General features: G+C 33.7%; 52 protein-coding genes and 2 tRNA genes (2 of these 54 cut by a window edge). 28 read left to right on the plus strand and 26 right to left on the minus strand.

Going from position 1 to position 57,671, the window contains the following annotated elements; all coding sequences use genetic code 11:
• Positions 1-661, plus strand: partial view of a TonB-dependent siderophore receptor gene (locus ASD98_RS11435; RefSeq protein WP_056204557.1) — the final stretch only. 1,613 nt of this gene lie to the left of the window's left edge; only the last 661 of its 2,274 coding nucleotides appear in the window; its start codon lies beyond the left edge, outside the window; its stop codon occupies positions 659-661.
• Positions 662-663: 2 nt separating this feature from the next.
• Positions 664-1,518 carry a DUF4249 domain-containing protein gene (locus ASD98_RS11440; RefSeq protein ID WP_056204560.1) on the plus strand — a complete coding sequence of 285 codons (855 nt, stop codon included), beginning with the start codon at positions 664-666 and terminating at the stop codon, positions 1,516-1,518.
• A 49-nt stretch (positions 1,519-1,567) separates the two neighbouring features.
• On the opposite strand, the gene ASD98_RS11445 is transcribed toward ASD98_RS11440, so the two are convergent.
• Positions 1,568-2,926, minus strand: coding sequence for a hypothetical protein (locus ASD98_RS11445; protein ID WP_056204563.1), 1,359 nt, complete (start codon positions 2,924-2,926; stop codon positions 1,568-1,570).
• Positions 2,927-3,146: 220 nt separating this feature from the next.
• Between ASD98_RS11445 and ASD98_RS11450 the strand changes: the two genes are divergently transcribed.
• The 6 genes from ASD98_RS11450 (at position 3,147) to ASD98_RS11475 (ending at position 8,894) form a co-directional block, all read left to right on the plus strand.
• Positions 3,147-3,911 (plus strand): alpha/beta fold hydrolase, encoded by a 765-nt coding sequence (locus ASD98_RS11450; RefSeq protein ID WP_056204565.1) that lies wholly within the window; start codon positions 3,147-3,149, stop codon positions 3,909-3,911.
• A gap of 56 nt (positions 3,912-3,967) precedes the next feature.
• Positions 3,968-4,312 carry a phage holin family protein gene (locus ASD98_RS11455; RefSeq protein WP_056204568.1) on the plus strand — a complete coding sequence of 115 codons (345 nt, stop codon included), beginning with the start codon at positions 3,968-3,970 and terminating at the stop codon, positions 4,310-4,312.
• A gap of 116 nt (positions 4,313-4,428) precedes the next feature.
• Complete coding sequence (locus ASD98_RS11460; protein WP_056204569.1) at positions 4,429-5,754, plus strand: trigger factor; 1,326 nt, start codon at positions 4,429-4,431, stop codon at positions 5,752-5,754.
• A 328-nt stretch (positions 5,755-6,082) separates the two neighbouring features.
• Complete coding sequence (clpP, locus tag ASD98_RS11465) at positions 6,083-6,757, plus strand: ATP-dependent Clp endopeptidase proteolytic subunit ClpP (protein WP_053471615.1); 675 nt, start codon at positions 6,083-6,085, stop codon at positions 6,755-6,757.
• A 164-nt stretch (positions 6,758-6,921) separates the two neighbouring features.
• Positions 6,922-8,154: an ATP-dependent Clp protease ATP-binding subunit ClpX gene (gene clpX / locus ASD98_RS11470; protein ID WP_056204571.1), complete on the plus strand. Its 1,233-nt coding sequence runs from the start codon at positions 6,922-6,924 to the stop codon at positions 8,152-8,154.
• A 107-nt stretch (positions 8,155-8,261) separates the two neighbouring features.
• The gene (locus tag ASD98_RS11475) at positions 8,262-8,894 is read left to right on the plus strand and encodes a murein L,D-transpeptidase catalytic domain-containing protein (protein WP_056204573.1); all 633 of its coding nucleotides are present in this window, start codon (positions 8,262-8,264) and stop codon (positions 8,892-8,894) included.
• A gap of 171 nt (positions 8,895-9,065) precedes the next feature.
• Here ASD98_RS11475 and ASD98_RS11480 read toward each other — a convergent pair whose 3' ends face one another.
• The gene (locus tag ASD98_RS11480) at positions 9,066-10,031 is read right to left on the minus strand and encodes a GlxA family transcriptional regulator (protein WP_056204575.1); all 966 of its coding nucleotides are present in this window, start codon (positions 10,029-10,031) and stop codon (positions 9,066-9,068) included.
• Between the two features lie 142 nt (positions 10,032-10,173).
• On the opposite strand from ASD98_RS11480, the gene ASD98_RS11485 reads away from it, so the two are divergent.
• From ASD98_RS11485 to serB, 7 genes are all read left to right on the plus strand, one after another.
• Positions 10,174-10,584, plus strand: a complete 411-nt coding sequence (locus ASD98_RS11485; RefSeq protein ID WP_056204577.1) for a VOC family protein — start codon at positions 10,174-10,176, stop codon at positions 10,582-10,584.
• 15 nt (positions 10,585-10,599) lie between these two features.
• Complete coding sequence (locus tag ASD98_RS11490) at positions 10,600-11,004, plus strand: SRPBCC domain-containing protein (RefSeq protein ID WP_056204579.1); 405 nt, start codon at positions 10,600-10,602, stop codon at positions 11,002-11,004.
• 27 nt (positions 11,005-11,031) lie between these two features.
• Positions 11,032-11,436 (plus strand): SRPBCC family protein, encoded by a 405-nt coding sequence (locus ASD98_RS11495; protein WP_056204582.1) that lies wholly within the window; start codon positions 11,032-11,034, stop codon positions 11,434-11,436.
• A 115-nt stretch (positions 11,437-11,551) separates the two neighbouring features.
• Entirely contained in the window at positions 11,552-11,959 is a 408-nt protein-coding gene (locus tag ASD98_RS11500; RefSeq protein WP_056205424.1) for a VOC family protein, read from the plus strand.
• A 2-nt stretch (positions 11,960-11,961) separates the two neighbouring features.
• A complete protein-coding gene (locus tag ASD98_RS11505; RefSeq protein ID WP_056204587.1) occupies positions 11,962-12,405 on the plus strand; it encodes a hypothetical protein in 444 nt (147 codons plus the stop codon).
• 83 nt (positions 12,406-12,488) lie between these two features.
• Positions 12,489-12,920, plus strand: coding sequence for a VOC family protein (locus ASD98_RS11510; RefSeq protein WP_056204589.1), 432 nt, complete (start codon positions 12,489-12,491; stop codon positions 12,918-12,920).
• A 235-nt stretch (positions 12,921-13,155) separates the two neighbouring features.
• Positions 13,156-14,385, plus strand: a complete 1,230-nt coding sequence (gene serB, locus ASD98_RS11515; RefSeq protein ID WP_056205426.1) for a phosphoserine phosphatase SerB — start codon at positions 13,156-13,158, stop codon at positions 14,383-14,385.
• A gap of 436 nt (positions 14,386-14,821) precedes the next feature.
• Here the strand turns inward: serB and ASD98_RS11520 are convergent, their stop codons facing one another.
• Positions 14,822-16,345, minus strand: coding sequence for a GH3 auxin-responsive promoter family protein (locus ASD98_RS11520; RefSeq protein WP_056204592.1), 1,524 nt, complete (start codon positions 16,343-16,345; stop codon positions 14,822-14,824).
• Positions 16,346-16,564: 219 nt separating this feature from the next.
• Here ASD98_RS11520 and ASD98_RS11525 point away from each other — a divergent pair, with 219 nt between their 5' ends.
• A complete protein-coding gene (locus tag ASD98_RS11525) occupies positions 16,565-17,359 on the plus strand; it encodes a DUF2797 domain-containing protein (RefSeq protein WP_056204596.1) in 795 nt (264 codons plus the stop codon).
• A gap of 282 nt (positions 17,360-17,641) precedes the next feature.
• Positions 17,642-18,694, plus strand: coding sequence for a glycosyltransferase family 9 protein (locus ASD98_RS11530; protein WP_056204599.1), 1,053 nt, complete (start codon positions 17,642-17,644; stop codon positions 18,692-18,694).
• 75 nt (positions 18,695-18,769) lie between these two features.
• On the opposite strand, the gene ASD98_RS11535 is transcribed toward ASD98_RS11530, so the two are convergent.
• The 3 genes from ASD98_RS11535 to sppA all read right to left on the minus strand — a co-directional run bounded on the left by ASD98_RS11535 (position 18,770) and on the right by sppA (position 24,258).
• On the minus strand, positions 18,770-21,370 hold the full coding sequence (locus ASD98_RS11535; protein ID WP_056204601.1) for an AsmA-like C-terminal region-containing protein: 2,601 nt from the start codon (positions 21,368-21,370) through the stop codon (positions 18,770-18,772).
• 170 nt (positions 21,371-21,540) lie between these two features.
• Positions 21,541-22,488 (minus strand): alpha/beta hydrolase, encoded by a 948-nt coding sequence (locus tag ASD98_RS11540; protein ID WP_056204603.1) that lies wholly within the window; start codon positions 22,486-22,488, stop codon positions 21,541-21,543.
• 12 nt (positions 22,489-22,500) lie between these two features.
• A complete protein-coding gene (gene sppA, locus ASD98_RS11545) occupies positions 22,501-24,258 on the minus strand; it encodes a signal peptide peptidase SppA (protein ID WP_056205428.1) in 1,758 nt (585 codons plus the stop codon).
• 137 nt (positions 24,259-24,395) lie between these two features.
• Between sppA and folK the strand changes: the two genes are divergently transcribed.
• Positions 24,396-25,529 (plus strand): 2-amino-4-hydroxy-6-hydroxymethyldihydropteridine diphosphokinase, encoded by a 1,134-nt coding sequence (folK, locus tag ASD98_RS11550; RefSeq protein ID WP_056204606.1) that lies wholly within the window; start codon positions 24,396-24,398, stop codon positions 25,527-25,529.
• A gap of 88 nt (positions 25,530-25,617) precedes the next feature.
• On the opposite strand, the gene ASD98_RS11555 is transcribed toward folK, so the two are convergent.
• From ASD98_RS11555 to ASD98_RS11565, 3 genes are all read right to left on the minus strand, one after another.
• Positions 25,618-28,590, minus strand: a complete 2,973-nt coding sequence (locus ASD98_RS11555) for a T9SS type B sorting domain-containing protein (RefSeq protein WP_082577838.1) — start codon at positions 28,588-28,590, stop codon at positions 25,618-25,620.
• 113 nt (positions 28,591-28,703) lie between these two features.
• Complete coding sequence (locus tag ASD98_RS11560; protein ID WP_056204609.1) at positions 28,704-29,240, minus strand: RNA methyltransferase; 537 nt, start codon at positions 29,238-29,240, stop codon at positions 28,704-28,706.
• Positions 29,241-29,314: 74 nt separating this feature from the next.
• Positions 29,315-29,746: a DUF1573 domain-containing protein gene (locus ASD98_RS11565; protein WP_053471598.1), complete on the minus strand. Its 432-nt coding sequence runs from the start codon at positions 29,744-29,746 to the stop codon at positions 29,315-29,317.
• Between the two features lie 156 nt (positions 29,747-29,902).
• Here ASD98_RS11565 and mutS point away from each other — a divergent pair, with 156 nt between their 5' ends.
• The 4 genes from mutS (at position 29,903) to ASD98_RS11585 (ending at position 33,411) form a co-directional block, all read left to right on the plus strand.
• Positions 29,903-32,509 carry a DNA mismatch repair protein MutS gene (gene mutS / locus ASD98_RS11570; RefSeq protein WP_056204612.1) on the plus strand — a complete coding sequence of 869 codons (2,607 nt, stop codon included), beginning with the start codon at positions 29,903-29,905 and terminating at the stop codon, positions 32,507-32,509.
• Between the two features lie 161 nt (positions 32,510-32,670).
• A tRNA-Gly gene (locus ASD98_RS11575) sits at positions 32,671-32,743 on the plus strand.
• A gap of 81 nt (positions 32,744-32,824) precedes the next feature.
• Positions 32,825-32,910: transfer RNA gene (locus ASD98_RS11580), tRNA-Leu, on the plus strand.
• 120 nt (positions 32,911-33,030) lie between these two features.
• Complete coding sequence (locus tag ASD98_RS11585; protein WP_056204615.1) at positions 33,031-33,411, plus strand: hypothetical protein; 381 nt, start codon at positions 33,031-33,033, stop codon at positions 33,409-33,411.
• A gap of 161 nt (positions 33,412-33,572) precedes the next feature.
• On the opposite strand, the gene ASD98_RS11590 is transcribed toward ASD98_RS11585, so the two are convergent.
• Positions 33,573-33,797 carry a hypothetical protein gene (locus tag ASD98_RS11590; protein WP_053471595.1) on the minus strand — a complete coding sequence of 75 codons (225 nt, stop codon included), beginning with the start codon at positions 33,795-33,797 and terminating at the stop codon, positions 33,573-33,575.
• Between the two features lie 344 nt (positions 33,798-34,141).
• Positions 34,142-35,374: a 3-deoxy-D-manno-octulosonic acid transferase gene (locus ASD98_RS11595; protein WP_056204617.1), complete on the minus strand. Its 1,233-nt coding sequence runs from the start codon at positions 35,372-35,374 to the stop codon at positions 34,142-34,144.
• 133 nt (positions 35,375-35,507) lie between these two features.
• On the opposite strand from ASD98_RS11595, the gene ASD98_RS11600 reads away from it, so the two are divergent.
• Positions 35,508-36,641 carry a DegT/DnrJ/EryC1/StrS aminotransferase family protein gene (locus tag ASD98_RS11600; protein ID WP_056204620.1) on the plus strand — a complete coding sequence of 378 codons (1,134 nt, stop codon included), beginning with the start codon at positions 35,508-35,510 and terminating at the stop codon, positions 36,639-36,641.
• Positions 36,642-36,677: 36 nt separating this feature from the next.
• Positions 36,678-37,691, plus strand: a complete 1,014-nt coding sequence (galE, locus tag ASD98_RS11605) for a UDP-glucose 4-epimerase GalE (RefSeq protein ID WP_056204623.1) — start codon at positions 36,678-36,680, stop codon at positions 37,689-37,691.
• Between the two features lie 119 nt (positions 37,692-37,810).
• Here galE and fabD read toward each other — a convergent pair whose 3' ends face one another.
• Positions 37,811-38,686: an ACP S-malonyltransferase gene (gene fabD / locus ASD98_RS11610; protein ID WP_053471588.1), complete on the minus strand. Its 876-nt coding sequence runs from the start codon at positions 38,684-38,686 to the stop codon at positions 37,811-37,813.
• Between the two features lie 72 nt (positions 38,687-38,758).
• The gene (locus tag ASD98_RS11615; RefSeq protein WP_056204627.1) at positions 38,759-39,121 is read right to left on the minus strand and encodes a DUF983 domain-containing protein; all 363 of its coding nucleotides are present in this window, start codon (positions 39,119-39,121) and stop codon (positions 38,759-38,761) included.
• Positions 39,122-39,299: 178 nt separating this feature from the next.
• On the opposite strand from ASD98_RS11615, the gene ASD98_RS11620 reads away from it, so the two are divergent.
• On the plus strand, positions 39,300-40,163 hold the full coding sequence (locus tag ASD98_RS11620; protein WP_056204630.1) for a helix-turn-helix domain-containing protein: 864 nt from the start codon (positions 39,300-39,302) through the stop codon (positions 40,161-40,163).
• 69 nt (positions 40,164-40,232) lie between these two features.
• Here the strand turns inward: ASD98_RS11620 and ASD98_RS11625 are convergent, their stop codons facing one another.
• The 4 genes from ASD98_RS11625 to ASD98_RS11640 all read right to left on the minus strand — a co-directional run bounded on the left by ASD98_RS11625 (position 40,233) and on the right by ASD98_RS11640 (position 43,905).
• The gene (locus ASD98_RS11625; protein ID WP_056204633.1) at positions 40,233-40,766 is read right to left on the minus strand and encodes a YceI family protein; all 534 of its coding nucleotides are present in this window, start codon (positions 40,764-40,766) and stop codon (positions 40,233-40,235) included.
• A 151-nt stretch (positions 40,767-40,917) separates the two neighbouring features.
• Positions 40,918-41,634, minus strand: coding sequence for a pirin family protein (locus ASD98_RS11630; RefSeq protein ID WP_056204636.1), 717 nt, complete (start codon positions 41,632-41,634; stop codon positions 40,918-40,920).
• 426 nt (positions 41,635-42,060) lie between these two features.
• Positions 42,061-42,417 carry a hypothetical protein gene (locus ASD98_RS11635; protein WP_056204639.1) on the minus strand — a complete coding sequence of 119 codons (357 nt, stop codon included), beginning with the start codon at positions 42,415-42,417 and terminating at the stop codon, positions 42,061-42,063.
• Positions 42,418-42,423: 6 nt separating this feature from the next.
• A complete protein-coding gene (locus ASD98_RS11640) occupies positions 42,424-43,905 on the minus strand; it encodes a helix-turn-helix domain-containing protein (protein WP_056204642.1) in 1,482 nt (493 codons plus the stop codon).
• A 198-nt stretch (positions 43,906-44,103) separates the two neighbouring features.
• On the opposite strand from ASD98_RS11640, the gene aceB reads away from it, so the two are divergent.
• Together aceB and aceA are read left to right on the plus strand one after the other, a co-directional pair.
• On the plus strand, positions 44,104-45,705 hold the full coding sequence (aceB, locus tag ASD98_RS11645; RefSeq protein ID WP_056204644.1) for a malate synthase A: 1,602 nt from the start codon (positions 44,104-44,106) through the stop codon (positions 45,703-45,705).
• A 155-nt stretch (positions 45,706-45,860) separates the two neighbouring features.
• A complete protein-coding gene (gene aceA, locus ASD98_RS11650) occupies positions 45,861-47,141 on the plus strand; it encodes an isocitrate lyase (RefSeq protein WP_056204647.1) in 1,281 nt (426 codons plus the stop codon).
• A gap of 142 nt (positions 47,142-47,283) precedes the next feature.
• Here the strand turns inward: aceA and ASD98_RS11655 are convergent, their stop codons facing one another.
• The 7 genes from ASD98_RS11655 to ASD98_RS11685 all read right to left on the minus strand — a co-directional run bounded on the left by ASD98_RS11655 (position 47,284) and on the right by ASD98_RS11685 (position 55,208).
• Positions 47,284-47,859 carry a Crp/Fnr family transcriptional regulator gene (locus ASD98_RS11655; RefSeq protein ID WP_056204650.1) on the minus strand — a complete coding sequence of 192 codons (576 nt, stop codon included), beginning with the start codon at positions 47,857-47,859 and terminating at the stop codon, positions 47,284-47,286.
• Positions 47,859-48,176: a DUF6370 family protein gene (locus tag ASD98_RS11660; RefSeq protein ID WP_056204653.1), complete on the minus strand. Its 318-nt coding sequence runs from the start codon at positions 48,174-48,176 to the stop codon at positions 47,859-47,861. Before ASD98_RS11660 ends, ASD98_RS11655 begins: the two co-directional genes overlap by 1 nt.
• Before the next feature lie 3 nt (positions 48,177-48,179).
• The gene (gene purT, locus ASD98_RS11665; protein WP_082577839.1) at positions 48,180-49,397 is read right to left on the minus strand and encodes a formate-dependent phosphoribosylglycinamide formyltransferase; all 1,218 of its coding nucleotides are present in this window, start codon (positions 49,395-49,397) and stop codon (positions 48,180-48,182) included.
• A gap of 457 nt (positions 49,398-49,854) precedes the next feature.
• Positions 49,855-51,729: a U32 family peptidase gene (locus ASD98_RS11670; RefSeq protein WP_056204658.1), complete on the minus strand. Its 1,875-nt coding sequence runs from the start codon at positions 51,727-51,729 to the stop codon at positions 49,855-49,857.
• A gap of 321 nt (positions 51,730-52,050) precedes the next feature.
• On the minus strand, positions 52,051-52,506 hold the full coding sequence (locus ASD98_RS11675) for a PA2169 family four-helix-bundle protein (RefSeq protein ID WP_056204661.1): 456 nt from the start codon (positions 52,504-52,506) through the stop codon (positions 52,051-52,053).
• A gap of 341 nt (positions 52,507-52,847) precedes the next feature.
• Positions 52,848-54,038 (minus strand): pyridoxal phosphate-dependent aminotransferase, encoded by a 1,191-nt coding sequence (locus ASD98_RS11680; RefSeq protein ID WP_056204664.1) that lies wholly within the window; start codon positions 54,036-54,038, stop codon positions 52,848-52,850.
• A 72-nt stretch (positions 54,039-54,110) separates the two neighbouring features.
• Complete coding sequence (locus ASD98_RS11685) at positions 54,111-55,208, minus strand: acyl-CoA desaturase (RefSeq protein WP_056204667.1); 1,098 nt, start codon at positions 55,206-55,208, stop codon at positions 54,111-54,113.
• Positions 55,209-55,315: 107 nt separating this feature from the next.
• Here ASD98_RS11685 and rsmG point away from each other — a divergent pair, with 107 nt between their 5' ends.
• The gene (gene rsmG, locus ASD98_RS11690) at positions 55,316-55,945 is read left to right on the plus strand and encodes a 16S rRNA (guanine(527)-N(7))-methyltransferase RsmG (protein ID WP_056204671.1); all 630 of its coding nucleotides are present in this window, start codon (positions 55,316-55,318) and stop codon (positions 55,943-55,945) included.
• Between the two features lie 71 nt (positions 55,946-56,016).
• Here rsmG and ASD98_RS11695 read toward each other — a convergent pair whose 3' ends face one another.
• Together ASD98_RS11695 and pruA are read right to left on the minus strand one after the other, a co-directional pair.
• Positions 56,017-56,748, minus strand: a complete 732-nt coding sequence (locus ASD98_RS11695) for a hypothetical protein (RefSeq protein WP_056204674.1) — start codon at positions 56,746-56,748, stop codon at positions 56,017-56,019.
• A 328-nt stretch (positions 56,749-57,076) separates the two neighbouring features.
• Positions 57,077-57,671: the end of an L-glutamate gamma-semialdehyde dehydrogenase gene (gene pruA, locus ASD98_RS11700; protein ID WP_056204677.1), read on the minus strand. It continues 1,031 nt past the right edge of the window; only the last 595 of its 1,626 coding nucleotides appear in the window; its start codon lies off the right edge, out of view — the gene reads right to left on this strand; it ends in the stop codon at positions 57,077-57,079.

Genomic DNA, 57,671 nt, shown 5'->3' on the forward strand with positions numbered 1-57,671 from the left:
TACCAGAAATTTTTCATCTTCTTTTGGAGGATTTTATCGTTCGATGAAAAATCTACTGGAATATCCGTATGGAATAACGCAATTTAATGAAATTACAACACTGAAAAATGATTTGTATGTGGGTGAAGGAAAAGCGTACGGATTTGAAATGATGCTCAAAAAAAGTAACGGAAAATTTACTGGCTGGCTGAGCTACACCTTAAGCTGGTCTGATCGAAATTTTGATGAATTAAATAATGGGAAAACTTATTTTGCAAAATACGACAGACGCCATAATCTTTCGGTAGTTGGAATGTATGATTTAAACTCAAAATGGAATTTTGGAGTTACTCAAATTTTTGGTTCCGGAAATCGGTTTACAATGCCAACTTCCTGGTATTTTATAAACAACAATCCTGTTAAAGAATATTCAGGATATAATAATGCGCAAATGCCAGATTATATTAGAACTGATCTTTCTGTCAATTATTATTTTATAAAAACTTTGAAGAAAGAAAGTGCTTTAAATTTTTCTATTTACAATGCATTCAATATCTCAAATCCAGTTTATGTTGTTTTAGATGTGGAAGTAAATGAAGATAAAAGCAAAGTTGTGGTAAAACAGGAAAAAAAAGTATTATACCGAATTCTTCCTTCTGTTAGTTGGAGATTTAAATTTTAAAGATGAAAAAATATATAGTATTTCTCTTTGCTTTAATAATAACAAGTTGCTCAAAAGAGGACTTTAGTGAACAAAAAAGCCTGGAATCAAAAATAGTGGTTGAAGGCTGGATAGAAGAAGGTGATTTTGCTAATGTTTTATTGTCGAGCAGCATTCCGGTTACAGATGTTATTGATTCTACAAATGTTTTAAATCATGTGATTCGATCGGCAAAAATTACAATTTCTGACGGTGTGAACTCAGAAGTTTTAAGAGTGAAAAATGATAAAAACAGAATTCCGCCTTTTGTGTATTTTGGTTCTACTTTAAAAGGAGAAGCAGGAAAAGAATATTCTATTAAAATTGAATACCTAAATCGTGTTGTTGAAGCGGTAACATCAATTCCGAAATCAGTGCAGTTAAAAAGTGCAGCATATATAAAGAAAAACCCGATAGATACAACTGGTTATATTTTTGTGAAATTTGATGATCCGTCAGCCGAAAAAAACTATTATCAAATCGCTACAAAAATTGACGGCGAAGAACCTATTTTTGTGCCTTCATTTTATGGGAATTTAGACGATAAAAACTTCGAAAGTTCTTCGATTTCTGTCCAAATAAACAGAGGAGTTTTGTTGTTTCCTAAAACAAAATTTACACCTTATTTTGCAGATGGAGATTTGATTTATGTAAAATTAAGAACTCAAACCAAAGAAGCATTAGATTTTTGGAACAGCTGGCAAAACGAAATCGTAAACAGCAAAAATCCTATTTATCCATCAAACACAAGTTTAAAATCGAATATAAAAGGCGGAATAGGTATTTGGGCAGGATATGGGCAAAGTACTATAATTGTGAAAACACCTCCAAAAAAATAAAGCCGATTTGAAATATTCCAAATCGGCTTTAAACTATATTTTTTTAAAACTATTTTTCTTCTTTCTCGAAAGCTTTAATGAAATCTTCAAATTTACTTTGGAATGTATCAAATCCTTCAGAGAAGTACGTACTCATAGAAACTTCAGTATTGTCATCGAATTTTAAATAAACTACTTCATCTAGGTATGGTTGAGAAAATGATTCTCCATTGCCCTCATTCCAGTTTGCCCAATATGCATTTTCAGCATCCCAAACTGGTAATTCAAAAACATAAGGGTCACCACTTTCTTCTGAGTGCTGAACAAGTTCGGCGATTTTAGTTCCGTCTTTTTTAGATACTAAAAACAACTTCATGTTTTTGTTGAAATTAGCTGCAGTTCCCTGAGATATTTTTAGTTCATAGGTATTTAATGCAGTATAATATGCTTTGAAGTTACTATTAGCATTGTTATATGAAGGTTGAGTAGGACGAATATTATTTTTGTGCAGGGTTTCTGCATCTGTAGCAGCTGCAGCTAAATCCATATCAGCAACAATGATAAAGTTATCCATTAATTGGAATAAACCATTTGCTTTACCTCTATATTGAGTAAGTTCTTCATTAGCAAGTAATTTGTCAATCTCAGCATTACTTCCGGCATTAAAGTCAATTAGAGTTTTTCCGTTGTAGTTAAGAGAGGCTTTTGAAGTATTTTGCGCTGCTTTTACACTACTCATTTCCCATGTATAACCATCGTTTAAAGTCATTTTGTATGCAAAATCAGTAGGGATTTCTTTTCCGTTAGCATATTTTGCAGTTTGTGTAAATACAGCCGATTGCGCATTATCAATTGTTAAAACAGCATCTGCAGAAGTTGGAAGAAAGAAATAGTCAGTTATTTCATTCCCGTCATAATAATTAGTGTTGAATTTTACTTTTATGTCAGATGAAACACTTTTAGAAGAAAAAACAGCATTGTTTGCAGTTTGAGATTCTTTGGCAGGAAAAACAAACTTTAACTCTGTAGTTGAAGCTGTTTTTACCCATTTTTTATTTGTATTATTCCATGTATAAACGGCATAAACACCAGAAACGTTTAAAATATCTTCAATGTCATTATCATCTTTTCCTTCAAAAAGATCGATTTTATCAACCCCTAACAATCTTGATAAATTGGCTAATGCTTCAATAGCCCCAGAACTTTTTGTTTTGTCCAGCTCAACAAGCATTTGGTTTGCTTCAGCTTCTAATTTTAATTTTTGCTCTTCAGGAGGTAATTTAGAATAAGGCTGTTTAATAATTTCAGCAATTTGCTCTTCTAATGATAATTCTGTTTCTGGTTTAGTTTCATCATTGCTTTCGTCGCTTGAACAGGAAACCATAAGCTGCGAAGCAACTAATGACAATAAAAGGAATTTTTTAATCATAAATGTGTTATTAATTAATGGATTTAAATCAATGATTTTTGGTTTTGATTTTGTGACGCAAGATACTTTATTTGATTCTATTAATTTTACGGGATCACGTAAAAATGTAAACTTTTTTCTATTAATATTAATTATAAAAAATATCTTGAAGAACACATTCTGTTACAGATTAATAGATAAGTTTTTTACATTTGTAACACAATTTTAAAAGGAAAATTTAATGCTTTACTCAAAAATAGAAGGCGAAGGAAAACCATTTATCATCATGCATGGATTTCTTGGAATGTCTGATAATTGGAAAACTCTGGCAGGACAATATGTCGAAGCCGGATTTCAGGTTCATATTTTAGATTTAAGAAATCACGGACGCAGCTTTCATTCTGCCGAATGGAGTTATGAAGCCATGGTTCAGGATGTTTTTGAATATTGTCAGGCAAATCAATTAACAAGAATTGACATTTTGGGACATTCAATGGGCGGAAAAGTTGCCATGCTTTTTGCGACAACTCATCCAGAAATAGTTGATAAACTAATTGTGGCCGATATTGGCCCGAAATTTTACAAACAGCATCATCAGGATATTTTGGCAGGTTTAAATGCAGTTGATTTTTCTGTAAAACCAAGCCGAAATGATGTTGAAGCAATTGTTGCACAATATGTTTCTGATTTTGGAACGCGCCAGTTTTTATTGAAAAATTTATATTGGAAAGAACCGGGACAGCTCGCTTTTCGTTTTAATTTGGAGGTTTTTAATAATAATCTCGATGCTATAGGGAAACCTTTGGCAGAAAATTTAATTTTTAATAAACCTGCTTTATTTATTAGAGGAGGAGAATCAGGATATATTTTAGATACAGATTTAGATGAAATAAGAAAACAATTTCCAAATTTTAAACTAGAAACTATTCCAGGAGCAGGGCATTGGCTTCATGCAGAAAACCCTAAATTGTTTTTTGAGCTGACAACAGGGTTTTTAAAAGAGTAATTACTTTTTGATAAAAATTTTATTACTTTTATTAAAACTTTAAATTTTAAAAAACTATGAAACTTATACTCAGACTACTTGTTACCGCTGCTCTGGTGTTATTAATTGCTAATTTTTTACCTGGCGTTGTTGTTACCAGTTTTGGGACAGCAGTAATTGTGGCAGTGGTTTTAGGATTGCTAAATGTTTTTATAAAACCAATTTTGGTAATATTGACCTTTCCTGTTACAGTAATTACGCTGGGGTTATTTTTACTGGTCATTAATGCCATAATTATTATATTCTGCACGTATATAGTAGGAGGTTTTGCAGTCGATTCGTTCTGGACGGCATTATTCTTCAGTATTATTTTGTCAATCCTGCAGTCTATTACTTATAAAATATTAGGTGACGATAAATAAAACAAAATAAAAATACGTTTAAAACGTGTTAAAATACAATAGATTAAAAACTTGGTTGGGTTGCAAAAATTTTATAATTTTGCAACCCAATTTTATTATGTAAATTAAAGAAGAAGATGGATATTAAAAGAGTAGCAACAGACGCTGTGAATGAAACAATTGTATTGACAGTTGTTCACATGGATTATAAAGGTCAGGTAGCAAAAAGAATAAACGAAAAAATGCCATTGGCTACCGTAAAAGGTTTTAGAAAAGGACAAGTTCCTAAAGACCTTGTTGAAAAACAATACGGAAAAGCAATTAAGCAGGAAGAAGTTAAGAAAGTAGTTGATTTGGCTTTAGAGCGTTTTGTTCAATCTGAAAGATTAAACCTTTTAGGAACTCCTCTTGCTAAAGAAAGCGAAAACTTTGACTGGGATGCTGAAGAACTAACTTTTGAATATGAAATTGGTTTAGTGCCAAACTTCGAAATTGACTTAGAAGCTAAAAACAATATCGTAAAATATATCGTTACTGCTGATGATAAATTAATCGACGGACAAGTAGAGCGTATCCAAAAACAATTCGGAAAAGCAAATCCAGTTGAAAAAATCACTGCTGATTCTGATATTACAGGTACTTTCGTAAACGAAGAAAACGGAATCGAAAACAAAACAACTTTTTCATTATCAGTTTTTAAAGATAAAAAAACAGCTGATTTATTCATTGGAAAAGAAGTTGGCGATGTAGTTACAGTAAACACAAAAGGTTTGTTTGAAGACGATCACCAATTAATGGATTACTTAAAAGTAGGTCACGATAATGTTCACGATTTAGCAGTTGATGTTGCTTTTACAATTGAAGCAATCAATGTTTCTGAACCAGCTGAATTAAACCAGGAATTATTTGATAAACTTTTTGGTGAAGGAAAAGTAGCTTCTTTAGAAGATTTGAAAGCTAAAATTAAAGAAGATGCTGAAGCTCAATTCGCACAGCAAGCAGACCAAAAATTATTATTGGACGTTCAGGATTTCCTAATCGAAAATACAAAATTTGATTTACCGGCTGAATTCCTTAAAAAATGGTTACAAACTGTTGGAGAGAAAAAACTTTCTGCAGAAGAAGCTGAAGTTGAATACGCAAGATCTGAAAAAGGGTTACGTTTCCAATTGATCGAAGGAAAAGCAATGGCTCAAAGTAATATCCAAATTACATTTGAAGATTTGAAAGCTTTTACAACAAACGCTATCAGACAACAAATGGCTCAATTTGGTCAAACAAATCCAACTGACGAAGAAGTTCAGGGAATTGTGGCTAGAGTTCTATCTAACCAGGAAGAAGTAAAAAGATTATCTGAGCAAGTTGTTGCTGAAAAATTATTGGAAGTGTTCAAAGAAAAAGCAAATCCAACAACTAAAGAAGTTACTTACGAAGAATTTATTGCAGCTTCTTACGGAGAATAAATTTTAGTCTAAAGTCTAAAGTTAAAAGGTCGAAAGTTAACGGAATATAGTTAAAGCTTTATTTTAAAATTTAAGATTTTATTACAGAAACTGAAAGATAAAAAAAGTTATATTTGAGCGTCAAAAGATATTTTTGACGCTCTTTTTTTTGTTTCAGATTTTATCTTTGTTTCAAGTTTCAAATTGCTATATGTTACGAAAGATGAAACAGAACAAACCTGAAACAAAAAATAAGACAAATTGACATCCTTTATAAAAAGGTATGAACTTTGTTAAATTCGTTTAAGTCACTTTCAGACTTTAGACTTTCAAACTTTAAACTAAAAATATGAACTACGGTAAAGAATTCAAAAAATTTGCTACAAAGCACCAAGGAGTAAACGCTATGTACTATGACAAAATCATAGCTGCGATGAACCCAACGAATATGACTCCATATATCATCGAAGAACGTCAGTTGAATATTTCTCAATTAGACGTTTTTTCAAGATTAATGATGGACAGAATTATCTTTTTAGGAACAGGTATCGACGACCAAATCGCTAATATCGTTCAGGCTCAGTTATTATTTTTAGAAAGTGCTGATGCATCAAAAGATATCCAGATTTATTTAAATTCTCCAGGAGGAAGCGTTTACGCAGGATTGGGAATTTATGACACAATGCAATTTATTAAACCAGATGTAGCTACAATTTGTACAGGAATGGCAGCTTCTATGGGAGCAGTTTTATTATGTGCAGGAGCAGCAGGAAAACGTTCGGCTCTGCCACATTCTCGTGTAATGATTCACCAGCCATCTGGAGGAGCACAAGGTGTAGCAACAGATATGGAAATCAACTTACGTGAAATGTTGAAATTAAAAGATGAATTATACCACATCATTTCACAGCATTCAGGACAAACTTTTGATAGAGTTCACAAAGACAGTGAACGCGATTATTGGATGATCGCTGAAGAAGCAAAAGAATACGGAATGATTGATGAAGTATTAAGAAGAAGCTAAAAATTAGTTTCAGGTTTTATGTTTCAAGTTGCTTTGGCAAACCTGAAATCTGAAACTTTAAATTTTAAACAAAAATATTAAGCTGTAAGGAGTTAAGTTTTAAAGTTTTAATCAAAAAAGCTTAGAAACTTAGTATCTTTGCAGCTTAGTAACTTAAATAAAGAATGGCAAAAGTAGTATTAGAATGTTCGTTTTGTGGAAGAAAAAAGCCAGAAACTAATTTATTAATTGCCGGTATTAATGCACATATTTGCGATAAGTGTATTGAACAGGCACACGGAATTGTTCTAGAAGAATTAAAATCAAGCGGAAGCGCGAAACTTGTTGGCGATTTAATTTTAAAGAAACCAAAAGAAATCAGAGCTTTCCTGGATCAATACGTTATTGGTCAGGACCAGACAAAAAAAGTAATGTCGGTTGCGGTTTACAATCACTACAAACGTTTAATGCAGCAGCAATTAGATGATGAAGTAGAGATTGAAAAAAGTAACATCATTATGGTGGGTCAAACCGGAACAGGAAAAACATTGGTTGCTAAAACAATCGCAAAAATGTTAGACGTTCCTTTGGCTATTGTTGATGCAACAGTATTAACAGAAGCCGGTTATGTAGGAGAAGATGTTGAAAGTATTTTAACACGTCTTTTACAAGCTGCTGATTATGATGTAACCAAAGCAGAAAGAGGAATCGTATTTATTGATGAAATTGATAAAATTGCCCGTAAGAGCGATAATCCATCGATAACACGTGATGTTTCTGGTGAAGGTGTACAACAGGCTTTATTGAAATTATTAGAAGGAACAGTTGTAAACGTACCACCAAAAGGAGGGCGTAAACACCCGGATCAAAAATTTGTTGAAGTAAATACACAAAATATCTTGTTTATTGCAGGAGGAGCTTTTGATGGAATAGAGCGTATTATTTCTAAACGTTTAAACCGTCAGGCAGTTGGATATTCTACTTCTAAGAATGTAGATAATATCGATAAAAATAATCTGCTTCAGTATATTATTCCAAAAGACATTAAAGATTTTGGTTTGATTCCGGAGATAATTGGTCGTTTACCGGTATTGACACATATGGATCCTTTAGATAAGGAAACACTTCGTGCTATTTTGACACAGCCTAAAAATGCATTGGTAAAACAATATCAGAAATTATTTTTAATGGATGAAGTTGAGTTTACGATTACAGATGAAGCTTTAGATTTTATTGTAGACAAAGCTTTAGAGTACAAATTAGGAGCTCGTGGATTACGTTCGCTTTGCGAAGCAATCTTAACAGATGCAATGTACGAGTTACCAAGTTCTGATGATAAAGTTTTATCAATCGATAAGGATTATGCAGAACATACCTTAAGTAAAAATTTATTGAAACGAATGGAAATTGCTTCTTAATTAGTAATTGACTTTTATAATATTTGGAAACCTGCTCATTTTATTTGAGCAGGTTTTTTTATACTTTTAAAGTAAGTTTCGTTTTGGATTTTGTGTAAATTGTCAGCATGAAAAATATGATTTTTGTAATTGGTTTAGCTTTGATTTTATCTTGTAATCAAAAAGATAAAAAAGAAACAATGGTTTCTAAAAATGAAAACAAAATAAAAGTAATTGAAGAAGAAAAGCCTCGTCCTGAAGTAGATTATAGCAAATTTTATAAAGAAGCAAAACAATACTGCCTTCAAAATAATTTGAATAAGGATAAATTTATTCTAATCGATCTAGGATTGCATTCTGGTCTAAAGAGATTCTTTATTTATGATTTTAAGAAAAATGCAATTACAAAATCAAGTATGGTAAGTCACGGCTGCGGTGACAATAGATGGGGTGCAACAGCTACTAAAGAAAAACCACAGATTAGTAATGAATTTGATTCGCATTGTTCCTCATTGGGTAAATATGTCATTTTAGATCGAGGTGTGAGTCAATGGGGAATAAAAGTAAATTACATTTTGCAGGGAAAAGACAAAACCAATTCAAATGCAAGAAATCGCGCTATAGTTTTGCATTCCTGGGAAGCAGTTCCTGAGAATGAAGTTTATCCCGAAGGAACACCAGAAGGCTGGGGTTGTCCTGCAGTTTCAAATGAAAGTATGAAAGAAATTGACGAACTTTTAAAAACAAACAAAAAGCCCTAATGTGGATTATTAAAACATAAGTTTTCAAAGACTTTTTTCTAATGAAAATTGAAAGTCATAAATAGCCCTGATCGAAACGGCATCCTTTTGCTGTGGGGTTCACAGCAAAAGATAGAGTGTAGAGCAGGGCTGAAGGTTATTTTGAAAAACGAAATTTCTGCTTTTAAAAATCTACTGAACCCTAAACTTCTCCCGATATTCAATAGGTTTCATACCCACCATTTTATAAAACACCTTTCTAAAGGCTTTTGGGTCATTATATCCGGTTTTTTCGATAATTTCTGAAATCGAAAGCTGTGTTTGTTCCAAATATTTCTTTGAACTCTCAACTCTAATATTCTGCAGATACTCGATTGGTGGAATTCCCGTAACTTGTTTAAAACGGCGTGTCATGTTTCTGGCACTTGTTGGAATATCTTTTGTAATTTCTTCCAGTTTTTCTATGCTGTGATACTGGCTTTCAATTTTTTGCTGCAGCATCGCAACCAAAGTGTCATTATGCAAATGATTCGGCCTAAAAGTGCTGAAATAACTTTGTTTATAGCGGTTTAAATCAATAGAGAAAATCTTAGCGATTTGTACCGCAATTTCATTTCCGCAATATTTCTGAACCAAAAGAATCAATAAATGAAATGTTGAGGTAGATCCGCCGCTGGTATACAAACTTCCATCCGCCGTTAAAGTTTCTTCGGGTTTTAATTTCACCATTGGAAAAGCTTTTGTAAAAGCACTGCAAGCATCGACATGAGTTGTTGCCAGCTTTTCATTCAATAATCCAGAAGCGGCGAATAAAAAAGCACCTGTACAAAAACTTGCCAATTCGGCTCCTGCCTGATGTTGTTTCTGTAACCACGGAATAAACTTTTTATTCTTCGCAATCATTTCACTCATATTATCTGTAGTAAAAGCCGGAATCAAAATCAGCTCTAAAAGTGTATCAGAATCTTCGATAGAGTTAATTTCATAGTCAAACAAACGTTCCTGATTGATTTGTTCTGCCAGTTGAAAAAGCATAATTTCAAATGGTTTTTCGGTTGCTTTACTTAATTTATTTGCAGTTTCAAAAACTTCTAAAATTGCGGCTATACTTAATAATTTATAGTCGTGAGGAACGATTAAACCTACTTTATTGCTCATGATCTTGTGGTTTTTTGGAGGATTGGCTTTATTACAAAAGTAATAAAATTGTCTTAAATGCCCCTAAAGTTGACTTTTAATGTATCATAAAGGCCATTCTAAAATTCTAAATTTGTTTTAAATAATTGTAACTTTATATATTATGGAAACGAAAATGTATTTAAATCTGGCTGTAAAAGAGCTAAATAAAGCAATAAAATTTTTTAATGAATTAGGTTTTCCTACGAATCCGAAATTTACAAATGAAAAAGGAGCCTGTATCGTTATTGGTGAAAATATCTATCTCATGATTTTGGCAGAAGAGTTTTATCAAACTTTTACAGATAAGAAGATTTGCGATTCTCATACAACCAGCGAAGCCCTTATTTCTATTTCTTTAGGATCAAGAAAGGAAGTTGATGAAATGATTGAGAAAGCGGTTAAGGCTGGCGGGACTGATTATAAAAGAGAACAGGATTATGGATGGATGTACCAAAGAACTTTTCTTGACTTAGACGGACATCATTGGGAAGTTTTCTATATGGATGAAAGTCAGATTCCGGAACATATGTAATTTAAATTTAGAAAAATGATTACAGTTCAAAATACAATTAATGCCTCTATAGATAAAGTATGGGATTTCTGGATTTCTCCAGAACACATACAAAACTGGAATTATGCTTTTGATGAGTGGCATACGCCTTATGCAGAAAATGATTTACAGGTAGATGGTAAATTTAAATATGAAATGGCAGCCAAAGATAAAAGTGCAGGTTTTGATTTTGAAGGGAAATATACCAAAATAGAAATATTTCGATTAATAGAATATAAACTTTTGGATGACAGAACAGGAAGTATTCATTTTGAAGATTATGGTGAGAAAGTAAAAATCACAGAAGTATTTGAACCAACAAAAGAAGATTCTGAAAGTATGCAGAAGCAATGGTGTCAAAACGTAATTGACAATTTTAAAAAATATGTTGAAAGTGTTTAATAAGTATAAATTTTAAATATATAAATAATGATAACAGTACAAAATACAATCAAAGCGCCAATAAACAAAGTTTGGGATTTTTGGACACTACCGGAACATATTACAAAATGGAGTTTTGCTTCTCCAGACTGGCATACGCCTTATGCTGAAAACGATATTAAACAGGGCGGAAAATTCAAATCGACCATGGCCGCAAAAGACGGAAGCATGAGTTTTGATTTTGAAGGAGAATATACTTTCGTAGAACCAAACAAAACGATAAAATATGTTATGGCCGACGGAAGAAAAGTTGAAATTACTTTCAAAGAAACTTTAGACGGGGTAGAAGTGACAGAAAGCTTCGACCCGGAAACACAAAACCCTGAAGAAATGCAGCGTGGAGGCTGGCAGGCAATTTTGGATAACTTTAAAAATTATGCCGAGGCAAATTAGTTCTTGTTAGGTACAAAGGCTAAAAAGGGAGAGGTTTAAAGAAAAAAAACTTAGAACCTTAGTAACTCAGAATCTTAGCACCTTAAAAAAAATGTTTAACGAAAAATATCAAAGAATGACGAAACAAATATGGTTAAATCTGCCTGTGAAAAGCGTGGCAAAAGCAAAAGATTTTTTCTGGAAAATAGGCTTCTCTTTTAATGAGCAGCACGATACGCCAAGTTCAACCTGCATGGTTGTTGGCGAAGGACATTTTGTAGTAATGCTGTTTGAAGAATCACTTTTTGAAGGTTTTTCACAAAACAAAATAACCGATACAAAAGCAAGTTCTGAACTTTTGATCTCGATCGATGCAGAAAGTAAAGAAGAAGTTGATGAACTGGCTCAAAAAGTACAAGATGCAGGAGGAACTATTTTTTCTCCTCCAGCTGAAAGTCAAGGGTGGATGTACGGCTTTGGCTTTGCCGATGTAGACGGACATCGCTGGAATGTTTTATTTATGGATTTTACTAAACTATCTTAATTATGGAAACTTTAGAATTTAAAATAAGAATTAAAGCCCCGGCTCAGAAAGTTTGGGATGTTTTATGGAATGATGAAACCTATAGAAAATGGACAAGTGTTTTTTGCGAAGGATCTCATACCATAAGTACTTGGAACGAAGGAGATAAAATACATTTTATGACACCAAGCGGAGAGGGAATGTATAGTATAATTGAAACAAAAACTCCAAACGAATATATGGCTTTTAAGCATATAGGCGAAATAAAAGATTTTAAAGAACAGCCTCTCGATGAAGAAACAAAAAAATGGAGTGGTGCAATGGAAACCTACCGATTAATTGAAGATGGTGAATTTACAGATTTAATTGCCCGTAATGATTCGGTTGAAAAATATGTCGATTATTTCAAAGATGTTTTTCCTAAAGGTCTGGAAGTGGTAAAAGAACTTTCAGAAGAAGGGAAATAGAAGAAAGAAAATAGAAACAAACAAAAAACAAAGAGAAGACATTAACAATTTATAATTTACAATTAACAATTAAAAAAAATATCATGGCAACAGTTAACCCTTATTTATTATTTAACGGAAATTGCGAAGAAGCATTTCTATTTTACAAATCCGTTTTTGGTGGAGAGTTTCCTTATATCGGAAAATTTAAAGAAATGCCAAAAGAAGAAGGCTGTGACGAAGTTTCAGCAGAAGATGCAGAAAGAATTATGCACGTTTCCCTGCCAATTGGAAACACAATTTTAATGGGAAGCGACAGTTCTACAAGATTTGGTGATCTGCCTTTTGGAGAAAATTTTTCAGTTTCAATTAATACAGAAAACACAGAAGAAGCAGACCGAATTTTTAACGGGCTTTCGGCTGGTGGTAAAATTGAAATGCCTTTGAATAAAACGTTTTGGGGCGCTTATTTCGGTATGTTCAAAGATAAATTCGGTATAAACTGGATGGTAAACTTTGACGAAAACCAAAAATAGTTTTTCCGCCACGAATTCACGAATTTTTAAACAGTATATTTTTATATAATTCGTGAATTCGTGGCGAAAAAAACAAACCCACTTGTTACGTTATTTTAATAGTAACGTATTATTGTTAAATTACTCAAAAAAGCGCATGGATATGCGCTTTTTCTTTGCAAAAAAAACAATGATTATTCTTTTTTATCACCAAGAGATTGTCGATTTTTGTCGCTTCAAAATCAATTTAGATAAAATGGCAATAGAAGATAAAGAGATTATTTTATTAAAAGTCTCAGGACACGATAAAATAGGGGTGACAGCAGGATTAACAGCTGTATTGGCGGCATACGATGCTAATATTTTAGATATTGGTCAGGCCGATATTCATGACACGCTATCTTTAGGTATTTTATTCGAAATTGAAGCGGGTTCATCTTCAGGACCTGTTCTAAAAGATTTGCTTTTTAAAGCTTATGAACTAGAAATTAAGGTAAAGTTTATTCCAATTTCTATCGAAGATTATGAGAAATGGGTAAAATCACAATCTAAGCAACGATATATTATCAATATTTTAGGCGAAAAACTGGCAGCGTCGCAATTGGCTGCGGTTACTAAAATAATGTCAGATCAAAATTTGAATATCGATTCTATTATACGTTTAACAGGTAGAACTTCGATTGTAGAAAAAGAAGAATATCCACGTTCTTGTATTCAACTATCTGTAACGGGCGAAATTGTAAATAAAATTGTCATGACGGCGAGTTTTATGGAAATTTCAAGAACTTTAAACGTTGATATTTCTTTTCAGGAAGACAATATTTACAGAAGAAACCGTCGTTTGGTTTGCTTCGATATGGACTCTACTTTAATCCAAACCGAAGTAATCGACGAATTGGCAGAACTAAATGGAGTAGGAGATCAGGTGCGAGCCATCACAGAATCTGCAATGAATGGTGAAATTGATTTCAACGAAAGTTTCAAGCAGCGTATGGCGTTGTTAGAAGGTTTGAGCGAAGAAGTTTTGCAAAAAGTAGCAGAAAATTTACCAATCACACAAGGCGCGCATCGTTTAATGAAAGCCTTAAAATATTACGGCTATAAAACTGCAATTCTTTCAGGAGGATTTACTTATTTTGGAGAATACCTTCAAAAAGAATTAGGTATCGATTACGTTCATGCCAACCAATTAGAAATTAAAGACGGTAAACTAACCGGAAAATATATAGGGGACATCGTAGATGGTTTAAAGAAAGCCGAACATCTAAAAGCAATCGCAGAAAAAGAAGGAATTCACATCAACCAAACTATTGCAGTTGGCGACGGTGCAAACGATTTGCCAATGCTAAACTTAGCTGGTTTAGGAATCGCCTTCCACGCAAAACCAAAAGTAAAAGAAAGTGCTTCAACCTCAATTTCAAGTTTAGGACTTGATGGCGTTTTGTACCTTTTAGGATATCACGATAGATATATTGATATGATGTAAGACTAGTTTGTTTCCCTGAGCGACGTCTAAGGGCTTTCATGTCGAAAAGGACTTCGAGTTCGCTCAGCCTGACAATCAATAAAAAATAAAAACCTTAGTTTTAAATAAAGACTAAGGTTTTTTTTATGGGCATGTCCCTCCGGGTCGGGCTATACGTTACAATCTTTTGTGTCTCGTTAAAGAAACGAGACACAAAAGGATTTCCACTTCTATCCCTCATGCGATTAGTGGAATTAGCGTTTTAAAGAGAAAATAAATTTAAAAGCAGATTTATTTTAATTGCCTCCTGCTTTAGCTAGAGGAATAAGAATTGACAAAAATTAAGGCTTTAGCCAATTATTTAGCGATGCAAATTCGGCTAAAACCTAACATTATTATGTTTAAAACCCCTAGCTAGAGCTATAAAAAAATTCGTGACAATTCGTGAAATTAGCGACTAACTTTTAACCGCACACATCTCCTTCAGCTGCTCCAAATAATCCCTTTGATTCGAAAGTCTTGGAATTTTATGTTGTCCGCCCAATTTGTCTCTTTCCTTCAACCAATCATAAAACAAATTCTCACGCGCCACATTAATTACCAAAGGATTTAAGGTCATATTGTTTTGGCGTTTGGCTTCGTAATCAGAATTTAAAGTCTGTAACGTTTCATCTAAAACTTTTTGGAAAAGACCAACATCGGCAGGTTTTTGCTTGAATTCAATCATCCATTCATGGGCACCTTTTTCTTTGTCCTGCATAAAAATAGGAGCAACAGTATAATCGATAACTTCGGTTTGAGTAATTTGACAAGCTTTCGCAATGGCCTGATCGGTGTTTTCAACCATTAATTCTTCTCCAAAAACATTAATATGATGTTTGGTTCTTCCTGTAACTCTAATTCTGTACGGATTCAATGAAGTAAAACGAACTGTATCACCAATTAAATAACGCCATAAACCTGAGTTTGTGGTAATTACGATGGCATAGTTTTTATTCAATTCAACATCAGCTAAACGAATCACTTTTTGATCTGCAGCTCCAAAAGTTTCCATCGGAATAAATTCATAGAAAATTCCGTAATCCAGCATCAATAATAAATCACTTGAATTATTTAAATCCTGAATAGCAAAAAAGCCTTCAGAAGCATTATAGATTTCGTAGTATTTAAAATCCTTGCTTGGTAAAATTTTCTTGTATTGTTCTTTATAAGGAGAGAAACTCACGCCGCCGTGAAAATAAACTTCAAGGTTTGGCCAAAGTTCTAATAAACTTTGTTTGCCCGTATTTTCAAGAACTTTATTCATTAAAACCAGCATCCAGGAAGGAACTCCGGCAAAACTCGTTACATTTTCATTTTTGGTTTCATTAATAATCGCAGCAATTTTAGTTTCCCATTCGCTCATTAACGAAGTTTTACTGCTTGGTGTACTGCTGAATTCGGCCCAAATTGGCATGTTTTCAATCAAAATTGCCGATAAATCGCCAAAGAAAGTATTATTGTTTTCGTAAATCTGAGAACTTCCGCCCAAGCGCAAACTCTTCCCTAAAAACAATTCAGAATCTTCATTATTATTTAAGTACAAGCAAAGTAAATCCTTGCTTCCTTTATAATGGCAATCTTCCAGAGCTTCATTACTTACCGGGATAAATTTACTTTTGGCATTTGTAGTACCGCTCGATTTGGCAAACCATTTAATAGGCGATTCCCAAAAAACACCCTGCTCACCCTGACGCGTACGCTCAATCAAAGGCTGTAATTCTTCATAACTCGCAATTGGAACTCTTTCTGTAAAAGTCTGATAAGATTTTATCGATTCAAAATCATATTTTTTTCCAATAACCGTATTTTCAGATGCCAATAATAAATTATGCAAAAGTTCTTCCTGAACTTCATTTGGGTATTTTAAAAAAAGTTCGATTTGATGTATCCTTTGTTTGAGGACCCAGGAAGCGAAAGAATTTATTATTGATAGAGGCATGAGTGGTTTTTATGTTTTAGATTGCTGATTTTAGATTTAGGCTTTACGATTCATATAAATCGAAACTTAAATTTGAATATCGAGCAGCAAATATTAACTTTGTCATTGTATCAAAAATAGTGTTTTTTTGTAATAAAAACCACTACTTGTAAACTAAAGATTAACTCAAAAAATAAGAGTAGTCTAAATCTAAAATCTAATTTCTACAATTTAAATCTAATGACATATCAAGGCGTACTTACAAAAATGCAGACTGAATTTGGCAAACCAATTCAATATTATTTAGTTTTCGAAGATAGTTTCCTGAATGTTAATCAATTATTAGATAAAGAAATTGAGATTAGTTTTGCTGGTTTTCAATGTTTAAATTGTCAAAAGAAGAAAAAGATTTTTAGACAAGGTTTTTGTTATGACTGTTTCTATTCAAGTCCTGCTGTAGGCGACTGGATTATGAGACCTGAATTGAGTACTGCGCATTTAGGAATTGCAGACCGTGATTTAGAATACGAACAAAAAGCACAATTACAGCCTCATGTCGTTTATTTGGCTTTATCAAGCGAAATAAAAGTAGGGGTAACACGCAAAAGCCAGGTTCCAACACGCTGGATAGATCAGGGTGCAACGCAGGCCATTGCAATTGTTGAGGTTCCCAATCGTTATTTGGCCGGAATTACCGAGGTAGCGTTAAAAGATCATTATGCGGATAAAACAAACTGGCGAAAAATGCTGCAGTGTACTACAGAATCCTGTGACTTAGTTTTTGAAAAATCAAAAGTCGAAAACTTAATTCCGGCAGAAGTTAAAGAGTACTTTTACAGTCAGAAAAATGATTTATACGAATTAAATTATCCGGTTTTAAATTATCCTGGAAAAGTGGCAAGTTTGAATTTAGATAAAACCCCAATTTTTCAGGGAAAACTTGTAGGAATTAAAGGCCAGTATTTAATTTTTGAAAACGGAACAGTATTTAATATCCGTGGTTCAGAAGGTTACGTTGTAAATATCAACGTCTAGTCTTTTTTATTGTCTGTCGATTCTTAATGACTAATGGTCTATTCTTTGTCATTTGTTTTGTTAATTGTTGTAATTTTATTTCATTGGAAGATACAAAAATGTGAATAATGATAGATTTTATTACAATTTTGTAATAATTGCTTATCATTAGAATTTATTTTTGAGTAAAAAAAGAGGCTAAATTTGGAAACATTTAAAAAGTGTATTTTAAACAATTTAGGCTTTATTTTTTAGCTAAAATGTTTTTGTAGTTTCCAAAAATAATCAGAAATAAATACCACAATGAGTAGCTTAAAAAAAGTTAGCATTAATAAAGTCAGGCGTGGCCTAATGCGTATTTTAACCAAGAATATTGGTAATGCAAACATTAGTAAAAGCGGAACGATTGATAAAAGCAAAATTAAAAAAGTACTAATCTGCAGACCAAACGGCAGACTTGGAAACATGCTTTTAGTTACACCGCTTATCCAGGAAGTCTCTGCGGTATTTCCGGGGTGTAAAATCGATTTGTTTGTAAAAGGAACATTAGCTCCAATTGTTTTTGAAAAGTATGATAATGTCGATAAAATAATTGACCTTCCTAAAAAACCTTTCAAAGACTTAGTCAAATATTTTAAAGTCTGGACTTTAATAAAAAAACAGAATTACGATCTTGTAATTAATGTTGATCAAAATTCTTCTTCGGGCCGTTTAGCCGTTCAATTCTCAAATGCTAAATATAAATTTTTTGGAGACCTTCCAGAAAATGTGCAGTCCAATTATGATGATCATGAGCATATTGCAAAATATCCTGTTTATAACTTAAGATATTTTTTAAGCCAATTTGGTGTAGAGGACAAAAAAGAACCAGTTGCGCTTCTTGATCTAAAATTAACTGAGGAAGAAATTTCAAAAGGAAAAGAAATTCTCAACAATATTATTGATCAAAAGAAAAGAACAATCGCAATTTTTACGTTTGCAACTGGAGAAAAATGTTATTGCGTTTCGTGGTGGGAAGATTTTTATACCGCTTTAAAAAAGGAATATCCGGATTATAATATTTTCGAAGTTTTACCAGTCGAAAATGTATCTCAAATTGATTTTCAGGCGCCTTCATTCTACAGCAAGGATATTCGCGAAATAGGAGCTGTTTTAGCAAATGTAGATGTTTTTATTGGAGCTGACAGCGGAATTATGCATTTGTCAAGTGCATCAAAAGCGCCAACTGTTGGTTTGTTTTCAATTTCAATTCTAAAAAAATATCAGCCATACGGAAATAACAGTATAGGAATTGACACCAACCAATTAACAATTCCGGATTATATTAATGCCATAAATAAGATATTGAATAAATAAATTCAAATCAGAATTCTATAAAAAGAAACTGCTCCCGAAATTACTTTCAAGAGCAGTTTTTTATTTTAGTAAAGCTTATTTTTTCTTTTTGAAAAGACCGTTGATTAAGTCACTTGCTTTTTTAGTCGTTTCCTGAGTTTTTTGCTCTTTCTCCGTTTTTGCAGCCTGCGTAGTGTCTTTTGCTTTTGTATTTTTATTAATTAAGTCAGTCAGAGCAGCAGTACCTTTTTGAGTCAATTTTTCTTTTTGCTGATTTGCTACTTGCGATGCTAAACTACTAACTGCACTTTTCATATCCGTAGTAACTTTTGGGTTTGAAAAGTTTCCTCCAATAACGGCATTGATTGGAATATTTTCCAGTTTCGCAGCATCTGCAGGAGACATTTTTGCAATAAAAGCATTTGCTTCGCTTCCTAGATATTTAGCAGGAACGTCAAATTTTAAATTGTAATTCATCGTTTGGTCAAAACCGTGAGTTCCGCCAACTGTTACTTTAATATCCTGATATTTAATATCGAAAGGTTTTACGTTTACTTTTCCGTTTTCAAATGTTAAGGCTGCTTTAATATCATTCAAATTCACTTTATTCATATCAAGGAATTTAATGTTTGAAGTTAAAGAATTCAACACAGTAGAATTTTTAGCATTTATCGTTGTGGAAAGCAATTGCCCAATTAAATCTCCCGAAATAGATTTTAAGTCAGGAGTTAATTCCTTATCATCTAAATTTCCGTTTAATTTAATAGTCGAATTCAATTTACCATTGATAATTCCGGCAATTGGCGCAATTTTTTTCATCATGTCTAACTGCGTAAAAGTCTGCGCAATATCAACTTGGTTGAAACCTAAATTCATATCAAATGTTGGTACTTTTGCTTTTGTCGAAACTGATCCTGTCAAACCAATTGTTCCGCCAAAAATTGACGTTTTAAAGTTTTCTAAAAGAGCTTTTTCATCTTTAATAATCAATTTTCCAGAAACATCTTTTAGTTTTAAATTGTCATATAAAACCGTTGTAGCTTTTGCATTTAAAGTACAGTTCAAGAACGCTGGAATTTTCATAGCCTCGGCTGGTTTTGCAGGCGTTTTTTCTTCTGTTTTTGCCGGTTCTCCCGAAGTCATAAAATCATCAACAGCCAATTGATTAGAACTCATGTTGAAGTTTCCTTTAAGTTCTTGTTTCTTAAACATAAAACCGTAGAAATTTTCTAAAACTCCGTTGATAGCAATATCACTTTTTCCGGTTGTAGCATTAAACTGTTTCAGGTTGATGGTACTTGGGTTGAACTCAACTAAAGCCGTACTGATATTCATTGATTTATTGTTTTCATCAGTATATTTAAATCCTGATAAACTCATAGTTCCGGCATTCTTGATGTTTTGATACTGGCTTTTTTCAACAGATGCCATATCAAAATTTGTAGTAACATCAGCTTTTAAAATACCTGCCAGTGGTTTATCCATTTTAATTGGATATGCTTTTGAAAGATTTGCTAAATTGATAGTTCCTTTTAAAGCAGCATTTACAAGCGGATTAACGGTAATGTTTCTAACATTTGCTTTAGCGCTAAAAACATCCTGATCAATTCTGAAAGACAGTTTATCTAAGTTTACATAAGTATCGTTTAGAATTCCGGTTTCGTTGATAATTTTAGTATCAATTACAATATTCTGGACTGATTTTGGTAAGTTCGGATATTGAAATGAAGCATTGTTTGAAGCAATGGCAATGTTGAATGCAGGAACTGTTGTGTCTGTTAATTTACCTTTTGCAAAACCAACCACGGTAAAATCCCCGGTTGTTTTTACGCCGTCAAGACTTGATGCATAAGCAGAAGGAATTAATCCTAAGAAATTGGTAAACGACGAAGTTGGCGTTTTAAATTTCAAGTCATAAATTTGGCCTTCTTTAACCATTTGAATAAATCCGTCAAATTCTAACGGCAATTGGTTAATTAAAGCTTTATTTTCCTTAAAAGTATATTTACTTTGTTCTAAATCAATTCCTAAAACAGCGTCTAAAGTCAGTTTTATATTTTTCATATAATTAACTTTATCCATATCTAAAGATACGTTTGCTGTAGTTTTTGTATTTAAATCCAGTTTTGAATTGGTGAAATCTCCAGTTCCTTCGTGATTTAAACTGTCAATAACCATTTTGATTTTTGAACCCTGATCGATATATCTAAAGGTAAAGTTCTCAATTTTATAGTTTTGAATTTTTAAAGAAAGCGGACTGCTTTTTTCATCCGTTTTGTCTTCTTTTTTGTCTTTTAAAGCAATATCAAAATTCCCAACTCCATCTTTATTGAAGATAATATTGATTAAACCATTTTCAGACGTAATTCCCTGAATGTTTAAAGGTTCGTCTTTTCCTTTAAAAAGCTCTTTAATACTCATTTTAAGATTTAATTCTCCTAATGATACCAAAGTATCTCCTTCAAAAGGCGCTTTGTTGATGATAACCAGCTTTTCGATTCCAACTGCAGCATTCGGGAAATTCTTAAACAAGCTTAAATCAGCATCAGCAAAGCTGACTTTGGCATCAACACTTTCGTTGATTGCTTCGGCAATTTTAGCCTTGATTTGGTCTTTAAAGAAATACGGAATGGCAAATAGTGCGGCCACAAAAACCACTAGAACAATGGCAGTTACTTTTAAAATTTTCTTTAACATATTTATAGATTTGAGGTTTATTTTTTTGAAAATTGACTCTGCAAAAATAGTTTTTTTATTGAAGTACGGCGATAAAATTTTCTTAATAATGTAAGAAAATTATGTTAGTATTGAATAAAAAAAAATCCGCTTGATACTTTTCAAACGGATTTACTTTTTTATTGTTGTAACTATTTTTTAATAAACGAAACAATCTTATGGACCATGGTTTCAGAAACAGGAAGAGTTTCATTAGCATAACTCTCCATATTGGCCTTTTGATCGCCGTCAATTATTTTCATGATATGGTTCATTTTATCTACAATTACCAATTCTGAATGCGGTTTCGCCTTCGATAAGTTTTCGGCATCTTTAACTGAAACTTGTAAATCATTATTTCCCTGAATAATTAAAACAGGAATGTTCAGTTTTTTAATTTCTGCCTGCGGATCGTATTTAAACCATGAAATCAAATACGGCTGAATACTTGCCCTGAAAAGTGAATTTAAAAGAGGATCGACTTTGTTTACCTTATTGCCGCTTTTTAAGCTATCAATAATAGGAAACGTCATATCTTCTATCTGTTTGTTTGATTTAGAAGCTATTTGCGTTTTTATCAATTTATCTGCAGATTCTCCGGCTCCGGCAATCGAAACAAATTTATTAGCTTTTGCGCTGGCGATCATTCCTATTAAAGATCCTTCGCTATGACCAATAACCGTTAATTGTGTAAAACGCTTGTCCTGTTTCAAAAAGTTAATCCAGCTTTTTACATCTTCTGTATAATTTTCAAAAACTAAACTAGATTCTGTAATTGCCGATTTTTTGCTTTCGCCAATTCCGCGTTTGTCAAATCGTAAAGATGCAATTCCGTTTTTGGCTAATTCTTCTGCCAGCATTTTTAAGGAATTGTTTTTCATCATCGGATTATTTCCGTTTCGGTCTGTTGGGCCAGAACCTGAAATGATCAATGCAACTGGCCATTTTTTTACTCCGTCGGGAATGGTAAGCGTACCTAAAAGCTGATCATTATTGATTTTTAAAGTTGCAGGTGTTTCTTTAAAAGTATCTTGTTTCGGACTTTGGGCATTTGCGTTTGTCAAAAACAAAACGCTTAAAAACAGCAATAGATTTTTCATTTTTAAATGGAATTATTTAATGTTTATTCCGAAAGGCATCATCGCCTGAACCCCTTTTTGTCTCTGAAATCTTTTTACCTGCTCAATAAGCATATAGTTTTCTTCGCCAATTTCTTCTTTTATAAAGGCTTCTTTAGATTGAGCAAAAGGCAGGTTTGCCATTAAATCACCAAATGTTTTTTCGTATTCAGGATAGTTTTGAGTTGTATAATCTTTGATTTTAGCAATTTTTGCAGCTTCAGTAATGGCATTGTTCAAACCTCCAATTTTATCTACTAATCCAATTTTCACAGCTTCAGATCCTGACCAGACTCTTCCTTGTGCAATAGAATCAACTTGAGCAAAAGTCATTTTTCTTCCTTCGGCAACATGCGTTACAAAAGTTTTGTAAATCTGCTCAACGCCTTCTAGCGTAAAGGCTTTAAACTTTTCATCAACTGGAACAAATGGGCTGTAATTTGCTGAGTTTTCGTGTGTTTTTACCTGTTCGGTATTAATTCCTAATTTGTTGGCAAGCGGAGTAAAGTTTGGCAATACTCCAAAAACCCCGATAGAACCTGTAATAGTATTGCTTTCTGCAAAAATTTTATTCGCATTACATGCAATATAATAACCTCCGGATGCGGCATAATTTCCCATTGAAACAATTACCGGTTTTACTTTTTTGGTTACTTCAATTTCTCTCCAGATTAAATCAGAAGTCAGTGCGCTTCCGCCCGGGCTGTCAATTCTTAAAACAATTGCTTTTACATCTTCATTTTTTCTGGCTTCTTGCAGCGAACGGCGCATTGAACCTTCGCCAATAACATTTACATCGCCTTCGCCGCCGGCAATTTCGCCTTGAGCGTAAATAATTGCAATTTGATTATCAGCAACATTGGTTAATGCCGTTGTTACATTATTTTGAGTATAATCTAAAATCGAAATTTTATTATAATCTTTATCGTCTTTAACTTTCAACGCTTTTTTAATGGCATTGTGATAAACATCTTCATAAGCCACAATATCAACTAAATGCTGTGTTTTTGCCATTTGCGGGGTTCTGGCTAATAAGCCGTTTGCAATTTCATTTAGTTTGTCAACCGGAATATTTCGGCTTTTTGAGATATCGCTGCAAACTGTTGACCAAATAGAATTTAAAAGTGCTGTAACTTGTTCTCGGTTAGCATCACTCATTTTGTTTTCTAAAAATGGCTCAACGGCACTTTTGTATTTTCCGTGACGAATCACCTCCATGTGGATGCCTGATTTTTCCTGAAAATCTTTAAAAAACATAACTTCAGACGAAAGTCCTTTAAAATCTAAATCTCCGGCAGGATTCAAATAAACAACATTGGCAACAGAATTTAAATAATATTCTTTCTGTGAATACGTATTGGCGTATGCCCAGACAAATTTTCCTGATTTTTTAAAACTTTCAAGTGCATTCCTTAAATCTTTGTATTGCGCAAGTCCTAAAGAAGACTCATCGTTTAAGATCGAAATTCCTTTGATATTATCGTCTGTTTCTGCCGCTTCGATTGCATTAATAACATCAGTTAATCCAACTCCTTTTTTATCTGAAAAAACAGTTACCCAAGGATCTTTATATTTTCCTGCATAATCATTATTGATTTGCTTTAAATCTAATTCGATAACAGAATCATTTTTAACCGAAACTTTGTCGTCTCCGCCAAAAATGGCACTAATTAGGATCACCCCAAAAAAGAAGAGCATGATAAATACAAAAATACCAATAACTGTGGCAATTACATTTCCTAAAAACTTCATAAGTATATTTTTTTTAATAAGTAGCATTAATGGGCTATTTGTTACAAATTTCGCACATAAATTTTAATTGATTTGATGTGCCGTTTCACAAATATATTAGTTAATTCTAAAATAGTTTTAGTTAATTTGCATTAATTATGAAATCACAGCATCAAGTCGTTTTATCTATAGGCAGCAACCAGGGAAACAGGTTAGAAAACATTGAAAGTTGTATTGCTTTGATACATCAGGAAGTGGGAACTGTAATTAGGGTTTCTAAGCTTTATGAAACGCCTGCCTGGGGTTTTGAGAGCGATGCATTTTATAATTGCGCGTTACTTTTGCATACCACTTCATCGGCACAAAAAATATTAAATCAGGTTTTAAAAGTCGAAAAACAGTTAGGAAGAATCAGATCGAATCAGGAAGGGTATCAATCCCGGATTATTGATGTTGATGTAATTGTTTTTGATGATGAAGTTATCGAAACTGAAAAACTTCATATTCCGCATCCTTTAATGCAGAATCGAAATTTTGTTTTATTGCCAATACAAGATTTAAAGTTAGACTGGAAACATCCTGTTTTTCAGAAATCTATTTCAGAATTAATTACCATTTCTCCAGACGACAGCGTTTGCACGATTGTTCAGGATTTAAAATGTCCGCTGAGTGAAATTCCGTTAGAGAAATATAATTATATTGCTTTTGAAGGGAATATTGGAGCCGGAAAAACTACTTTAGTTCACAAATTTGCAGACGATTTTAATGCGAAAACAGTTTTAGAACGTTTTGCAGATAATCCGTTTCTGCCTAAGTTTTACAAAGATCAAAATAGATATGCTTTTCCGCTTGAAATGTCTTTTTTGGCCGATCGTTATCAGCAATTATCTGATGATTTAGCGCAATTTGATTTATTTAAAGATTTTATTGTAGCCGATTATCATATTTTTAAATCCTTGATTTTTGCTAAAATTACGCTGCAGGAAGATGAATATCGTTTGTACCGAAATTTATTCGATATCATTTATAAAGAAATGCCAAAGCCGGATTTGTACATCTATTTGTATCAAAATACAGAACGTCTTCTTCAAAACATAAAAAAACGCGGACGTACTTATGAGCAAAACATTCAGGCTGATTATTTAGATAAAATCAACAACGGTTATCTGGAATATATTAAATCTCAAACCGATTTGAATGTTTTAATTATTGACGTTTCGGATCGTGATTTTGTAAAAAAGCAGGAAGATTATCTTTTTGTACTAAGCGAAATTCAGAAGAAACTAAATTAGAAAATTAGAGAATGTGTCAATTAGATAATTTATTTAAGATGTTTTTTAATTATCTCATTTTCTAATTGACCCATTCTCTAATTCAGAATCATCTCTTTAAGGTAAAATGTCCTCGTAAAATTGGTTTCGTATTGTCTATTTTTAAAGCATACCAATAATCTGAGGATGGAAGTGGTGTTCTTTCAAAAGTTCCGTCCCAAGCCATATTAGAAGCATTTAACTGCGCTATGAGTTTACCATAACGGTCAAAAATAGTGACTTCTGCCTGTGGGTAATTTTCCATTCCGGTTACTTCCCATAAATCATTATGAGTGTCGTTATTTGGAGTGAAAAATGGTGGAAAAACAAGAACAACAAAATTTTGGGTATCTCCGCCGCAGCCGCTTTTTTCACGAGCATAAGCAGTTTGTAATCCGCCCGGAACATCATAAAAAACATTCGAATCCTGAAAATTAACGCCGTCTACAGAAAACTCAAAATAGGAAGCTTGCTTTTTAAGATAAATTACAACTCTGGTTCCACTTACATCAATTCGATCTATTTCAGGAACCTGATGTTCTTCAACTATAATTGTTTTCGTGCTTGAACAATTTTCAGGAGCCGGACTTGTTACAATTACAGTATAAGTACCGCCTTGTGAAACGGGTATTGTTTGTGTAGAAGCTCCATTTGACCAGGCATAAGTCATCCCCGAAATTCCCGCATCTAATTGTATAGTTTGAGATTGACATAACGGTAATGTTTCGTCATGAACAACTGGCGGTGTATAAATTTCAATACTTACAGGTGTACGGGTTGAGTTGACGCAGCCTGAATTTGAGGCTTCGGCATAATAAGTTGTATTTGCTGAAATAATTGGTGTTGTAAAACTGCTTCCGTTAAAAACACTTGTTCCTCCAATTGATGCTGTAAACCAGTTAATAGTTCCAATGTTTGAAGTGGCCGTAATTGTAACTGATCCCGGTCCACAATTTGAATAAGATGGCTGGCTCGCAACCGGAGTTGTTGGAGTCATGTTTACGGTAGCGGTAACCGATTTTCTGTTTGATGTACAGCCAGCGTCTACATAATAAGTTGTTGTGGCATTTATTGTTGGAGTTGTATATGTGTTTCCTGTTCCTAATAAATTTCCTCCTAGCGCAGCATCATACCAGCTAATTGTTGCGCCGGCAGTTGCTGTTGCATTAAAAGTAAAACTTCCTGAATCGCAAACAGGATTAGGATTTGCAGATGGCGTTGCTACTGGAATTGTAATTTTTGTACTTGCAGCAATTTCCAACGGAGATTCTCCGGGCATCCCGCCATATTCCACAACATAACCTTTTGGTTGATAAGGGTCGCCAGACGCTAATGATCCTGTGTTAGAAAGGTCGTTCCAAGAGCCTCTTATTCCTATACCGGGTTGTGTAATGTGTGCATAATCTTCTTCTCCTAGATTGTTTGGTTCTCCGGAATTCCAGAAAGTATAACTCATTACAGTTCCTGCTTCGGGTCCGGTTGCCCATTTCCAAACACCTTCGGTTTCTGCATCGCTTCCGCCAATCCATCCCGTTCCTGAGGCTTGTTCACCTATTAATTGAGCTTCATCTGCAGATAAAACGGTAGCTAAATATCCTGTAAGCCCGTAATAAGTACTTGTTTCTGCAGCGGCTTTGGCACTTGTCCAGGTAATACCAATACTCGGAACAAATAAATAAAAATGCTGTGTTGAAGGTAAATAATTAGCATTACCAATTGTTATGGAGAAAGTTCTTGTTCCGGAAGCTGTAGCTGAAGAATTTGAGAAAACAACATCTTTTACAGCGTCAACTAAGTCAGAATATAAAACATTACCGCCTGTTGGGCTTGTTATGCTTAATTTCCCTGCTGTTGCATCCCAGCTTGTTGTTACATTAGGGTGCGCTGCCGGATTTGAAAGCGTAAGCTGATCTAAACCACTTGAATAACCAGATGAAATTTGAATATAAACAGCTTTAGTTCCTGTTTCTGCAGGATCGTGCGTAATAGTGAAATCAGTTACAACTTTTATTGTATTTTGTGGACAGTATAATTGATCTCCGGTTGCTTTAACAATAGGAGCAGTTGTTGCAGGTTTACTGCAGTCGTTTGAATATTTTGTTGTATTATCTTTGAAGATTGTCCAATTTGCATTTGAATAAGCCTCATTATCTACTAGTATACAGGTTAGACCAGAATTAGATTTAAAATTTCCAATGGCTAGTTTTGCGTTCTGCCCATTTTTTAAATTCAAATTTGTTAGCTGGTTATCACTACAATAAAAAAAATTCAGATTAGTATTGTTAGACACATCTAAACTAGAGAATTGATTATTATGGCAGTTTAAGTATGTTAAATCTGGATTACTAGAAAAATTAAGAGAAGTTATTTGATTGCTATTTACGTCTAAAGATTTTAATAAAGAGTTTTTAGAAATATCAAAACTGGACAAATTGTTAGAGGCACAGTTTATATTTTCCAGAATGATGTTTTTTGAAAGATCTAAAGTTGTTAATTGATTAAAATTGCAATTTAAATTTAATAAAGTAGTATTTTTAGTGAGATCTAAATTTGATATATTATTATTAGAACAATAGAGAGTGTTTAAATGTGTATTTTTTGAAACATCTAAACTGTTTAATCCGTTATTTTCTATAAATAAAACTTTTAATTCCGTGTTTTTAGAAAGATCTATATTAGATAAATGGTTGTGACCACATCTTAAAGAACTTAGTAAAATATTGTTTGTAAGATTTAAAGTGGTAAGAAAATTTCCTTTATTGATATCTTCGTTAGTTAGTCCAACATCTAAGCTTGTCAATTTTACAAAAGCCTCAATACCTGTTAAATCAGCAATGTTTTTACCTGAAAGTTTTAATTCTGTTACGTCTTTAACATTTGCTGTCAGAACCTGACTATCAGGAGCACCGCTGTCAATATTCAAATCAATTAAGGCCTGCTCAAATCTTTGATCAGGAATAGATGTATATTGAGCAAATCCAGTAAAAGGGAAAAGCAGTAAGAAAAATAAATGTTGTGGTTTAAGGAAATTGATAGTTTTCATTTTATAAAAGTATCAATTTCTTAATAATAAAAAAATATATTTAAATATCTAACATTTAAAAGCTTAAACTAATTTAAATATCACATTTTTTTGGTAAAAATATTCTTTAATTATTAGCTCGGCCAGTTTAATTTTTGAAACAAATCCCAAACCACAATTCCGGCGCTTACAGAAATATTTAAAGAATGTTTTGTGCCTAACTGCGGAATTTCAATACAGCCGTCGCAAATTGCAACTGCTTCCTGAGATACACCGTAAACTTCATTTCCAAAAACTAAAGCATATTTTTGGTTTTTCTCCACTTTAAAATCCTGAAGAAAAATGGCACTTTCAACTTGTTCAATAGCAAGAGTCAGGACATTTTCTTTTTTAAGATTTTCGATGACTTCCAATACATTTTCGTGATGTTCCCACGCAACAGTTTCGGTAGCGCCAAGAGCAGTTTTATGAATTTCTTTATTGGGAGGAGTAGCTGTAATACCGCAAAGAATTATTTTTTCGATCAAAAAAGCATCGGCAGTTCTAAAAACAGATCCAATATTGTGCAAACTGCGAATATCATCCAAAACCAATATTAAAGGAGTTTTGTCTGATTTTTTAAAATCTTCGATTGATTTTCTGTCTAATTCGCTATTTTCAAGTTTTCTCATTGGTTTAAATTCAGGTCATAAAAAAAGCTTCCAAAGATAAGGAAGCTTTTTCAATTATTTTGTTGTTTCTCAGATTAGCTTTTTACTGGATCTGGTAAAACAGTACCTTTAATTGTAAGTACTTTTGTTGGTTGTCCTTCAGCATTTGAAGTAACAGTTACAGTTTTAGTGAAAGCACCAACTCTGTCAGTAGCATATTTTACACCAATTATACCTTTAGCACCTGGAGCGATTGGCTCTTTTGGTGTTGTAGGAACTGTACAACCACAAGAACCTTGAGTGTTTGTAATGATTAACGGTTTTGTTCCGTTGTTAACAAAAACGAATTCACGTTTACCGTCAGCATTGTGAGCGATAGTTCCGTAATCAATAGTTTCTGTTTCGAAAAGCATTCCAGCTCCTTCAACTTTTGCAACCTTAGCAGCTTTAGCTTTTTTAGTTGTTTGTGCATTCGTAGCCGTAATACCAGCTACAGCTAACATAGCGAATAAAATTATTTTTTTCATTTTTAAGGGTCTTTTTTAATGATGAACAAAGCTATATAAAATTCTTATATCTGAACATAAAAAAAACTTAAAATATTTTAATTTTTGAAGTGCTCGATATGCCGCCAAAAAATTATAAATTCGCTGTCTTAATTTTCATTTAAAAACATATCAATTTTGGCAGCTAAAGAGAAAGTAGTGAAGGAAACACCTTTAATGAAACAGTACAACGAAATCAAGAGAAAATATCCTGATGCATGTCTGCTTTTCAGAGTAGGGGATTTTTATGAAACTTTTGGAGAAGATGCCATCAGAGCTTCTAAAATTCTTGGGATTACATTAACAAAAAGAGGCGCAGGGTCTGAAACAGAGACGGCTCTGGCGGGCTTTCCACACCATTCTATCAATACCTATTTGCCAAAATTGGTTAAAGCCGGACTTCGTGTTGCAATCTGCGATCAGCTTGAAGATCCTAAAATGACTAAAACTATTGTAAAACGAGGGGTTACAGAACTTGTAACTCCGGGAGTTTCTTTAAATGATGAGGTTTTACAATCTAAAACAAACAACTTTTTAGCATCTGTTTATTTTGCTAATAAAAATATCGGGATTTCATTTTTAGATGTTTCGACAGGAGAATTTCTTACCGCTCAGGGAAATGCCGAATACATAGATAAATTATTGCAGAATTTTAATCCAAGTGAGGTTCTTGTGCCTAAGAACTGCAAAAGTGATTTTAAAAACGCTTTTGGAGAAGATTTTCATAGTTTTTACCTTGAAGACTGGATTTACAAAGAAGATTATGCTTTAGAAACGCTGACCAAACATTTTCAAACTAATTCTTTAAAAGGTTTTGGTGTAGAAGAATTAAAAGAAGGAATTATTTCTGCCGGAGCAATCCTTTATTATTTATCAGAAACACAGCATAACAGAGTGCAGCATATTACCGCAATTCAGCGAATTGCCGAAGATGCTTATGTGTGGATGGATCGTTTTACGATTAGAAACTTAGAATTGTATCACAGCTATAATCCAAATGCAGTAACACTTTTAGATGTAATCGATAAAACGCTTTCGCCAATGGGCGGGCGTTTATTGAAACGCTGGCTGGCACTTCCGCTAAAAGACGGTAATAAAATAAAAGGACGTCATGATGTGGTTGCCTATTTGAAATCAAATCAGGATGTTTTACAAAATATTCAATATCAAATTAAGCAAATTTCAGATTTAGAGCGTTTGATTTCTAAAATTGCGGCAGGAAAAGTTTCTCCTCGTGAAATTGTTTATTTGAAAGAATCTCTGGATGCTATTATTCCAATAAAAACATTAGCGCTCGAAAGTTCGCAGGAAGCTGTAAAGGTTATTGGAGACAGTCTGCATTCGTGTGATTTGTTACGTGAAAAAATTAAAAACACCTTAAATCAGGATGCGCCGGTTGCTATTTCAAAAGGAAATGCAATTGCAAGAGGAATTAATGAAGAATTAGATGAATTGAGAGCCATTTCTACATCTGGAAAAGAGTTCTTGGAAGGAATAGAAAGAAGAGAATCAGAACGCACAGGAATTTCATCTTTAAAAATATCATTCAATAATGTTTTTGGTTATTACATTGAAGTTCGAAACACACATAAAGATAAAGTTCCGGAAGAATGGATTCGTAAACAGACTTTAGTAAATGCAGAACGTTATATTACCGAAGAATTAAAGGAGTACGAAACTAAAATTTTAGGAGCCGAAGAAAAAATTCATAAAATTGAATCGGAGCTTTTTGAACAGTTGGTTGCCTGGATTGCGACTTATATTAAACCTGTTCAAATGAATGCTTATTTGGTGGCACAATTAGACTGTTTATGTTCGTTTACACAAATGGCTGTTGAGAATCAATATGTATGCCCCGAAATTGATGATACTTTTGAATTAGATATTAAAAATGGAAGACACCCTGTGATTGAAAAACAATTGCCGGTTGGAACTCCTTATATTGCAAACGATGTTTTTCTTGATAGAGAAACACAGCAGATTATAATGATTACGGGACCTAACATGTCAGGTAAATCGGCAATTTTAAGACAAACAGCCTTGATTGTGCTTTTGGCTCAAATGGGAAGTTTTGTTCCGGCTGACAGCGTAAGAATGGGAGTTGTAGATAAAATCTTTACAAGAGTAGGTGCTTCTGATAATATCTCAATGGGAGAGTCGACTTTTATGGTTGAAATGAATGAAACTGCTTCAATCTTGAATAATATTTCAGATCGCAGCTTGGTTCTTTTGGATGAAATTGGAAGAGGAACGAGTACATACGACGGAATTTCCATTGCTTGGGCTATTGCTGAATTTTTGCACGAACATCCGTCAAAACCAAAAACGTTGTTTGCGACTCATTACCATGAATTGAATGAAATGACAGAATCGCTTTCCAGAATCCAAAATTATAATGTTGCAGTAAAAGAATTAAAAGATACGGTTCTTTTTGTTAGAAAGCTTGTAAAAGGCGGAAGTGAGCATAGTTTTGGAATTCACGTAGCAAAAATGGCCGGAATGCCGCAGATTGTAATTTTGAAAGCACAAAAGCTTTTAAAGAAATTAGAAAAAAATCATTCCAGCGATGCATTAAACGGAGTAAAATCGGCTAATGATGAAATGCAGATGAGTTTCTTTAATTTGGATGATCCTTTACTTGAAGAAATTAAAGAAGAGATCTTAAGTCTCGATATTAATGCGATTACACCGGTTGAAGCATTGATGAAACTGAACGAAATAAAAAGAATGCTGGTCAAGAAATAAATCGAAAAAAAAATCAAGTTTAAAGTTTAGGTTATCAGAAAGTTATAAAATAAGTAAATATTTTTTTAAAAAAAGGCTTGTGTAATTGAATAAATGTCCTAAATTTGCACTCGCAATACAGAACAAGTCAGGTGTTGCAGTTCTTAATTAGAATTTGATACGCGAAAATAGCTCAGTTGGTAGAGCGCGACCTTGCCAAGGTCGAGGTCGCGGGTTCGAGCCCCGTTTTTCGCTCAAAACCATATAATGCTCGGATGGTGTTGTGTTTAATTAATTTTTTTAAAAATTAGCTAAAAAACATTTAAAAGCTTAATTGCTCGGATGGTGAAATTGGTAGACACGCTGGACTTAAAATCCAGTGAACAGCAATGTTCGTGCGGGTTCAAGTCCCGCTCTGAGTACTAAAGCCTCTTCTTTTGAAGAGGCTTTTTTTATTGGGTAAATTCTTTAAATGCGCTAACGCGCTGAAATTCTAAGGTTCGGAGAATCTGAATCAATAATCTAAAATCAACAATCAAAATATGGGTGCTTTTGTAATTAGCAGGCGATTTAATGATGAATATAAGTTTGTATTTACTTCCAGAAAAGGGAAGGTGATTTTTACAAGTTTAAGTTATGAGTTGAGATTTGAGTGTGAGGAGGATATTGAAAGATTTAAGAAAACAATTGAGCTTTCTAAATTTTTGAAATTTAAAGGTTCTGGAGGAAAGTATTTTTTTAAATTGATGTTAGATGGTGTTCACTTTGCAACAAGTCGAAAATACACTACAGAATTGCTTTTGCAAAAGGGAATAAAAGAAATTGTGACTTATGCTTCGAAAGCTGAAATTTTGGATTTCTCATCAACTGAATCGATTTTTGGGGATGAAGAGGTTTCTGTTGAAGAGGAAGTAGAAGATTAGATAAAAAGAAATTCCAATATTTTAAAATTCCAAATTCCAATGTGTATAATGCATTGTTGGGATTTGGGATTTTAAATATTGGAATTTTATTCTGTTAATTTTTGAGCAAAAAAAAACCATCGATTTCGATGGTTTTAAAATCTTTAGAATTTAGGTTCTAATTATTTTTTTACTTCTTTAGCAGCTTCTTCTACTTTAGCAGCAGCAGAATCAACTTTAGTAGCAGCTGAGTCAACAGTTGCAGCAGCAGAATCAACTACAGCAGCAGCAGAATCAACAGCAACAGCAGTAGAATCTACAGTTTCAGTAGCTGCAGCGTCAGCTTTTTTACAAGATACAACAGTTAAAACAGCAACAACAGCTAAACTTAAAAATACTTTTTTCATCTTACTTTATTATAAAAGGTTAATTATTAATTCGTGGCAAAGATATAAATTTTTTAATATGTAAAATATTTTTTCACTTTTTTTTTAAAATATTTTCCTAGCTCACGTTTATCTTATTTATCAAAGAATATGCCAAAATTATAAAATTATCTTAAATTATTTAATATTTTGTATAAATAATTTTTTATTGAAAATTCTACGGTCGAATTGGCTATTTCATTTCTCTTAATTGCAGTTTATTTTGCTTTTTAAGGATTATTGTGTTTGTGCTTACAATGAAAAACGCCTGCTTTTAATTCGTTTCTCTCAAATAATCGTTCAGAAAATTTGATTTGAATCTGGACTTACTTGGAAACAATTCTCATAATAGCATTTGTGGCTCCTTTGTTTTCCTGAATGAAAGATTCGCAAATTTGGCTTTTTTCTTTAAGAAATGTTTGATCAGTCAGTAAACGATTTAAAATTTCTTTTAATTCAGAAATGTTTGAAATGGGTATGCATCCGCCAAGTTCAACTAAAGAAACAGCTTCTGCAAAATTAGAATAATTAGGCCCAATTACAATTGGAATTCCAAATGTTGCGGGTTCTAAAATGTTATGAATTCCCGGGTTTCCAAAACCTCCTCCCACATACGCGATCGTTCCATAGCTGTATATTTTTGTTAAAATTCCGATGGTGTCAATTATAAAAACATTATAATTCGATAAATCTTTGTTTTCTTTTTCAGAAAATAAAACTGTCGATTTTGTAATTTGGGATTTAAGATTTGTAATTTGATCTGTTTTTATGTTATGCGGAGCAATAATAAATTTTACATTTTCTGGCGCCCGATTGATGTATTCAGCAATTAAAGCTTCATCCTTTGGCCATGAACTTCCAATAACTATCGTTTGTTGGTTATTCTTGAAATTTTCGATATAATCAAGTGTATTGTTTCTTTCTAAAATCGCAGCAACTCTGTCAAAACGTGTATCGCCTGAAACAATTACGTTTTTAAAACCAATTGCTTCAATTTTTTGTTTAGAACTTTCATTCTGCACGAAGAAATAAGTGAATGCTTTTAGTGCTTTTCTGTAAAATCCTCCATACCATTTAAAAAACATCTGGCTGTCTCTGAAAATTCCGGAAATTAAATAAGTTGGAGTTTTGCTTTTTTCTAATTCTTTTAAATAGTTTAACCAAAATTCATATTTAATGAAAAAAACAAATTCAGGATGTGCCAATTTTAAAAATCTTTTAGCATTGCTTTTTGTATCCAAAGGCAGATAAATTGTAACATCAGCAACTGTGTTGTTTTTACGCACTTCGTATCCGGAAGGGGAAAAAAAGGTTACAATGATTTTATGCAAAGGATATCTTTCTTTGATTTTTTCTATTACAGGAAGCCCTTGCTCGTATTCGCCAAGTGAAGCAGAGTGAAACCAAATGGTTTTGTCTTCGGCTTTTATTTTTTCTTCTAAAATTGAAAATACATTTTTTCGCCCTTCAACAAAAAGCTTAATTTTCGGACTAAAAAGTGCGACTATTTTAAGAAAAAACGCTGCTAAAGAAACAGCTAAATTGTATAAAAAAAGCATGTAGTAATTTTTGCAGCTAAATTACATTTCTTTCGTTTATTTTCATTGGTTTGAAGGTATTAATAACTATTTTTGTTCCTTCTTTCTGACATTCTGGTTTAATAGAAAGGCTTTTTAAAATAAAATATCGAAAATGAAAAAAATACAAATGGTTGACTTAAAAAGTCAATATGAAAAAATAAAAACGACTGTAGATGCTTCAATTCAAGAGGTTTTAGATACAAATACTTATATTAACGGACCTCTAGTTCATCAGTTTCAAAAGAATCTTGAAGACTATTTAGGGGCAAAACATGTAATTCCGTGTGCAAATGGAACTGATGCTTTGCAAATTGCAATGATGGGGCTGGATTTAAAACCAGGTGATGAAGTTATTACTGCCGATTTTACTTTTGCAGCAACGGTTGAGGTGATTGCATTGTTACAATTAACTCCGGTTTTAGTTGATGTTGATCTGCATAATATGAACATCGACATTGATGCAGTTAAAAAAGCAATTACGCCAAAAACGAAAGCAATTGTTCCGGTACATTTGTTCGGACGTGCTGCAAACATGGATGCAATTATGGAAATTGCAGCCGAACATAATTTATATGTAATAGAAGATAATGCACAAGCAATTGGTGCTGATTATATTTCAAAATCTGGAACAAAAAGTAAAGTTGGTGTTATTGGTCACGTTGCGGCAACTTCGTTTTTCCCTTCTAAAAACTTAGGTTGTTACGGAGATGGTGGAGCAATTTTTACAAATGATGATAAATTAGCGCACGTTATCCGCGGAATCGTAAATCACGGAATGTACGAGCGTTACCACCACGATGTTGTGGGAGTAAATTCACGTTTAGACAGCATTCAGGCAGGAGTTTTAAATGCAAAACTACCTTTGTTAGACGAGTATAATAAAGCACGTCGCTTAGCGGCAACAAAATACAATGCGGCATTGGCTGGAAATAAACATATTGTTACACCAGAATTTGATGCAAATGAAAACGATCATGTTTTTCATCAATATGTTTTAAGAATCTTAGATGCTGACAGAAATGCTTTAATGCAGCATTTATTAGATAAAGGAATTCCATGTGCAATTTATTATCCAATTCCATTGCATTCTCAAAAAGCATATTTAGATCCTCGTTATAAAGAAGAGCAATTCCCGATTACTAATCAATTAGTGCAGGAAGTAATTGCTTTGCCAATGCATACAGAACTTGACGACGAGCAGATTAAATTTATAACAGATTCTGTTTTAGAATTTTTGAATAAATAATTACAGCCAAAAATAACCACATAAACAACCAAATAAATGAAAGTATTAGTAACAGGAGGGTTAGGATTTATAGGTTCTCACACCGTAGTCGAATTGCAAAATGAAGGCTTTGAAGTTGTGATAATTGATAATCTTTCAAACTCTTCAGAAGATGTTTTAAAAGGAATTACAGCCATTACGGGAAAAACGCCTTTATTCGAAAAAATTGATTTAAGAGAAAAAAGTGCCGTTCGGGATTTCTTTAAAAAACATAATGATGTTACTGGGGTAATTCATTTTGCTGCTTCAAAAGCAGTTGGTGAAAGTGTTGAACAGCCTTTGTTGTATTACGAAAACAACATCAGCAGTTTAGTTTATCTTTTGCAGGAATTACAGCAAAAACCTGAGGCTAGTTTTATTTTCAGTTCGTCTTGTACAGTTTACGGTCAAGCCGAGAAAATGCCAATTACAGAAGATGCTCCGGTTCAAACTGCAATGTCTCCTTATGGAAACACCAAACAAATTGGAGAAGAAATTATTGCAGATACAGCAAAAGTAACGAATATTAGCGCGATTTTATTGCGTTATTTTAATCCGGTTGGAGCGCATTCTTCAACTGAAATTGGCGAATTACCATTAGGGGTTCCTCAAAACTTAGTGCCTTTTATTACACAGACAGGAGTAGGATTACGTCAGGAATTATCAGTTTTCGGAAATGATTACCCAACGCCAGACGGAACTGCAATTCGTGATTATATTCACGTTGTCGATTTAGCAAAAGCGCACGTAATTGCGTTACAACGTTTATTCAATAAAAAAAACTTGCAAAAAGTGGAAACTTTTAATTTAGGAACCGGAAAAGGAAGTTCAGTTTTGGAAGTGATTCATAGTTTCGAAAAAGTAAGCGATAAAAAATTACCATATATAATTAAACCTCGTCGCGAAGGGGATATTACAGAAGCTTACGCAAACACGGACAAAGCAAACAATGTTTTAGGCTGGAAAGCAGAATTAAGTTTAGACGAAGCAATGGCAAGTGCCTGGAAATGGGAACAGAAAGTTCGTTCTTAATTAGTTTTCAGTTTTCAGTCGCAGTTTTCAGTTACTTGCGATATAAATAATAAAAATCCCAAATGATTATCATTTGGGATTTTTTTATGTTAGTTTTTCGACTGAAAACTGAATACTAATTAAGCATTCGCAGTAACCGCTTCTTTATCAATTTTATTAATCAAACCAGCTAACACTTTCCCTGGGCCAACTTCAGTAAATAAAGTAGCACCGTCAGCGATCATTTGCTGTACAGACTGTGTCCATTTTACCGGAGCAGTCAATTGAATAATCAAGTTCTTTTTGATTTCGTTTGCATCAGAAACCGCATTTGCAGTTACGTTTTGATATACTGGGCAGATAGGAGTAGAGAATGTAGTTGCTTCAATCGCTGCCGCTAATTCTTCTCTTGCCGGTTCCATCATTGGAGAGTGAAATGCACCTCCAACAGGTAAAATTAAAGCGCGTTTTGCTCCAGCAGCTTTCATCGCTTCACAAGCTTTTTCAACAGCTGAAGTTTCTCCTGAAATAACTAATTGCCCTGGGCAGTTATAATTTGCTGCAACCACAACACCGTCGATAGAAGCGCAAACTTCTTCCACAATATTATCAGCTAAACCTAAAACGGCAGCCATTGTAGATGGAGTAATTTCGCAGGCTTTTTGCATTGCAAGAGCACGTTGAGAAACTAATTTAAGGCCATCTTCAAAAGATAAAGTTCCGTTGGCAACCAAAGCTGAAAATTCACCCAAAGAATGTCCTGCAACCATTTCTGGTTTAAAATCTTCGCCTAAAGTTTTAGCTAAAATAACAGAATGTAAAAATACTGCCGGCTGTGTAACTTTAGTTTCTTTTAGTTCTTCGGCTGTGCCTTCGAACATGATATCTGTAATTCTAAAACCTAAAATTTCATTGGCTTTTTCGAATAATTCTTTGGCTAAAGCCGAGTTTTCATATAGGTCTTTACCCATTCCTGTAAACTGTGCGCCCTGACCTGGAAATACGTATGCTTTCATTTGTCTAATTTAATTTTTACTTTTTTTAAAATTGAAAATTAGTTTCAATTGGAAGGCAAAAGTACTATTTTTTTATTTCGTATAATCCTTAAACATGTAAATCCATGCTAATCTTGAAAATCTAAGATTGAAAGAAGTAAGTAAAGTAATGACAACAGCGATGATTGGAATAATTCTTAAATCGAAATTTGTCTCAAAGAAAAACTGCGCAACACAATACGTAGCAATTCCCTGAGCGACTGTTAATCCGTAGTTTACATACATAGCGCCAAAGAAATACCCAGGTTCTTTTTGGAATTTGTAATTACAATGACTGCAGTATTCATTCATTTTTGGAAGACCGAAACTTAAAAAAATACTTTTGTCTGTAAATACTTTTCCTTTATGACAAACAGGACATTCGTTGCTTAAAATATGAGTTAATGAATTTGACATGACTTTGATGTTTTTTATTTATACAAAGGTAATTCAGAGCAGAATAAAAGCCTTTTTAGTATCTTCGCTTATTCTAGCACAATAAAGACATTTTGAACTGAACTCCCAAAATTTAAATTCCAAATTCCAAATCGAAGAATCGTATTCTGTAATCAAAAAAAATAAATATTATCTGTTTATGAAAAAATATCCCATTTATAGTGTTCAGAATTTTAGCTGTAATGATGTGCATCGCGATTTTTACGTCAATACTTTTGCAGAGCATTTAAAAAGCCACAGTTTTGTCGAAGAACCACATCGTCACGATTCGTATTTAATGGTATTTTTTACAAAAGGTTCCGGATTGCACGAAGTCGATTTTGATCAATTCGAAATAAAAAAAGGAAGTTTATTTGTGCTGCAGCCAGGGCAAATGCATCACTGGAGTTTATCTAAAGATGTTGAAGGCTTTGTAATTATATTTTCGCAGGAATTGTATAATTTGTATTTCGGACAAAAAAACATCAACGAATATAATTTTTACCATTCTATTCATAACAGACCGGAAATGGTTTTTGAAGAAAAAGAAATCCCTAAAATCCTTCCTTATTTTGATTTACTGATTCAGGAAAACAATCAAAATAATAAATATCAGCTGGATAAAATGCTGAATTTGTTAGATTCAATCCACATCGAAATTGCCCGTAAATACAGCGAGACATATTCGCATCAAACTCATTCGTACAACATTAAAATCAATAAGTTCGAATCGTTTTTAGAAGAATATTTCAGAACGGAAAAATTGCCTTCTTTCTATGCAGAAAAACTAAATATTACTTTGAAACATTTAAACAGAATCTGCAATGAAATTCTGCAAAAAACTGCCACAGAAGTTATCACAGACCGTGTAATCCTAGAAATAAAAAGAATGTTGATCGACAAACAATTAGCCGTAAATGAAGTAGCATTCAAAGTAGGTTACGAAGATTACTCCTATTTCTCCCGATTCTTCAAAAAACAAACCGGATTGTCGCCAACTGAATTTAGAAATACAGCGCTATAAAAAAAACCTGCACTCCCGAGAAAAGGTGCAGGCTTCTTAACCAACCAAATTAAAACCTATTATAAAGTATTAAGCTTGTTTTACAAATTGTAACTCAATGTTTAATTTTACTTCTTCACCAACTAAAACACCTCCAGTTTCAAGAGCTGAGTTCCAGTTTAAACCCCAATCTTTACGATTAATTTTTCCTTCAATGCTTAAACCTACTTTTGTATTTCCCCAAGGATCAGTTAGGATTCCGCTATATTCTACAGGAAAAGTTACGCTTTTAGAAACACCTTTAATGTTTAAATCTCCAGTAATTTCATAGCTTCCTTCATTGATTTTTTTGAAAGAAGAAGCTTTGAAAGTTAATTTTGGATGATTCTCAGCATCAAAGAAATCGCCACTTCTTAAGTGCCCGTCTCTGTCTGCATTTGCAGTATCAATAGAAGCGATATCGCCAGAAAATTCGATTGCAGCATTTTCGAAGCTGTCTCCGTCTGTAGTAATTGTTGCATCGTAAGTTCCAAATTTTCCTGAAACATTTGTAAACATCATGTGTTTAACTTTAAAACCAATTTCTGAATGTGTTGGGTCAATTGACCATTTTGTAGTTGCCATAATTTTATTTTTAAATAATTAATTTCATTTTGATAGGACAAAGTTACTTCGGCTGTCTTCATTTGGCACTTAACCTAGATTAAGAAATGAAAATGGAATAAATCGATCCCTAATTTGTCTTGTTTTTATTGTTTGAAAAATTGCTGTTGAATTAATAGTTCATCGGAATGTCCATCAATAAAAATTCAGCATCTGTATTTGCTTTGATGTTTAAGATGTCAGTTCCTGAAATTCCAACAGCGTCACGAGTATTTAATTCCTGACCGTTAATCGTTACATTTCCTTTTAAAACGAAAGCATAAACTCCGTTTCCTTCTTTTTTGATTTTATATTCAGTAGTTACGCCTGAGTCAAAATTTCCCATTTGAAACCAGGCATCCTGGTGAATCCAAACGCCTTCATCATCAGCATTTGGAGATAAAATCTGAGACAGTTTATTATGTCTGTCTGCAACATCTAAAGTAATTTGCTGGTAACGTGGCGTAACATTTCTTTTATTTGGAAACAACCAAATTTGCAATAATTTAGTCTGTTGATCAGCATTTGGGTTAAACTCACTATGCTGCACTCCGGTTCCTGCACTCATTACCTGAATATCACCATTTTTGATGATTTCAGTATTTCCCATGCTGTCTTTATGAGCCAAATCTCCTTCTAACGGAATGGTTATGATTTCCATATTATCGTGAGGATGTGTTCCAAATCCCATTCCGCCAGCAATTGTATCATCGTTTAAAACGCGAAGTGCACCAAACTGAATTCTATCCGGATTGTACCAGCTTGCAAAACTAAAACTATGGTAAGCGTTAAGCCAGCCGTGGTTTGCATTTCCTCTTGTTTCTGCTTTGTGCAATATTATATTTTCCATGATTTTGTACGTTTTGTTAATTTTATAGTACAAAGATACCGCCAAGGTCAAGGAGAAGCACTTAACCTAGATTAAGAAGTTTTTTTGAGAGGTTCAAAGGTTTAGAGTTGCAGAGGTTCAAAGGTTTTTTGGAGCAGAAATTTTGGTTTTCAAAAGAACTATAGTCCTGCTATCCGCTATATCTTTTGCGGCGAACCCCGCCACAAAAGGATGCCGCTTCTATCAGGGCTAAGCTAGAAATTTTATTTTCAGAAGTTGGATAAGTATAAAGGGATAAAGTTCCGTAGGAACAATACATATTGTAGGGATGGATTTTAATCCGTTCTTCAAAGATTGGCGATATTGCATGAGGAGCTTCTTGCGGAGATCCCTCGTTCCTCGGGATGACAAGATTGAGTAAATGAGGTTTGTATAAAAAAACTTGTATTATTTAATTCTAATTAATTTTCCTTTTCCTGATGAAAAATCAAGATAATTCCCGCCACTTTTCTTATTATGAATGTAAAATTGAATAGTATCTTTTTTGATTTGATCTTTACGAATACTTATAATTAAATCAGTATTTATGAAATTCTCCAACAGTATTACATTACCATATGAAATTTTTCCTTTTGGCATGTACTTGTTGTCAAAAATGAAAACACTGTCCTTAAAAGTAATTTTGTCTTTTTGGACGTATAATCCGTAGTCTTCTAATAAATAATTGTAACGACCGTTAAGTTTATCTGCTTTCTGATTGAAGTTAATGGAAAGGAATATTATTATTAAAGCGAAATATTTCATAGGATTCTAACTAAATTGATTTATGAACTGTTGCACTACAATGTCCGTATTCTCATGACGTTTCTTTTTTTCTAAAACAATCGGAGGTGCGGCTCTTTCCAGGCAGTCTTTTACAGCACAAGTTTCGCACGTAACACCAACAATTCGTTTCACTAAAGGTTTTCCCTCAATGAATTTGAATTTCTTTTTCATTGCCGGATTAATTAAAATGCCGACAGAAATACTTCTGATAAAATTTTCTGCAAAAGGATCTTTTGTAGCCGATGAAAAAACTAAATACTCGTTTCCGCTATTGGCATAGCTTGAAATTTGCGCATCAAAAAAATGAGATTTGTTTTGTTTAATGGCTTCGTCAATCGTTTTAACCGAAACCCATCTTCTGCAATAATGTTCGTTGGTTTCGTTGGCATGTGGTTCCTGCTGATGCGTAATATGTAATTCCTTATTGATTTGGTAAACATCCGAACCTACGCGGTGAGATAATCTTAGAAAGAATAGGTTTTTCAGCTGAAAATCTTTCGGCAACAAATTGGTTAATCTTTGATAGAAAGATTCTGGTGAAACTTCGAAACTTTCTATTAATTGAACAAATTCTTCTGGTTTTGGATTCTCGTTTTCTAGGAAATTATTGATTTTGTCAACGACTAATTTTCTGGGAAGTATTAAAGCACCCGCAAAATAAGACGCGTAAAAATTATTTAAAACCTGATCGAAATTTTCAAACTTAATCCAGCTGAAAGTCAATAATCGATCGGAGATTTTTAAATAATTATAAGCAATTTCTTTTGCTAAAATAAAAGCTTTCTGTGGAGCGTCGAGTTCTGTAGAAAGTAATAAAGTTTTGCTTTTTGGAACATAAATCGAACGTAAATCGTCTAAAGCTTCCTGATCTGTAAAAGCAATCTCTTTTATATTGTATTCGTATTCTTCTTTTAGAATATCTTCTAATTCTTCAATACTAATTTTAGAATCCAGATTAATTTGAAACGACTTCGAAAACGCAATTACTTTTTCTTCTAAATCTTCAAAATAATTACTATGTGCTTCCTGATACGAGCGTAGAGCTGCCAAAAAGAAACTTTCACGGCTTAGATTATAATGCTGAGCAATTTCGATAATGGTACTAATAAACGCATTGACTTTGGCTGGGGCATTGGCAATAATGTCAATTAAATCGGCCTCCTGAATCCCGAAAAGCTCAAGCGGAATCTCTTTTAATATTCCTGATTTTAAGATTTCGCCAATCGGAGCAAGGTTGTTATCGAGTTTTAAAGACACCATTTGGTCGTAAGTCACATCCAAATGTTCGCAGAGAAGCAAAATTTTATCTGTTTTTGGATATTTTTTTCCTTTTTCAATCTCGTTTAAATACGATTTTGAAAGATTTGTCAATTTGGCTAAGCCAAAAAGAGACAGGTTTTTTTGCGTACGAACCTGCTTCAATTTTAGTCCGAAGATCAGCTTTATATAGTCTTTTTCGATATCCATGAATCAAATATAGCTATTATAAAAATAATCGCCAAAAAATTATTTTTAATATTTAGCGAACGTTCGCTTGTTTTGTAAAAAACTTTTTTCTAATATTGTGGTGTAGAAATTATTAGATATCAGATTGTTATGGTTTAGTGTTTTGAAAAACAAACAAACGATTCAATTGTTTCTAAATAAAAATTAAAAACCACAGCTATGAAAAACCAAATTGAAATTACCGAAACGGCGATGGAATTTTTAGCCGAAAAGAAGCTTCTTTATCCAAAGATCTGGACAGAAGAAGCGATTGTTTTTATAATTGAATTGCATAGAAAATTCGAATCACAGCGAAAACTATTGCTTTTACAGCGCGAGCAAAAACAAGTCACTTTTGATCAGGGAATCATGCCGGTTTTTATTGCGGAAACCAAAAGTATCAGAGAAGGCAGTTGGACGGCTGGTGAAATTCCAAAAGATTTATTAGATCGAAGAGTAGAAATTACTGGACCGGTTGATCGCAAAATGATAATCAATGCTTTGAATTCTGGTGCCAAGACTTTTATGGCGGATTTTGAAGACAGTACTTCACCAACCTGGCAAAATTTGATGGAGGGACAGCTGAATTTAATCGATGCGGTTAACAAAACAATTACGTATACCGATTTGGTGAAACAAAAGTCCTATCATTTAAATGAAAAAATTGCAACGCTTATTGTACGTCCGAGAGGTTTGCATTTGCCGGAAAAGCATGTTTTAATTGAAGGAAATGAAGTTTCGGGTTCTTTGGTAGATTTCGGTTTGTATGTTTTTCATAATCATAAACGACTTTTAGAAAACAATTCTGGACCGTATTTCTACATTCCGAAATTGGAACATTATCTTGAAGCACGCTGGTGGAATAATGTTATTGATTTTACCGAGGATTATTTGAAACTGAAACGCGGCACTATAAAAGTGACGGTTTTAATTGAGACTATCACGGCAAGTTTTCAGCTGGATGAAATTATTTATGAATTGAAAGAACATATCGTTGGCTTGAACTGCGGACGCTGGGATTATATTTTCTCCTACATCAAAAAGTTTAGAAAAAATCCAAAATTCATTGTTCCGGATCGTGATCAGGTAAATATGACTTCGCCTTTTATGAATGCCTATTCAAATTTGGTAATTCAAAGATGTCATAAAAGAGGAATTCATGCGATTGGCGGAATGGCAGCGCAGATTCCGATTCGAAATAATGAAGAAGCCAATGCAATTGCTTTTGCAAAAGTAAAAACCGATAAAGAACGCGAAGTAAAAAATGGCCACGACGGAACCTGGGTGGCACATCCGGATTTGGTTTCATTGGCAAAAGAAATTTTTGATAAAGGTATGCCGACTCCAAATCAAATTCATATTAAAAGAGAACATCGAAAAATTACAGAAGCTGATTTGATTGAACCACCAATTGGAATCATTACTGAAAATGGTGTTCGAAAAAATATCAACGTAGGAGTTTTGTACTTGGCTTCATGGCTGAATGGACAGGGCGCTGCGGCATTGCATAATTTAATGGAAGATGCAGCAACGGCTGAAATTTCGAGATCGCAATTGTGGCAGTGGCTTCAGAATAAAGTGGTTTTGGATAATGGACAAAAATTAGATTTGGCTTATTATCATGAATTGGCTTTAGATGAATTCCGAAAAATAAAAGAGGAATTAGGTGAAGAAAATTACGAAAAACAGCAATTTCCGTTGGCTGAAAAGGTACTGGAAAGATTAGTAGTAAATACTGATTTCGTTGATTTCTTAACTATTCCGTGTTACAAATATTTATAAGAAAAAAATCCACTAAATCTGCGAGATCTGCGGGCGAATAATTTTTCACGCAGATTTAGCAGATCATGCAGATAAAAATAACAAACTCAAAGAAAAATTGAGTCTCAGTTTAGAACTGAAAACTTTACTCACTAACCACTTAACTTAAACTATTTATGAAAACAACAGAAGACAGAACTCAGGAATTGATTAACGATTGGATAACGAACCCGAGATGGAAAGGTGTTGAACGTCCTTATACTGCGAGTGAAGTAGTTACACTTCAGGGGTCTTATCATATTGAGCATTCTATTGCAAAAATAGGGGCACAAAAATTATGGAGAAAGTTAAAAAGTCAGGATTATGTAGCTGGTTTGGGAGCGTTGACTGGAAATCAGGCAATTCAGGAAGTTGATGCAGGTTTAGAGGCGATTTATTTAAGCGGATGGCAGGTTGCTGCCGACGCAAATCTGGCAGGAGAAATGTATCCTGACCAATCGCTTTATCCGGTAAACAGCGTTCCGATGGTGGTAAAAAAGATCAACAACGCTTTATTGCGTGCCGATCAGATTCAGACTGTAAATAAAATTGAAGATAAAAAAGATTATTTAGTTCCAATTGTGGCTGATGCCGAAGCAGGTTTTGGAGGAAACCTAAATGCTTTCGAATTAATGAAATCTATGATTGAAGCGGGAGCTTCCGGAGTTCATTTTGAAGATCAATTGAGTTCTGCTAAAAAGTGTGGACATTTGGGTGGAAAGGTTTTGGTTCCAACTCAGGAAGCGATAAATAAATTAATTGCAGCGCGTTTGGCAGCAGATGTTATGGGGGTTTCAACTTTGATAGTTGCCAGAACAGATGCTGATGCAGCAAATTTATTAACAAGCGACGCAGACCCAAGAGACAGGAAATTTTTAACTGGAGAAAAAACGGCTGAAGGTTTCTTCTACGTAAATAACGGAATCGAGCAGGGAATTGCAAGAGGTTTAAGCTACGCACCTTACGCCGATTTGATTTGGATGGAAACCAGTAATCCGGATTTAGAATTTGCAAGAAAGTTTGCGACAGCAATGAAAAAAGAATTCCCGGATAAAATGCTGGCATACAATTGTTCGCCATCTTTCAATTGGGCTGCTAAATTAACGGTTACTGAAATGGAAACATTTAGAGAAGATTTAGCGGCTATGGGGTATAAATTCCAATTCATTACTTTGGCGGGTTTCCATGCTTTGAATACCAGTATGTTCGAATTGTCTAAAGCCTACAAAGAACGAGGAATGGCAGGATATTCTGAATTACAGGAACGTGAATTCGCTTTGCAGAAAAACGGATTCAGAGCAGTAAAACATCAGGCTTTTGTAGGAACTTCTTATTTTGATGCCGTTCAGAATACGGTGATGATAGGAAGATCATCAATCACAGCAATGAAACATTCTACGGAGGTTGAGCAATTTTAATTCAAAAAAGACCTAGTTCAACATTGAACTAGGTCTTTGATTTTTTACCATTAAGATATTAAGAAAGTTAAGCTTTATGTGCTTAAAAAATAAGAAAGATTAAGTCTAGCTTAATGAATCTTAATATCTTAATGGTTTAATTTTACTTTTTCAAAAGCCTTGCTTTCATTTTGCTGAAGAATTCGGGCGTTACGCCAATGAAAGAAGCGATTTGTTTTTGAGGAACTTTGTGGACCAATGTTCCGTATTTCTTAGTAAATTTTTCAAAACGTTCTTCGGCGGGTAAACTTAAATTGTCCATTAATCGCTGTTGATTAGCGACTAATGAGTTTTCAATTAGAATTCTAAAAAAGCGTTCCAGTTTTGGAATCTCAATAAACAATTGATCCTGATTTTCTTTGGATAAAGAAACAACTTCGGCTTCTTCCAAAACCTCAATAAAAAGCTGTCCAGGTTTTTGCGAAAAATAACTGTACATATCACTCATCCACCAGCCTTCGCAGGCAAAAGATAAAACATGTTCCACAATATTATCGTTGATATTGAAACTTCTTAAAATTCCCGAGTTTACAAAATAGGAATGTTTACAGACTTCGCCGGCGTTTAATAAGATCGTTTTGGCTTTATAAGTATTCGTTTCTAGTTTAGATAAAAAAAGTGTTTGTTCCTCTGGTGTCAAAGAAACATGTTTGGCAATATTTTCAAGAATTAATGCCATTATTTTTCGTTTACTAAAGTGAATGAAGTCGCTTTAAAACGATTGTTTACGATTTCTCCCGTAACTAAAGCTTTGCTGATTGCATTGCAAAAACCTTTTTCTGAATGTGCATCGCCGTGATCGTGAATAGTAGTTCCGTCAACGAAATAGGTTTTTCCGTCAATACGAACCGCTAAATCACAGCTTTTACCTTTCATTCCAAATTGGCATTCTCCGCAAGAAGCTTCTACAATTGTTGGTTTGTCAAATTTCTTCTTGTCTTGTGCTTGAGCCGCGATTCCAATAAACAGGAAAAGCATGAATATAAGTTTTTTCATTTTTTAAGAATTTACAGTTATTAATTTTGCCGTTTCTTTGGCGCGTTCGGTTACTTTTTCGATTGGAGTTGATAAAGAATCTTGAGCTAAAACAACTCCCATTCGGCGGTATGGTCTTGAAGTTGGTTTACCAAAAATCCTGAAATCAGTTTTTGGCAAAGCCGCTACTTTTTCGATTCCGTTAAATGTTGGATTTGTAGAATCTTCTGATGCTAAAATTACAGCACTTGCTCCGGCTTTTTCTAAAGTAATTTCAAAAATTGGAAGACTTAAAATCGCACGTAAATGCAATTCAAATTCATTAAAATTCTGTGTTCCGGCCAAAGTTACCATTCCGGTATCGTGCGGACGCGGAGAAAGTTCAGAGAAATAAACGCCTTCATTGGTAAGGAAGAATTCAACACCAAAAAGCCCTGCGCCGCCAAGCGCTTCGGTAATTTTTTCGGCCATATCCTGCGCTTCGTATAAGTCTTTTTCTGAAACCAAAGCAGGCTGCCAGCTTTCCTGATAATCGCCACGTTCTTGTCTGTGACCAATTGGAGCGCAAAACAAAGTTGGATTATTATTCTGTGTAATCGTTAAAAGCGTAATTTCTGAATTAAAATCAACAAATGCTTCAACAATAACTTCGATAACATCACCACGCGAACCTGCAACGGCATATTGCCATGCTTTTTCAATATCGCTTTCTGTTTTAATTGTTGATTGTCCTTTTCCGGAGGAAGACATTAAAGGTTTTACCACGCAAGGAATTCCAACTTCCTGTACGGCTTTTTGCAATTCTTCTGCCGAAGTTGCGTATTGATATTTGGCTGTTTTTAAACCTAATTCTTTCGAGGCTAAATCCCGGATTGCTTTACGGTTCATAGTAAAATTTGCCGCTTTCGCTGAAGGAACAACGGTGATGCCTTGTTTTTCGTAATCGTAAAAACGTTCGGTACGGATGGCTTCTATTTCTGGAACTATAAAGTCTGGTTGATGTTTGGCTACGATTCGGTCAAGAGCTTCGCCGTCGAGCATATTAATAACTTCAAAACCGTGAGCAACTTGCATTGCAGGAGCATTTTCGTAACTATCAACAGCAATTATGGTTTGTCCGATTCGTTGTGCGGCAATGACAAATTCTTTGCCTAATTCACCTGAACCGAGGAGTAGTATTTTCATTTTGGAGTGTTGTAATGTTTGAGTAGTAAAAGTACAGAAAAATGTTTTTAACCGCAAAGTTCTATTCGTTTGTGTTAATGTAGAGGCGCGCTGCAGTGCGTTTGCGGTATTTGTATTTTAACGCAAAGTTCCGATATTTGAAGAAGACAAAGGTTCGCAAAGTGTTTTACGCAGATTTTGCTGATTCAACAGATTTTTTAAAGATGAATTGCCTCCAGCTTTAGCTGGATGGACCGAAATAAATTAAATTAGGGCTTTAGCCAAATGCTTAGTTTGGCTAAAGCCAATTATAGAATCTTTATTTTGACCTCCAGCTAAAGCTGGAGGCAATTCAAAAATTGCTATTTGATTTTATTTTTAAAATGAATTTTCTCCTTTTACGGTTTGCGTGAGGGATTGAAGCGGAAATCCTTTTTTGTAATGGAATGGAACAAAAGATTGCAGCGGAAAGCCCGACCCGGAGGGACACGCCCAAAATAAAAAAACCGACACTTTAAAAGTATCGGTTTGTATATTAATGAAAATGATCTTCTTCAATCTCAAATTCAGCATCTTTTTCCCAGATTTCCATTTCACAGGGTTTACAGTTGAATTTTAGTTTATATTCCAATTCGCCTTGTTTCAATACCAATGGTTCTTTTACTTTAACACCAACTATATCTTTTTGGTGTATTGGACATTTTTTTAATTCGTATTTGATGCAATATTTAGTTGTCATTACACGAGATTTTCCTGGATCCCATTGTAATTCGAATGCTTTTTCGATTTCTGTAACACCGTGGCGTTCGTAGAATTTACGAGCGACTTTGTTTGAAACATTGTACATGAAATCCAATTTGGTTTCAGGATACGGATGTGACGTTTTTACCAATTGGTGTTCTTCGCGTTTGTAATTTGCCAAACGAATTTCAGTTAACTGATCGTAAACTGTTCTTCGCATTTCGTTGATTTTTGAAATAGGAAGGAACCAGTTTTGAGAAAACATAATGTTGATTTCATCAGCAGTATAAGGTGTGAAACCTGTTTTTGCCAATTGGGTTTTAATGTTTTCTTCGATTGATTCACCGGTTTTTGTCTGCTCTTTTGCGTGTTCTAAATTTACGATGCTTACATTTCCATCTTCATCAGTTGCTATTAATTCGAAACCATTTTCTGTTTCTGTAAGTAATAAAGTGGTGCTTAATTTACGAACAGCACTATCTTCTCTTTCTACAATTTTAATGAAAGCAGCGTCATTATTTCTATAGATGAAAGTTCCGTCTTTTACTTCTTTTAAAACGTTTGGGTAAATTTTCCCGTTTTCGGCTTTGTTTACGTAGATTCCGTCAGCTTCGTTATTTTCGTTGATGAAACAAAGTCCGTCACCGTTGTTTAGTAACTCACCGTTTTCGATTTCGTAAGCATTTCCAACAGTTCGGATTAATTTACCAATATATTGTCCTTTTGATTTTGGGCTTTCCCAAGAACCAATAGAGCTGTGTCTTTCGTTTACGAAATAATCAGTATAACCACGATTGAACGTTTTGTTTAAAGAGGAATCAAAAGTATAAGTACAAGTTCCAGATGAAGCTTTCATGTATTTATCGCTTCCTTCTCCTTCTAAAAAGCTGTCTAATTTTTGACGTAAATACGAAACGTTATTTTTTACGTAAACGACATCTTTCAATCTTCCTTCGATTTTAAAAGAAACAATTCCAGCTTCAATCAAATTTGGGATTTGATTTGAAATATCCAAATCTTTTATCGAAAGTAAGTGGCTGTTTTTGATTAAAGTTTCTCCGTTTCCGTCGATTAAATTATAAGGTAAACGGCAGTTTTGAGCACAAGAACCACGATTGGCGCTGCGTTCTCCGTTGGCCACACTCATATAACAGTTTCCACTAAAGGAAACGCACAAAGCTCCGGTTACGAAAAACTCTAATTCAACATCAGCGTGATCGTAAATCGTTTTAATTTGATGCAGGTTTAATTCGCGGGCTAAAACCACACGTTTAATTCCGGCATCTTTAAGAAATTTAATTTTATCGGCATCACGATTATTAGCTTGTGTACTGGCGTGAAGTACGATAGGAGGCAAGTCCATTTCCATAATCGCCATATCCTGAATAATCAGGGCATCAACACCAATTTCGTATAATTCCCAAATCATTGAGCGACACGTTTCTAATTCGTTATCGTACAAAATGGTATTCATAACAACAAAAACCTGAGCATTAAATAAATGCGCATATTGTACTAAAGCTGCAACATCTTCAATAGAATTGTTGGCGTTAGAACGTGCACCAAATTGCGGCGCACCAATATAAACTGCATCAGCGCCGCTGTTTATGGCGGCCATTCCTCCAATTAAATCTTTAGCAGGAGCTAATATTTCAATTTTCTTCTTCATTTTTAGAACTTTAGGCTTTTGTGGTATTCACGCAAAAAAGTTTGCAAAGTTCTTATAAATATTTCGAGTTTACTAATGCTCAAGCGATTTTTTTGAAATTGTTAACTTAATATGGAATGAGTTAATTTTATTTCTTATCAACGTATTAAAATCCGTTGCTACAAAATGAATCGTTCCTTATTAAGAAGAGCTGTAAGCCCGGAACATATTGCAGGAGCGGATTTTAATCCGCTCATTAATGTCAATATACAAAAACAAAAAAACTACCTAGTTTATTTAAACCAGATAGTTTTCCCTAAAATAAAAGTGTCAATAAATTATTTAATTCGCTTTCATTTTAATTTGCGATAAAGTATTTTGAATACTATTTAATTGTTTTGAAACAATGAAAACCTGGCTATGTTCCAATTCATTTTCTTCAAGTGCTTTTTTATATTTTTCAATAGCAGCTTCTTCTCCAGTAATACAGGCATTAATAATGGCTTCTGTATCACCGCCGGTGAAAGATGATTTGATATCAATCCACGTACGGTGTAAAGCTCCTAATGGCCCTCCGCCGGAAGTATCTGTGGATTTTCCAAGTTTATTGATTTCGTCTTGTAATTCTACAATAAATAAAGCTCTTTCTCGGGCATATTCCAGAAAATCAGCTTTAATGGCTAAATTCTCAACATGTTCTGCAGCATTTGTATATCCTAGTTTTCCATCTTCAAGAATTGAAATTAATCCTTCTAAGGTTTTAACTGTTTCTTTTGTGGTTTCATCAGTATGTATCATGACTAATAGTTTTTAAATTAATACATTACAAAGTTGGGGATTTCTAAAGTGTTATGTTTTACAGGATTATGTGCAGGGTTTACAATATTGTGGAATGGGAATTTTGAAAGTGCTAATTTATGTTTGATGCAGATTTGGGAGATTTTCTTTTGAAAATGAAATGTATCGTTTACCGTTTTGCGTGAGGGATAGTAGTGGAAAGCCCGCAGCCTGACGAAGGAAGTGCGAGGACTTGCAGCGGATAGCCCGACCCGGAGGGACACGCCCATAAAAAAACAGCTTAAAGATAAAAGCGATAAAACTTTTGAACTTTAAGCCGTTTTATAAAATTTAGAATATTATTATACAGTCAAAGCTTCTTTGATTCTGCGTAAAGCTTCTTTTAAAATATCATTGCTTGTTGCGTAAGAGAAACGAATACAATTTGGATTTCCAAAAGCATCTCCCGTTACAGTTGCAACGTTTGCTTCGGCTAAAAGATACATCGAAACGTCGTTTGCATCTTTGATTTCAGTTCCTTTTAATGTTTTACCGAAGAAAGAAGAAACGTCTGGGAATACATAAAATGCTCCTTCTGGAACGTTGATTTTTACTCCTGGAATTTCTTTTAATAATCCAACAACCAAGTCTCTACGACCGTGGAAAGCCTGAACCATTTCGTTTAATACGCTTGGGTCAGCATCTACAGCAGTAATTGTAGCACGTTGTGCGACAGAGTTTGCTCCTGATGTTACTTGCCCTTGAATTTTTGTACACGCTTTTGCGATAAATTCAGGAGCTCCAATATATCCAATTCTGTATCCTGTCATGGCAAATGCTTTTGCAACTCCGTTTACAGTGATTGTTTTTTCTAACATTCCCGGAATTGAACCGATACTGCAGAAAGTACCTGAGAAATTAATGTGCTCATAAATCTCATCGGCAACTACGTAAATATTTGGGTGTTTTTCTAAAACTTTTGCAAGTGCAGTTAATTCTTCTCTGCTGTAAACAGATCCTGAAGGATTGCAAGGAGAAGAGAACCACATCATTTTTGTTTTTGGTGTAATTGCAGCTTCTAATTGTTCTGGTGTAATTTTGAAATCTGTTTCTACAGATGTTGGAACTTCAACAGGAACTCCGCCTGAAAGTTTAACGATTTCGAAATAAGAAACCCAGTATGGTGCTGGTAAAATAACTTCGTCACCATCATTTAACATTACTTGTGCAATGTTGTATAAAGATTGTTTTGCTCCTGTAGAAACTACGATTTGAGATGGTTTGTACTCTAAATTATTGTCTCTTTTGAATTTTCTGCAAATAGCTTCCTTTAAATCTTGATATCCATCAACAGGAGAATATGTGCTGTAATTATCGTCGATTGCTTTTTTTGCAGCTTCTTTAATAAAGTCTGGTGTATTAAAATCTGGTTCACCTAAACTTAAACTGATAATGTCTTTTCCTTGTGCTTTTAATTCGCGGGCCAAAGCTGCCATTGCTAAAGTTTGTGAAGTCGCTAAGTTGTTGATTCTGTCCGAAAGAATATGGTTCATTATAAAAATTTTGAATGTCCTTAATTGCTGCGCTGCTTAAGGATGGTTAATTATTAATAGATTTTTTTTAGTTTAAACAGATAATTCAGGTTTCATTCCTAATTCACGTAAATGTTTGAAGTGAGCTATAATAGCACTTCCCATTGTTTTGTATTCGTAATAAGGTAAATCGCATTCTTTTGCGGTTTCCTTTACGATTTTTGCAATTTTACCATAGTGAATGTGACTGATATTTGGAAAAATATGATGCTCGATTTGGTGATTCAATCCGCCGGTGTACCAGTTTACAATTGCATTTTTTGGTGCAAAATTAGTTGTAGTATATAATTGATGAACAGCCCAAGTATTGTCCATTTCTCCTAATTCATTTGGAGAAGGATTTGTAGTATGATCAACAACATGTGCTAATTGAAATACAACACTTAATATTAATCCCGCAGTATAATGCATTACAAAAAATCCAAGAAGTACTTTCCACCAGGTAATTCCAATTACCATTGGTAAAACAATCCAGATTGAGATGTAGATTACTTTTGTAATAATTAAAGTTGTCCAAAGAATTTTTGGGCTTTTTGGTTCTCCGTAAGATAATTTTCTTTTAAGGTAATTTCTCATTTGCTTAAAATCAGTAGTAATAGCCCAATTGAAAGTCAATAAACCGTATAAGAAAACAGAGTAATAATGTTGAAAACGGTGAAAACTATGCCATTCCGCATGTTCTGTAAAACGGATAATTCTTCCGGCATCTAAATCTTCGTCATGACCTGGAATATTGGTATAAGTATGGTGAAGCACATTGTGCTGAACCTGCCAGTTATAAACATTTCCGGCCAAAACATAAATGGTTCCGCCCATGAATTTATTAATCCAGCTTTTATCGGAGAATGAACCGTGATTGCCATCGTGCATTACGTTCATTCCAACGCCTGCCATTCCAACGCCAATAACAATTGATAAAAGCAGCATTACCCAAAAAGGCATATTTAAGGTAAGTATTAAAAAATATGGAGTTAAAAAAACGGCAAATAGAATAACGGCTTTTAAATGTAACTTCCAGTTTCCGGTTTTCTGAATGTTATTCTCTTTAAAGTAATTGTTTACCCGAGAGTTAAGTGTTCTGAAAAACTTCAGATTGTCTTGCCTTGCAAAAGTTGGAGCAGTGTTATTCATAATTGTTTTAAATAGTTTTCAAAGGTAATTATTATAAATTCTCAATTTGCAAAATTGAGTTAAATATTTCAATCGTAAAGTAGTACTTTTGTTAAAAATTTACTGCAATGGATGAGATATTGAAATATTTTCCTGATTTGACCAATCTTCAAATCGAACAATTTCAAAAATTAGACTTTTTATACCACGATTGGAATGAAAAAATCAATGTGATTTCGCGTAAAGACATTGATTCCTTATATACAAAACATATTTTGCATTCGCTTGGAATTGCAAAAATCATGAAATTTGAACCCGGAGCAACCGTTTTGGATGTTGGAACAGGCGGCGGTTTTCCCGGAATTCCGCTAGCAATTCTTTTTCCGGAAACTCGTTTTTATTTAATTGATGTTATTGCCAAAAAAATAAAAGTAGTTCAGGGCGTTGTTGATGCATTAGAATTAAAGAACGTAAAAGCAGAACAAAAACGTGCAGAACTGGTAAAAGGTGATTTCGATTTTATCGTAAGCCGAGCCGTAACTAATATGCCGGATTTTGTTTCCTGGATAAATGATAAAATTAAAAAACAACATAAGCATACTTTAAAAAATGGAATTCTATATTTGAAAGGCGGAGATTTGGCCGAAGAATTAAAAGACTTTCCAAATGCGACTTTGTATGATTTAGCAGCAATATTTGATAACGAATTTTTTGAAACTAAAAAAGTGGTTCATCTTCCTTTAAAATTTAAACCCTAAGTTATACATAAAGATAAATAACCCGTAAAGAATTTCTTTACGGGTTATTTTTGAATTAATAGTTTTTACTACTAAGATGCTTTTCTAGAAAAATCTAAAAAAGGATTTGCTTTTATATCTAAATTATCAATAAAGTTATGAATTGCATTTTCTGACGCTTCAACAGAATATTTAAATTCAGAATCAAAAAAGAATTCTCTGCATATAACAGGTTCATTTGATGAGTCGTAAATTGCTTCATCTGATTCATCAAGATTATCATAGCTGTATTGGCAAGGATATAAACGAATTAATTCGGCAATTGTAGTATCGAACCATTTATCAAATGTTTTCTTTTTTGGGGTTACGTGTCGGGCCAATAACACCAAACCTATAAGTTCGCTTTGAAGTAAGTAAGATCCTTTTCTATATTTTACATCGACCATTCTTACATTCATTAAAGCGATCCATAAAGCTCCATTAACAGATCCTGTAGCCGGTATATCAAGATCACAATCAAATAACAACGGATTTGTTTGTTCACGATCGTTAATTGAGCACCAAAGTGCTTCAATACGTTTTTGTGTATCTGATGTATATAGCGTGTAGCCTGTAAAACGCCAGTAAACCCATTCTAATAAAGCGGCGGTTAAACCTACTGAAGCCTTATGGTTAATTTGCATTAATACACTTTCTAATGCATCATTTCCTTCAATAGGATCTAAAAGCTGATCGATTTTCTTTTTAGTCCATTTAAAATTAATAGCATGTCCAATACTTTTTGCTTCTAAAATTACGGCAGGTACATTGTTTAAATTTCTCATATTTTTTAGTTGTTTATCTTGTATGAATTGTAACTTTTTACAAAGACAAATTTAAAATCATGTGTTTTTTTAGAAGGGAACAAGAAGTTTTTAAAATAATAAAATACGGTTTTTTGAGTAGTTAATCCATTGATTTTTAATTAAATAAGAAAAATACTACATTTTTAAAATTTGTTATTTATGTAAGACTTCTTACTCGTTTAATATTCAAGCTTTTATTATCAGAAGTATCATAAAAGCAAAAGCCGAATCTTGTTAAAGATTCGGCTTTTTTATAGATATAGTTTCTAACTTGAAACTTGAAATATTTCTAAACTTGAAACAAAAATTAACCTAAGAAAGGATATCTGTAATCTTCTGGAGTTACAAAAGTTTCTTTGATAGTTCTTGGAGAAGCCCAACGCAATAAGTTTAATGCAGAACCCGCTTTATCGTTGGTTCCAGAAGCTCTTGCACCACCAAAAGGCTGCATTCCAACAACTGCTCCGGTTGGTTTGTCATTGATGTAGAAGTTACCTGCAGCATTTTGCAATTTAGTAGTAGCTACTTCAATAGCGTAACGGTCCTGGCTGAAAACTGCTCCGGTTAAAGCATATTCAGAAGTAGTATCAACTAATTCTAAAGTCTCTTCCCATTTAGCATCTTCGTAAACATAAATTGTGATAACTGGTCCGAATAATTCGGTTTCCATTGTAGTATATTTTGGGTTTGTAGTTACAATAACTGTTGGCTCAATAAAGTACCCAACCGATTTATCGTAATTTCCACCAATAATAATTTCAGCATCAGCATCTTTTTTAGCTTGATCAATATAACTAGCTAATTTATCAAAAGAACCTTCGTGAATAACTGCTGTAATGAAGTTTCCAAAATCTTCCGGAGAACCCATTTTCATAGATTTTACATCAGCAATCAATTGTTCT

This window comes from Flavobacterium sp. Root186 (genome assembly GCF_001428525.1).
Taxonomy (GTDB): Bacteria; Bacteroidota; Bacteroidia; order Flavobacteriales; family Flavobacteriaceae; genus Flavobacterium.

Excerpts from the sequence above, each read along its gene's own strand:
- ASD98_RS11480 (WP_056204575.1), bottom strand. The coding sequence starts at position 10,031 with ATGAGCAATAAAGTAGGTTTAATCGTTCCTCACGACTATAAATTATTA.
- ASD98_RS11520 (WP_056204592.1), bottom strand. The coding sequence starts at position 16,345 with ATGCCTCTATCAATAATAAATTCTTTCGCTTCCTGGGTCCTCAAACAA.
- ASD98_RS11675 (WP_056204661.1), bottom strand. The coding sequence starts at position 52,506 with ATGATACATACTGATGAAACCACAAAAGAAACAGTTAAAACCTTAGAA.
- galE (WP_056204623.1), top strand. The coding sequence starts at position 36,678 with ATGAAAGTATTAGTAACAGGAGGGTTAGGATTTATAGGTTCTCACACC.
- ASD98_RS11485 (WP_056204577.1), top strand. The coding sequence starts at position 10,174 with ATGGAAACGAAAATGTATTTAAATCTGGCTGTAAAAGAGCTAAATAAA.
- ASD98_RS11460 (WP_056204569.1), top strand. The coding sequence starts at position 4,429 with ATGGATATTAAAAGAGTAGCAACAGACGCTGTGAATGAAACAATTGTA.
- ASD98_RS11635 (WP_056204639.1), bottom strand. The coding sequence starts at position 42,417 with ATGAAATATTTCGCTTTAATAATAATATTCCTTTCCATTAACTTCAAT.
- ASD98_RS11595 (WP_056204617.1), bottom strand. The coding sequence starts at position 35,374 with ATGCTTTTTTTATACAATTTAGCTGTTTCTTTAGCAGCGTTTTTTCTT.
- serB (WP_056205426.1), top strand. The coding sequence starts at position 13,156 with ATGGCAATAGAAGATAAAGAGATTATTTTATTAAAAGTCTCAGGACAC.
- ASD98_RS11440 (WP_056204560.1), top strand. The coding sequence starts at position 664 with ATGAAAAAATATATAGTATTTCTCTTTGCTTTAATAATAACAAGTTGC.
- ASD98_RS11670 (WP_056204658.1), bottom strand. The coding sequence starts at position 51,729 with ATGAAGAAGAAAATTGAAATATTAGCTCCTGCTAAAGATTTAATTGGA.
- clpX (WP_056204571.1), top strand. The coding sequence starts at position 6,922 with ATGGCAAAAGTAGTATTAGAATGTTCGTTTTGTGGAAGAAAAAAGCCA.
- ASD98_RS11555 (WP_082577838.1), bottom strand. The coding sequence starts at position 28,590 with ATGAAAACTATCAATTTCCTTAAACCACAACATTTATTTTTCTTACTG.
- ASD98_RS11500 (WP_056205424.1), top strand. The coding sequence starts at position 11,552 with ATGACGAAACAAATATGGTTAAATCTGCCTGTGAAAAGCGTGGCAAAA.
- ASD98_RS11560 (WP_056204609.1), bottom strand. The coding sequence starts at position 29,240 with ATGAGAAAACTTGAAAATAGCGAATTAGACAGAAAATCAATCGAAGAT.
- ASD98_RS11495 (WP_056204582.1), top strand. The coding sequence starts at position 11,032 with ATGATAACAGTACAAAATACAATCAAAGCGCCAATAAACAAAGTTTGG.
- ASD98_RS11450 (WP_056204565.1), top strand. The coding sequence starts at position 3,147 with ATGCTTTACTCAAAAATAGAAGGCGAAGGAAAACCATTTATCATCATG.
- folK (WP_056204606.1), top strand. The coding sequence starts at position 24,396 with ATGAAATCACAGCATCAAGTCGTTTTATCTATAGGCAGCAACCAGGGA.
- ASD98_RS11525 (WP_056204596.1), top strand. The coding sequence starts at position 16,565 with ATGACATATCAAGGCGTACTTACAAAAATGCAGACTGAATTTGGCAAA.
- ASD98_RS11625 (WP_056204633.1), bottom strand. The coding sequence starts at position 40,766 with ATGGCAACTACAAAATGGTCAATTGACCCAACACATTCAGAAATTGGT.
- ASD98_RS11660 (WP_056204653.1), bottom strand. The coding sequence starts at position 48,176 with ATGAAAAAACTTATATTCATGCTTTTCCTGTTTATTGGAATCGCGGCT.
- ASD98_RS11455 (WP_056204568.1), top strand. The coding sequence starts at position 3,968 with ATGAAACTTATACTCAGACTACTTGTTACCGCTGCTCTGGTGTTATTA.
- clpP (WP_053471615.1), top strand. The coding sequence starts at position 6,083 with ATGAACTACGGTAAAGAATTCAAAAAATTTGCTACAAAGCACCAAGGA.
- ASD98_RS11620 (WP_056204630.1), top strand. The coding sequence starts at position 39,300 with ATGAAAAAATATCCCATTTATAGTGTTCAGAATTTTAGCTGTAATGAT.
- ASD98_RS11600 (WP_056204620.1), top strand. The coding sequence starts at position 35,508 with ATGAAAAAAATACAAATGGTTGACTTAAAAAGTCAATATGAAAAAATA.
- fabD (WP_053471588.1), bottom strand. The coding sequence starts at position 38,686 with ATGAAAGCATACGTATTTCCAGGTCAGGGCGCACAGTTTACAGGAATG.
- ASD98_RS11530 (WP_056204599.1), top strand. The coding sequence starts at position 17,642 with ATGAGTAGCTTAAAAAAAGTTAGCATTAATAAAGTCAGGCGTGGCCTA.
- ASD98_RS11585 (WP_056204615.1), top strand. The coding sequence starts at position 33,031 with ATGGGTGCTTTTGTAATTAGCAGGCGATTTAATGATGAATATAAGTTT.
- ASD98_RS11685 (WP_056204667.1), bottom strand. The coding sequence starts at position 55,208 with ATGAATAACACTGCTCCAACTTTTGCAAGGCAAGACAATCTGAAGTTT.
- ASD98_RS11490 (WP_056204579.1), top strand. The coding sequence starts at position 10,600 with ATGATTACAGTTCAAAATACAATTAATGCCTCTATAGATAAAGTATGG.
- aceB (WP_056204644.1), top strand. The coding sequence starts at position 44,104 with ATGAAAAACCAAATTGAAATTACCGAAACGGCGATGGAATTTTTAGCC.
- ASD98_RS11505 (WP_056204587.1), top strand. The coding sequence starts at position 11,962 with ATGGAAACTTTAGAATTTAAAATAAGAATTAAAGCCCCGGCTCAGAAA.
- ASD98_RS11590 (WP_053471595.1), bottom strand. The coding sequence starts at position 33,797 with ATGAAAAAAGTATTTTTAAGTTTAGCTGTTGTTGCTGTTTTAACTGTT.
- ASD98_RS11535 (WP_056204601.1), bottom strand. The coding sequence starts at position 21,370 with ATGTTAAAGAAAATTTTAAAAGTAACTGCCATTGTTCTAGTGGTTTTT.
- ASD98_RS11565 (WP_053471598.1), bottom strand. The coding sequence starts at position 29,746 with ATGAAAAAAATAATTTTATTCGCTATGTTAGCTGTAGCTGGTATTACG.
- sppA (WP_056205428.1), bottom strand. The coding sequence starts at position 24,258 with ATGAAGTTTTTAGGAAATGTAATTGCCACAGTTATTGGTATTTTTGTA.
- ASD98_RS11510 (WP_056204589.1), top strand. The coding sequence starts at position 12,489 with ATGGCAACAGTTAACCCTTATTTATTATTTAACGGAAATTGCGAAGAA.
- ASD98_RS11615 (WP_056204627.1), bottom strand. The coding sequence starts at position 39,121 with ATGTCAAATTCATTAACTCATATTTTAAGCAACGAATGTCCTGTTTGT.
- ASD98_RS11630 (WP_056204636.1), bottom strand. The coding sequence starts at position 41,634 with ATGGAAAATATAATATTGCACAAAGCAGAAACAAGAGGAAATGCAAAC.
- ASD98_RS11540 (WP_056204603.1), bottom strand. The coding sequence starts at position 22,488 with ATGAAAAATCTATTGCTGTTTTTAAGCGTTTTGTTTTTGACAAACGCA.
- aceA (WP_056204647.1), top strand. The coding sequence starts at position 45,861 with ATGAAAACAACAGAAGACAGAACTCAGGAATTGATTAACGATTGGATA.
- ASD98_RS11655 (WP_056204650.1), bottom strand. The coding sequence starts at position 47,859 with ATGGCATTAATTCTTGAAAATATTGCCAAACATGTTTCTTTGACACCA.
- rsmG (WP_056204671.1), top strand. The coding sequence starts at position 55,316 with ATGGATGAGATATTGAAATATTTTCCTGATTTGACCAATCTTCAAATC.
- ASD98_RS11640 (WP_056204642.1), bottom strand. The coding sequence starts at position 43,905 with ATGGATATCGAAAAAGACTATATAAAGCTGATCTTCGGACTAAAATTG.
- ASD98_RS11475 (WP_056204573.1), top strand. The coding sequence starts at position 8,262 with ATGAAAAATATGATTTTTGTAATTGGTTTAGCTTTGATTTTATCTTGT.
- ASD98_RS11445 (WP_056204563.1), bottom strand. The coding sequence starts at position 2,926 with ATGATTAAAAAATTCCTTTTATTGTCATTAGTTGCTTCGCAGCTTATG.
- ASD98_RS11680 (WP_056204664.1), bottom strand. The coding sequence starts at position 54,038 with ATGAACCATATTCTTTCGGACAGAATCAACAACTTAGCGACTTCACAA.
- ASD98_RS11695 (WP_056204674.1), bottom strand. The coding sequence starts at position 56,748 with ATGAGAAATTTAAACAATGTACCTGCCGTAATTTTAGAAGCAAAAAGT.